Raw genomic sequence first — 46,592 nt, forward strand, 5'->3', positions numbered from 1 at the left:
TATTACGTTCTTACTGATCTCGAGTCCGGGAGACGAATCTCTAGTCCCATAAATACTGGAGTGAGAACGTTTTGCGAAGGGGAGCGACTCCACTTCATTCGTACGTTTATTCGAATGACTGCCGCGGTAATTCGGCGTTAGTCAGTATCGAGTTAGGTGATTCAGGCCGACAGTGCGCTCGAACTCGAGTAGGCTGCGGTTCGCTACGAACTGAGTACGTATCTCATCAATCCGAACGATTGACGAGAGAAGCTAATCCGGACGAATAAACAATAATACAAGTTAACATTACATAGTCTGGTTCGAGGTAAAATTGTCTTGAGTACGTACTCGAGGTGAACCTCATGGTACTAATATTGTACTACGCGTCGAATCGCCCTCCGTATGCTTTAGGCACGTCTGCAAATCCGGTCAGTATGGATCGACGTGAGCGTTTGACCGGTGGGTGCGCTGGCGTTGTCGGGTTAGCCGGGTGCATCGATCTCTGGACGCCGGAAGCCGACGAACAGGTCACACAGGAGTCCGCCGCGGTCGTTTCACAGCACCATCTCGCCACTGAAGCCGGTCTCGACGTACTCGCCGAGGGGGAACGACAGCCGATGCTGCCGTAGCCGTCGCCTGTGCACTTAGCGTCGTCGAACCGTGGTTTTCATCTGCTCTGGGTGGTGGTACCTGGGCTCTCTACTACGACTCCGAGGCCAACGAAGTGACCAGCGTTGATGGGGTCGGTCCCGTCGGATCCGACGCGACACCGGACGACTACGAAGCGCGTGCAGAGACTGCCGGAATGCACCAGGCTGTCGTTCCTGATGCCTGGGATGGATGCGCTGGCTCGACGAGTACGGCGAACTGGAACTCGACGCGGTCATCGAGCCGGCGATAACACTCGCTCGAGAGGGATATCCTGTCAGTCCGGAGATGGCAGACTGGCTCGAGACCGAAGCGACGCTGCTCGACGGCCGATCCGATACGGCGGATATCTATCTGTCCGATGGTGAACTGCTAGAAGAGGGGGAGACGGTGTATCAGGAAGAGATGGCCGAGACGTTCGAGTCACTCATTGTCGCATACGACGACGCTCGAGACGACGGGCGAAGCGACGCCGTTCAGGCGGCAAGGGACTACTTTTATCGCGGGCCGATCGCCGAGGCAATCGTCGCGTTCTCCGACGAACACGATGGCTATCTCACGCTGTCGGATTTTCACGAGTTCGAAGCCGAACTCGTAGAGCCGATTTCGATCGAGTACGGCGGCGAGACGCAGGTGTATCAGAATCCGCCGAACAGCCAGGGGATACGCAACTGCTGGCGTTAAATATCGTAGACGAGTACGACCTGTCCGATCTGGATCCGGACGATGCAGACGCCGTCCACGTACAGGTCGAAGCGATCAAACTCGCGTTCGCGGACAGGTATCACCACGTCGGTGATCCCGATCGTGTCGACGTTCCCGTCGACGAACTGTTAGCTGACAAGTACGCGGAAAATCAAGGCGATCGCATTGATATGGAGACGCCGATGGAGTGGCCAATCGACACCGGACTCTCCAAACGTTCCGACGCCAACCATACGACGACATTCCACGTCGTCGATGCAGACGGAAACGCCGCTGCAGTGACGACGAGTCTCGGTGCACAGTTTTTGGTAGTCGGAGAGACCGGCATTCACATCAACAATCGAATGCGGATGCTTGCCCTCAAGGACGACGACCCAAACCGGCCCACTCCCGGATACAAGGTTCGACACACCTCCAACCCGTATCTTGCTACCCGCAATGGCGACCCGTTCGTTCTGGGTGGAAACACCGGCGTCGACACGCAACCGCAAGGACAAACCCAGCAGTTTCTCCACGTCGTCGAGTTCGGTCTGGATGCACAGGAGGCGATCTCCCGTCCCCGGTTCGTCAGTACTGCCTTCCTGTCGACGCAGTTCCCGTACGATACCGATAACTCCCTTCAGATGGAATCGGCGTTCTCATCGGACGTGATCGAGGAGCTCGAGGACTGCGGCCACGATGTCGAGGTCGGCGCTGGTATGTTCGGATCCGCGAACATGAATCTCATCGACGATGACGACGTGCAGATCGGTGCCGAACCGAGGATTTCGCCCGCTGACGGTGACGTGGTGCAGATAGACGACGAGTGAGACGGTCGACTGCACGTCGACGTCGGCGGGTTCGTGACTGGATCTGTGATCGCCCACTGAAACACAGCTACAGCCGGGCATGGGTCGGCTAGAAAAAGTGCCGACCGTTTCGAGGGAGTCCAGATATCGAAATAGCCGATATACTGGTACCGAAATAGTCGATCTTGCGGTCGCGTGGGAAGCCGCGCCGTCGTCGGGCATAGCCCGACTGCTTGAGGGGGCTTCGCTCCCTCTCCGTTTACGGCGCGGAGGATGTCACCGGAACATATTGCGGGCTTGCATGGGCTCGTCCTGTTGGCCTTGTGCTTGCTGTAGTTGCTGGGCGACCTGTTGTTTCTGGCGTTGGATCTCTTCTGCTTGTTCGCGGAGTTCGTCCGTGTCGATCTCGAAGTCGACGAGTTCCTCGAGTGCAGTCTCGATTACCGACCGAGCTGCAGCTGGATCCGGAAGGCGGGGATCCGCTCGCACGAGCAACAGTACGGCTGGAACGTCCGCCTCGTAGAATTTCGTTACGAGCGCCCCAGTTACGCCGCCGACAGCGCCGGACTCCGTTGCGAGTTCGATCCCAGCGTCTTCGAGTTCGGCCTTCAACGCTTCGGTCGTCGCGACGCCGACGACCTCGCCTCGTTGGTCTTCGGATTGGGCGGGCGCCCCTGCGAGGAAGATCGCGCGCCCGGAATCGTCGACGAGTTCCTCGAGGACACAGTGGCTCAGGTCGGCGACCGCGTTTTCCGGGATCGGGACGTCACTCTGCAGCGTCAACACGTCGGGATCCGATCCACCGTAGACGCGTACTGTATCCTGAACGAGCCCGTCCGTAAACGACGTCACGGGTGGGAAGTCGTCGGATCGGATCGAGCCGTACTTCTCGAGTGCGAGTTGATCGGTAATCTGATCGACGGCGATCGACGCGACGAGTCCGTGGCCGGGGAGCCCTTCGATGAGCGTCGGGGTATCGACCTCGAGGTCGGTCGTTCGGTCGAACTCGGCGTTGCAGTCATCAGTGGCCATACTCGATGAGTACACCTCCCTGTTACATATGCCTCGGGGGTGACGGCACTCGACGTCTATCGCTGTGGTGTATCGATCGCTCGAGCCAGGCCGTCTCTGTCGTGGTGGTCGCGCGCCGTAACCGTCGTCTTTTGATTGCTGTCCGACAGTACAGCCGATCGTGACGTTGTCACTCGAGCATCGGGATGGATGGGAGTCGTTGTCGTCCGATGAGTGATTCGAACGCCTACTTCTGAATAGCTAGACGTTACACCTCTTTTTACTATTGTGGCTATTGCACCTATTTAACCTATTGCAAAACGCACAGCTATTGCTCTTGCTCCGTCTATTGTAGAACTGTCGTCGATTGCTGCCGGTTTAGCGGTGTGTTCGTTCTCCCCCGCTGGCGTGTCTTGTTTCGACCGAGGGGACGTTTCGGTGTGAACGGTCGTCGTCGACCGGTCCGAGTACGGCCGATCGCGACGAATCGAAGCCCGCGCTGGCCTACGGGGTCGTCGGTGATCCGATCTCCGAGACGACGTCGTGTTCGACGTCGACTGCCTGTGCGTCCTCGTCGAGCAGCGCGACGACGAGATACGGGACGTAAGACTCGAAGTACTCGATGAGCTTTGCGATCCGTTCGGAGTCGATCGCCTCGAGGGAGTCAAGCAGCATGAACGGGACCGTCTCGTAGACGTCGTGGACGAGATAGCCTGCGAGCGCAAAGACCAGTCCCGTCACCTCGCGTTCGCTCTCGCTCAGGTGGTCGATCGTGTCTTCGTACGCTGCACCGTCGTCGGTGCTGCGGACGATTTTGAGGTCGAACGACGAGCGTGAGACCTTCCGTCGTCCTTCGCGAACTTCGCGGGTCGTCCGATCGATCCAAATCCGATCGAGGTTTCCGTAGCCGAGCACCTCGAGGAGGTTCTCCATGTGCTCGTTGAACGCGTCGACGGCGTCGGCCTCGATCTGGTCGATTCGAGTTCGGAGATCTGTCAGCTCGTCGGTCACCTCGTCGCGTCGGGCCTTAAGTCCCTCGCGCTCGTCGAGTCGGTCCTCGATCGAATCGATCTCCGATTCGATCTCCTCGAGTTCGCGCTCTTTGCGCTCGAGTTCGAACTCGAGCTGGTTGACCTCCTTGTGCTGGTCGAGAACGCCGCTGTAGTCCTCGTCTTCGGTCTCGAGGTCGTCGATCTCGTCTTCGAGGTCGTCGATCTCGTCGGTGAGCTCCTCGCGTTCGTCGATCAGTTCCTCGACACGCTCTTCCCGCCGCTCGATCTCGTCGTCGATCGATTCGAGGCGTCGCTGCGTCTGGCGGTACTCGGTTCGGTTCTCGTTGATAGTCGAGAGTGTCTCCCGGCGCTCGTCGAGTTCGGCGCTGAGCTCCGAGCGTTCCTCGAGTCGTTCCTGGCGGGCCGTGCGAAGCTGCTCGATCGTCGTTTCGATCTGTTCGCGGTCGACCGAGGAGCCACAGGTCCAGCAGGTAACCGTCTCGTCGTCGGCCAGCAGTTGATCCGTGACGGGGCCGTCGTCGCTGTCGTCGTCCGGCAGGATCGACTCCTGTTCGTCGAGCAGTTGTTCGTTGAACTGGATCGTACTCTGTAGTTGTGAGATCTCCTCGGAAAGCTCGGCCTTTTCGGACTGGAGCGTATCGATCTCGGCCTCGAGACGACTGATCTCCGTCTCGTCACCCGTCGAGAGCGATTCGAGCCGTTCTTCGACGTCCTCGCGCTCTGCTTCGAGCGCGTCGATGCTCTCGCGTTCGGTCTCGATCCGGTCGCGGACCCGCTCGAGTTCCGACCGCGTCTCTCGGACCTCTTCGAGTTTCGTCTCGAGTTCGGAGCGCTCTTCCCGTCGTTCTTCGACGTCGACGTTGGTCTCCTCGAGTTCTGCCTGTGCGTCCTCGAGTTCGGCCCGAAGCGTCTCGATTTCGTCGTTCAGTCGCGTCCGCTTGGCTTCGAGGTCCGGCAGTCGTCCCTCGAGATCGTCTAGCTCTTCGAGTTGCTCGTCGATCTGTCGCTTTCGCTGTTCGCATTGTTCGATTTCGGCTTTGATCGCGTCGGTGTCGACCGGCCGCATGATCAGTTCCCGGAGGTCGTCACCGCGGGCGACGGCCCGTCGAGCTTCGTTGGACTCGAGGAGGAACGCAAAGAGATCGGCGAGTTCCGGATCCTCGAGGTACGGTTCGCCGTCGGTGACGATCGTCCCGTTTCGCCGCTCGAGGGATCGTCGATAGCGTTCGTCGCCGAACTCGAGTTTCGCCTCGCCCTCTTGGGCGTCGGCTTTGAGACTGACCTGATCGCTGCCCAGTGCAGCCATGATGGCTTGAAGCAACGACGTGCGGTTGGTCGCGTTCCGTCCCGAGAGAACCGTTACTCCCTGTCGAAACGAGACTTCTGCTTCGTCGATACCGCCGATGTTATCGACGAACAGCGTCGCTCGTTCTGGCGTATCTCGCTCCGCTGTATCCAATTCGCTTCTCATACTGTGGCTTTCTCGGTCACTATAGATATATTTTGCCCCTCAAACATTTGCAGAAATACTGGGGGAAATTACCAGATGGTTTCTGAATCACTCCTGAAACACTGCAAACGTTCTACATACCCAGATCTATCTCACCGATCGCCAACTGTTATCGCCGATCACGTCGGAATTGTGTCTCTGTACAGTTACGGCCGGCGCTTGTGTCGCAAGCGACGTTCAGGCGTCTGCTTCGGCGTCATCCGATTGGGATCGACAGTCACACGAGCGCTGGTCGAGTAACGTTCGGATCGGATACTCCTGGAGACAGTCCTCACAGGTCACAGTGACGGAGACGGCGACGTTGAACTCGCCGATATCGATGATGTCGTTTCGATCGAGTTGCTCGACGGTATCGGCCGTCACCGCTGCGGTCCGGTTCTGGAGTGCACCCAGCTTGTCGACGCTTCGCTCGACGCGTTCGTCGTCGCTCGGTTTCTCGAGGGACGTCTCGAGACAGTCAGTCAGGTGATTGTAGACCGTCTGGTGGGAGACGAAGTCCGATTCGACCTGGTCGACCTCGACGCCGTCTCGTCGTAGCTCGTTTCGCGTCTGGACACGGGTCCCGCTGCTGACGTCGTCGTCGGTCAGCAACCGATACGTGTTCTCGATCTCGCCGTCCTTCGGGAGGATGCCCGCGTCCTCGAGTGCCGCCTCGAGGACCCGCTGGTTCACGTACGTCGCGAGTTGGCGCGTGCTCAACTGTTCGTCGCCGTCCCCAGTCCAGTATGCGATTAACTCCTCGTCGAGCGCTCGGAGTTCGTACTCGTCGCCGACACGTCCGAGTTTGCACCCACAGGAGGTGTCTGTCTCGGTCTGGCTACGATCAGTCACGGTAGGCCGTAGGTATCGTCGGATAAAAAGCGTTCGGATACCGGAGCTGTTTACGATAGTATGTATGTAATACAGTTCGGTTTTACGACCTGAGCGCTGGTACCTATCTTATGAAATTCAGTATTATAAAACCGATGTATTTAGCTATTGTAGATCCACTGAGTTTCATATACCGATATTATCCGTTCTGATAGCCATATACACCACTCTCTTTTACCGTTCGCTGTTAGAGAACAATTATTTTATGAGATAGTATTCAGAAAACCACAGAAGAATGACTATACTGTTCACTGTGTGCATACACGATCGAGCCGACAGCTGTAAAAAAGCGTCCGGTCTCGCGGGCGATCGTACGAATCGCGAACGTGTCGCGATTTGGAACTGATGTGTTCGTCTCGCCTAGTCCGTTACGCTCTCGGCTCGGTCGCGCAGTGAGCGACTGACGTCGCGCCAGGCGCCCGTGTAGTACCGGTACAGTGTAACCACGGCGGGGACGAACATCTCTGCGACGAGGGAGAGATACAGCGCCGCGACGCCGAGTGGGGTGACGACGCCGAGGAAGGCGACCGGGAGCGCGAAGCCATAGAGACCGATCAATGCCGCGTAAAACGGCCAACGGGTGTCGCCGGCACCGCGCAACGCGCCCGTGGCGGCTTCGTCGAGTCCGAGTCCGATCGTCGCGACGGCTGTGACCGCAACGAACGTCGCCGCCAGGTCGACGACTTCGGGATCGGTGACGAACAACTGCGCGATTGGCTCCGCGAAGACGATAACGAGGACAGCGGTAACGGCATACGCAAACAGCGAGAATCGAATGATTTCGTCGCCGTAGGCCGCCGCGATACCCTCTTCGCCCTTACCGAGGTGTCTGCCGACGAGACTACTCGAGGCGATCGAGAACCCCCACGAAAGGCTGTTGATCAGGTCGCGCATTCGGCGGGCGATCTCGTAGCCGGCGACGGCGACCGAGCCGAAGACGGCGGCGATGGCCAACAGCGGGAACGCGACCGCGGCTCGTGCGAGTTGCTGGAAGATAAGCGGCGTGCTGACGGAGACGAGCGGCCGCAGTAGCGATGGATCGACGAGCTGACCCGAAACCGACAGGTGAACAGGAAGGGCGTCCCGCGTCGGGTACGACTTCCCGGCGAGGCCCCACAGCAGTCCGACCGTAATGAGCGCGGTCGAGACGGCGGTTCCGACGGCGGCACCGACGACGCCCATATCAAAGCCGAAGATCAATACGGCGTTGAGCAGGATGTTGACGGCGGCGCCGCCGCCACGAATCAGCATCGGCGTGAACGTATCACCGACACCGGCAAAGATACGGCTCGCGACCTTGTTGTAGAACTCGAAGACGATAGCCGGTGCGACGATCGTCAGGTACGTCGCTCCGTACGCGACCGCCGTGGGATCGCCGCTCATGATCCCGATCAGGAACTCGGCCTGCCAGTAGAACGCGACGGCCAGTGGAATCGACAGCGCCGTCGCGATCAGATAGCTCTGGGTGATCGCCCGGTTGGCCAGTTCGATCTCGTCGGCGCCGTAATGTTGTGAGACGAGACTGATCGACCCACCTGACAGACCAAGCGAGAGGCGATCGCCGAGTTGCCAGTAGGCGTACGCGAACGCGAGTCCGGCGATCGCCGACGGTCCCAACACCAACCCGACCATCGCAATGTCGGCAGTTTGTTTCGACATCCGTGCGAGCCCGGTGACAATTCGTGGCCAGGCGAGATCGACCGTCGCCCGTAGTCGGGATCGCTCGATGATGTTCGCGCGCTCTAGGAGAGTCGCGAGCACGCGCCAGACGGCTCTGAATAACCGAGAGACCATCTACCGATAACTCACGGAGCCACACAATAACTGTTCTCATATGTGCCGAGATATCGTTCGACCCGATCAGTGATAGAGCCGTTCGGATCGTCGTCGAGCGTCACGTTCGATCGACCGAAGTGAGACGAAGCGGGGCCAGGGAACGCCCGAGATAGCGAGCACGTCTCGAGTCGGAACTGGCAGATCTCTTCGGTACATTTAACCTTTCACTGCCCGAGATGGTTCGTAATGAACCGTCGGACGGTGATCGAGACGCTTCGCAGACCGCCGGTTGCGTTTGCCCTCGCGACACTCATCGCGGCTGTGACGTGGACGGCGTTTTCCGGAACGGCCGACGTCGCGTGGATGCTTTCGATCACCGTGTTCTGTATCTCACTTTGGATTCTCACGCCGATTCCACCTGCGTACACGGGACTGATCGGTATCGGGCTTATCGCCGTCGTCTTCTCGACTGACCTCGCGTTGACCGGCTTCCAGAAGCCCGCGACGTGGCTCATCGGCTTCGGGTTGTTGATGGGCGAGGCGACCCGTCGGAGCGGCCTTGCGAACTGGGCAGGAACGTGGATCACAGCACGAACCGTCTCCGACTCCGCCCGCGCACAACCAGTGCGGACCTACCGACGACTCCTGATCGCGCTCTCGATCGGCGCACACGCACTCGCCTTTTTGATCCCGTCGGCGCTCGTCCGCATTCTCATCATCGCGCCGATACTCAAAGAGACCGGTGACCTCTTCGACGACCGGGCGGCCCGCGTCGGACTCTTTCTCGGGCCCGCCTTCGCCACCTTCTATGGCTCTGCGGGAATTCTCACCGCCGATCTCCCGAACATCATGATCGCTGGCTTCGGCGACTCGATCGCCGGCCATCACATCTCCTGGACCGAGTGGTGGTTCCACATGTACCCTGTCATGGGCTTGACGCGTGTCCTGCTGGTCTGTGGCGTCGTCTACTACCTCTTTCGGCCCGATCCGTCCTCGAGTGTCGACCTCCCGGACGGCTCTCGAGACGGTGCGTCGAGTACGGAACGACGGATGCTCGCGTTTCTCCTCGTGGGGGCGGCGATCTGGGCGACTGACTTCGTCCACGGCTTCCATCCGGTCGTCGGTGCGGTCGCCGTCGTCGCTCTCGCGTTCCTGCCGAGCGTCGGCGTCACCGATTTCGAGAGCGTCGGCGAGACCGACTTCTCGATCCTGTTTTTCATCGCTGCCGTGTTCGCGATCGGTGACGGCCTCGCTCACACGGGGTTCACCGAAGACGCGGCCGACTACCTGCTCGCGTCGATCCCGGCGGACGCGTCGCTGGCGATCGTTCTCGCGGTCGTCTTCGGTATTACGTTCCTGCTGGCGTTCCTGATGGAAGGGCTGGCCGTCGCGAGCGTTCTCACGCCGATTCTCATTCCGTATGCCGAGGCCGCCGGACTGCCGATGACGCCGGTGTTGATGGCCGAAGCGATGGCGTTGAGTTCGTATTTCTTCCCCTACCAGTCGGCGGTTCTCGTCGTGATCCTGGCGGAAGGGACCGCCGACACCGGCGAAGTTATCCGCACGACCGTCGCCTGCTCGGTCGCGACGATCGTACTGCTCTTGCCGCTCCAGTTCGGCGTCTTCACGCTGCTTTACTGACCTCTTCGGTTCCGTTACGACTGCCAGGACGCTATCGTCATCGCACCGGCACCGCTTTCGACGTCAGCGAACGAGTCGAAAAATCGTCGCCGTCCCGCCGTGGTCCGTTATGCGTCCTCGTCGACCGAGTCGATCAGCGCCGCGACCGCGTGTGCGCCCCGCTCTGGCGCTCGGAACGTCGGAATTCCGGCTGCCTCCATCTGGAGGCGCTCCTCCTCGAAACCTTCTGCTGGGCCGGCGACTGTAAAGATGATCGGCTTGTCGACGTTTTCGGCAAGCGCCTCGAGTTCCTCGACTGGGTAGCCCAGCGAGTCCTCGTAGATCTCGTAGACGATAACCATGTCGACGTTGTCGTCGCGGCCGACGGCGTCGATGACCTGGCCGAACTCGGGTAGTGGCCGTCCGGTGTCGACCGGGTTCTCCGTGTAGGTGATTCCCTGCAGCAGGTCGTCGACACGCTGTTGGGTCTCCGCTTCCAGATCCGGGAACTTGGCACCGCGTTCGTCGAGTTCGTCGGAGATGATGATCCCCGGCCCAGCCTGGGCGGTGACGACGCCGACGTTTTTCCCGTCCGGAGTCGGCGTGTCCGCGATCGCACGGCTGGCGTCTAGGAGTTCAGTCACCGAGGAGACGAAGACGACGCCCTCATCGGCGAGCGCCTCCTCGTAGGTCTCGCGGTCCTGAATCGGGGCACCGGTGTGTGACTGGACGAACTCGCTTAGGTCCTCGCTGCCGGCCTTGTACGCGACGATCGGCGTCTCAGCTTCCCGACAGACCTCGATGAAGTTATCGATGTCGTCGGTACCCTCGATGTGGAGTGCGATCGCGTCGGTGTTCGGATCGTCGTCGAGCACCGGAATCAGCTCGGCAAAGCCGGTGTTCGCTCGGTTGCCGAGGCCGAACATCGCTGACACGCCGTACTCCTCGCGATCTAACTGGAACGAGGACGTAACGCCGACGCCACCGCTTTGGGCGAGCAAAGCGACGTTCCCCGTCTCGACTTCACGGATCTGTGGAACGAACGAGCCGTAGAGATCCAGATGCGGGATACAGTATCCGGCCGTGTTCGGGCCGAGGATCGTCATGTCGTACTCCTCGCCGATTCGAACGACTTCGTCCTCGAGTTCCTGTCCGTCCTCGTCGACTTCCGCGAAGCCGCCGGCGAAGATCACCGCTGCGCCGATGCCTGCTTCGCCACACTCCTCTAGAACCTCCGGCACGACGGGGCTGGGAACACAACACAGTGCCAGATCGGCGTCGACGTCGTGGACCGAGTCGACGAACTCGTAGCCGTAGACCTCTCCCGAACTGGAGGGGTTGACCGGGTAGACGTCGCCGTCGTAGGTGCGAATGTTTGTCATCGCATCGTTTCCGAGTTTGCCCTCGGTTTTCGACGCGCCGATGACGGCGATTCCGTCCGGATCGAAGAAGTCAGTTACACCCATATCGGGGGATGGTCGAACAATGTAATATAAATTACGAAGTTTGGATTCTAAGCGCTGAAACGTAGTCGATTATCTATATGTCTGTAATTCACTCGTCGTACTCGAGGTACTGTCGTCCTTCTTCGGTCTCCGCGAGGATGTTATCGAAGACGGCAGCCTCGGTTTTGAATTTGTGAACGCTATGGAGCATTGTGTTGTGGAACTGGGAGATAAGTTCGCCGTGGTCTTTAAAGAAGTTGTGGACCCACTGCTCCATCTGGTCGTCTGTCCGGAACTGTGCGATTATGTGCCACTGGTAGTCACTGTCTGCAGTAAAGAATATCAGGACGTGAGGATCGTTCAGAAGTGCATCGTAACACTCTCGCCAGTTGTCTTCGAAGTTTGGGAAGTTAAAGGAGACGCGGAAGAGGTAGTGACGGAAGATATCCCGATTCGGGAGGATCGTCTCACGGAAGATTTCCTCTTCGGACATCGTCCGCAGAATCTCGTTGATCCGGTTGTGTGAAAGCGAAATCCCGTACTCCTCCTCGAGAATCTGACTGAGCTCCCGTGTCGACGACGTTGGATTATCGACTCTCGCTTTTAGAATGGCGATATCACGGGGTGAGACGTCGAACGATTCGTCTTCGTCCATTGTAAGTGTCCGTGTGCAACGCGTCATCAAAAGCTTGTTCAATGGTCACCAGGGGAAGCAACCGATTCGGTGATACGTCCTCCTGTTTCGGTGTCCTGCCCACTCTCGCGAGGTTGCAGTTGAACGGATGACAAACTTACGTGTAACTGGACACACTCGAGAAGCAAATCTATTGTAGACACGTTCCCGTTCCAATCAAAGCTATTATGGTATCTAGTTAGATGACGTTCGAACGAGAAAAATATACACGGAGTCCACCTGGATACGCGCTAACAATTAATAAATGAATGGAATAGCCATCCACATACGTTCGATCTTATAAACTGTTTCAACGATTCGCTGCAGGCTCTCGTACGTCGGTCTGTATACTGTTGGACAGCACGATTCGACGATCAGTCGCGCGACTGCGGCCGTCCCGCGGGTGACAGCCGCGAGTTCGCGACCGACGTCTCACTGACTGCTGTCCAACAGTATAATCGAGATCGTAACATTAATTGATTTATGATCTGTTCAGCCAACTGTCCCATCGACTCGGGATCAGTTTCGATATTACTATCGAACTTCTTTGTATGTATGAATACAGACATATATTGTGGTGGGGAACTGAATCTCGACTGGAACCGAGTACCGGAAACGGCCAACTGCTCGGTCCGGAGACACTGATCGGCCGGCAATTTCGCCGCTTCGAAAGTCAACCCTCGGAAATTATTTCCCCCTATTGTGCGTAGTTCAGCTATATGACGACGGGAGACGGTCCAAACCGGCGGGTCAAGACGACAGATACACTACTCGAGATCATCGACACGCTCCAGTCACTCGACGGGGCGACGCTGGCGGAACTGACCGACGAACTCGAGTACGCAAAGAGTACGCTTCACAGCCACCTCTCGACGCTCGAGCACAACGAGTACGTGGTCCGAAACGGTGACGAGTACGAACTGAGTCTCAAGTTCCTCGAACACGGGATGTTCGTCAAGAATAGCGACGAACTCTCTCGAGTGGGTGGGCCGGTCCTCGAGGATCTCGCCGCAGAGACGGGCGAAGTCGCCTGGCTCATCGTCGAAGAACACGGAAAGGCCGTCTACCTCGACAAGGCGATGGGCGAAAAGGCCGTTCAGACGCACGCCAGCGTCGGCGGTCGAGCCCGGTTGCACCACCTCGCGACCGGCAAGTTGATCCTGGCGTATCTCCCCGACGAGCGCGTCGACGAGATCATCGACTGTCACGGCTTGCCCGAACTGACACCACACACGATCACCGATCCCGACGAACTCCGGGCCGAACTCGAGGAGATCCGCGAGGACGGGATCGCGTTCAACGACAAGGAGACGGTAGATGGGCTGCGAGCGATCGGTGCTCCAGTTTTAGGCGAGGAGACGGTTTACGGTGCGATCTCCGTCTCCGGGCCGGCGAATCGGCTCACCGTCGAGCGATGTCTGGAGGAGATCAAACCGCTGTTGCTCGAGGCCACGAACGAACTCGAGTTGAAGTTGCAGTATCCGCCGAACTGAGATACGCCCGATATCCGCTTTCTCGTTGTTTCGACGTCCTGTGTTCTGTTTCTCTGACCGTTCGTTGTCACCGAACGCACGACGTAGTGTTTACAAACATATTCTCGTAAATACCGCGGTGGTATTCGACGAGACGGTCGCTGCGATACGTCGTATACATTTATTCCATTCTGAATTGTTTGGTAATTCCGAACCAACTAATATGCAAAAATATTGCTGGGAACGCTAAAACCGGACGAACGCCGACCAGAAGCTTCAACACGGTGGATTCTCTATACCGCACTGTATGGAGCCATCAGTAAGACGACTCGAAAGTGACGCGGAGGTTCCGGACGAGGCGTTCGAGGACGAGATCATCGATCTGGACTTCCACGTCAATCCTCTCGAGGACGAGTTACTCGAATACGTCGAGGACGACCGCGCCTACGACAAGCTGACCACCGAGTTCGGCGCGACGCCGGTTATGGGGAAGTGGGACGCGGCCTACGGAATCAAAGAAGGGCAGGAAGGACTGTTCACCCAGGGACGTGCCAAATACGCGGAGGACGTCCAGGAGGCCTGTGAGTCGATCGCGGTCGACGAGCCGATCGTCAACGCAGGGATCAACAACCTCAACCACCAGCACCATCCCGTTCTGAAAAACGCCGTCGCGCAGGCGGCCAACGACTACATGCTCGACCACTTCGCCGACGAGGGGATCTACACGTCGATGATGGTCCCGAAGTGGGATCCCGACTACGCCGTCGAAGAGATCGAGCGAATGGCCGACGAGAACAACATCGTCGGCGCCTACTCGTGGTTCGATCCGAAGGTGCCGTGGGGCAACGAACAGTTCGATCCCGTCTTCGAGGCGCTCGTCGAGCACGACCTGCCGTTGCTTCTCCACGGCTCGCTGGCCTACTGGCCCCAACACTCCTACATCGGCGACGACATGCTGACGTGGACCGAGGTGCTCGGCTTCGACTGGCCGATCCACGCGATGGTCAACGTCGTCAACATGATCATGCGCGGGGTCTTCGACAAGTATCCCGACCTCGACGTCGTCATCCAGGAAGGTGGCCACTGGTGGGTGCCGTTCCTGCGCTACCGGATGGACGAGTTCTACGAGATGCACCCCGAGGACATCCAGATCACGCCCCGGAAGATGGACTCCGGCGAGCGATACCTCGAGCGTGCCCCAAGCGAGTATCTCCGTGACAACATCTACCTCTGTACGCAGCCGTTTGCGCTGCCACGGAACGCTCGCGAAGCGGAGAGCCTGCTCGATCTCTCGATGGCCGACGATATGTTCATCTACTCCAGCGACTGGCCACACCAGACGCTCGACCCGCCGACGTGGTTCTACACCTCGCGAGCGTTCGACGACCACACCAAAGAACAGATCCTCAGCGGGAACGCCAAAGAGATCCTCGACATCTAATAATGGTCGACAGAGACAACTTCACGAAAGTCGCAGAGGTCGGCGACATTCCCGAGGGCGAAGGCGAGGGATTCGACGTCGATGGTATCGAGGTCGCCGTTTTCAACACCGGCGACGACTACTACGCGATCAACAATCGCTGTTCCCACCAGCGTGCTCCGCTGTGTAAGGCCGGCGACGAGAAGATCAACGCCGAAGACACCTGGACGGGAGAACGCGGTGGCCTCAACGCCGAAGCCTGTACGGTCTCCTGTCCGTGGCATCTCTGGGAGTGGGACCTGGAGACGGGCGAACACGAGGCGTCCGGACAGCGCATCGGGACGTTCGACTGCGTCGTCGACGATGACGACATTCTAGTTCGTATCTGAACGAGTCGGCCGCCTTCCGGTTTCGATCGGCTCGAACGAGCCGTACGCGTTTCTAGTAATACTGCCAGACAGTAGTCCGTATGAAACGCCGAAGCCGAACACCGCCTCGAGTGATCGATCCTCGACTCCCACGAACGAAAGAGCGAGCTGACCGTGCGTTACCGCGGGAGCGCGTAGGCCAACAGTTCGACCGGGGTCGGCGGCTCCTCACCGTCGAGGTCGCTCCCGGACAGCGAACTGCCGGCGGGAACCGGCTCGAGGCGTTTGTCCCCGAGTTGGGTCCGACAGGAGGTTCCGGGTGCGGTGACGACGGTCGCGTCGCTGTCTTCGATCTGATCGACGAGGATGTCGCCGATCGACTGGCTTAGCGAGTAGTGTTCGGCCTCGTAGCCGAAGCTCCCGGCCATCCCACAGCAGCCCGAATCGAGCGGATCGACCGCATAGCCTGCCCGTCGGAGCACGCCGACGGCGTGGTGGTCTTTCTTCGTGGCCTTCTGGTGGCAATGCCCGTGGTAGGCAAGCGAATCCGACGGCGCCGCCCAATCGACGTTCTCGTCGAGGCGGAACGTATCGAGGTACTCACAGACGCCGTAGGTGTTCGCCGCGACCGACTCGACGGTAGGCCCGCCAAGCAGGTCGAGCGCGTCGGACTGGAACATCACGGCGTCGGAGGGCTCCGCGAGGACGACGTCCCATCCCGCTTCGACGCGAGGTGCAAGTTCGGCGGCGTTTGCACGCATCGTCTCGCGGGCTTTGTCGACGAACCCCTTCGAGAGTGCCGGTCGGCCGCTGTCGGTCCGTCTGGCGACGTCGACGTGGACGCCGGCGGCCTCGAGGACGCGAATCGTCGCCTTCCCGACGGCGGGATGGCTGTAGTTGGTGTAGGTGTCGACGAAGAAGACCGCCTTTCGCTCGGCTTCAGCCTCGGAAACTCGCGAGCCACCGCGGGCCTCGAACCAGTCCTGGACCGTCTCGCGGTGGAACTCCGGCAGCGACCGCTCGCGTGCGATGCCGACGGTCTTTTCGGCGACGGTTCCGGCGCCGGGAAGCGAGTCCGCGAGATTCGAAAGCGGCGCGAGGGCACTGCCAAGCGGTGCGAGCCGATCGAAGTTGGCAAAGAGCTTGTCCCGGAGGCTGGCACCGTGTTCCTGGTGGCGGGCGTGTTTGACCTCCGTCTTGAGCTTGGCCATATCGACCTCGCTCGGACAGTCACGCGCACAGCCCTTACAGCCGATACAGAGGTCGAGCACCTCTTCGACGAACTCGTCGTCGGTAGGGTCGTCTGGCAACTCGCCGCTCATCGCGTTTCGGAGGAGGTTCGCGCGACCACGGGTGGCCGTGACCTCCTCTTCGGCGGCACGGTAGGTCGGACACATCACGCCGCCGGTCGTCTCTTGGTCGCCCCGACAGCCACCGCAGCCGTGACAGAGCTCGACCATGCCCTGCATGCCGTTTTCGTTGTCCCAGTTCAAGGCGGGGTCGAAACCGGCGTCGTGACTGTAGTCGCTGTCGTACCGGAGGTTCTCGGTCATGTCGTGGTCGCCACAGATGTTCCCCGGGTTGAGCAGCCAGTCGGGATCGAACGCCGACTTCAGGTCACGGAACGTCTGCCAGAGGTTCTCGCCGTAGAGTTTCCGGTTCCACTGAGTTCGGGCGCGGCCGTCGCCGTGTTCACCAGAGACGGAGCCGCCGAACTCGACGACCATGTCGGTCACTTCGTCAGCGATTTCGACCATGTCCGTTCGGTCCTCGGCGGACTTCGTGTTCACCAGTGGGCGAACGTGGAGGACACCCGGCCCCGCGTGGGCGTAGAAGGCCGCGTCGACGTCCCGATCTTTCTCGACTAGCAGCGACTGGAACCCCTCGACGAACTCGGGGAGGTGTTCCGGCGGGATCGCACAGTCCTCCATGAAGCTAATGTGTTTCTCGTCGGAGGTTCGCGAGAGCAAGATCGGGAGGCCGGCCTTGCGTAGCTTCCAGAACTGCTCGCGTTCGTCTTCGGCGTGGGCCTCGAGTCCTTCGAAGGCGTGGATCTCGTCGATGTTCGGCCGGTCTACAGGCGGTTCGGCTTCGCTGTCGCTTCCGGGCACACGGTCGGCAAGGAGACCGGCGGTCTGTTCCCGGCCGTGGTCGTCGTCGGCGGCGTAGAACTCGACGAGCAGCGCCGCCTGAGCACCGTCGGGGACGAGTGCCGCGATCTCTTCGAACTCGGCCGTCTCACGCGCCAGTCCGATGAGCACGTCGTCGATGAGTTCGACCGCCGCCGGCTCGTGTTCGAGGACGTGCTGGACGTCCGTGACGGCCTCGAGGACGCTCTCGTAGAACAGCAGCGAGACCGCCTTCGTCTCCGGAACCGGCTCGAGGGAGACTTCGGCCTCGGTGACGACGGCCAGTGTCCCTTCGCTGCCCGCGAGCAGGCGCGCGAGATTGACGGTTCCGGAGCCGGCCTCCTCGACGAGCATGTCGAGATTGTAACCGGAGACGTTGCGTTTCAGATTAGGAAACCGGTCGCGAACCTCGTCGGCTTCCTCGTCGATGATCCGGACGACCTCGGCCGAGACGCGTTCGAGGATGTCACCGTCGGGATCGGCTTGCTCGCGCAGTTCCGAGACGTCGGTCTCGCCGAGCGTGGCGACTGTCCCGTCGGCCAACACGACTTCACACTCCTCGATGTAGGCGTCGGTCTTCCCGTAGACCAGCGAGTGAGCGCCCGTCGAGTTGTTCCCGATCGCGCCGCCGATGGCGCTGCGGTTGCCCGCTGCCGGGTCGGGAGCGAACTTCAGTCCATGGGTGGCGAGTGCGTCGTTGAGTTCCTCGAGCACAGTCCCCGATTGGACACGGGCCCGCCGATCGTCGGGATCGATGTCGACGACGGCGTCCATGTGGCGGGTGAAATCGAGGACGACCGCCTCGTTGACCGCCTGGCCGGCGAGGCTCGTTCCGCCGCCCCGTGGCAGGACTGGGATCTCCCGCTCGGCACAGTAGGAGACGACGGCAGCGACGTCGTCGGTCGACGTCGGAAAGACGACGCCGATCGGCGTCTCCTGGTACGCGCTGGCGTCGGTCGCGTACAGCTGTCGGGTGTAGGTGTCGAATCGGACGTCGCCATCGATCCGACCCTCGAGGTCGGCGACCAGATCCGGTCGGTCGATGTCGTCCGATACGTAGTCGTAGCCGGCCCGCTCGTCGGCTGCCGGCTCGGAATCGTTCTCGTCGAGCGATGTGGTTGGGCTCGCAGTCATAACTCGGTCAGTTGACGGTCTCGGGGGTCCCCGCAGTTCTCGCGGCGGGGGCGCGTTCGATCTCGTGTCGATCCAGTCCGTAGCATCGCGTCATGGATTCCCATTTCCAAAGCGGGCAGGTAACGTTGACGTTTTGCTCCGCGTGTGCGCGTTGGACACCGGTGACCGCTGTACTGAACCGACCGCCCGACTCGAGATGGCGCCGTCCGGGCGGAGCGGTCGTGTCGACGTCACCGGTACCGATGCGGTCTCGCTGTCCCCGCTCGAGGCATTGCTCGAGTCTCGGGGACGGCAACTGCTCGATGTCGATAGCCATGTGTGCCACTATATTACATCATGGCCGGTATAAGGATTCCTACTGTCCATCATTCTCCTCATCTTTGCCAATATGTAATGGGTTTCTCGGAACATGATCGATCATGTTGTATTTCTACGGCGGCAGTAGCTTTATTAGAACTGCGGACCCGTATTTTGGGTATCAACGAATGAGTTTCACACGCACTTGGACCGTCCGGTTCTCGGATACGGACCCGTTCGGTATCGCTCACTATCCGCGGATGATCGACGTGATTCACGAGACCTCGGATATGTTCATGGAAGAGATCGGCTGGCCCTACTGGGAACTCCACGAGGAACACGAATTAGGTCTTCCACTCGTCTCGATGGATTTCGATTTCCACGGTCAGATCGAAGGCGGCGACGTCGTCGAGATCGAACTCGACGCGACCGTCGGGGAGTCGAGCGTCCAGTTCGACTACCGGGCGATCCACGACGGTGAGGTCGTCTTCAGCGGAACCGAACACCGGGTGTGTGTCCCGATCAACGGTGATGGCGGCGTGTCAGTTCCCGACGACCTCCGCGATGCGCTCGAGAGCGTCTAGTGGCGGTCTCTCGGATCGCCATCGACTCTCGTACTGCGGCCGGAACGCGACGACCTCTCATAGACCGCTCACACTATCGTAACCACTGAACGGTAGTGTACACCCGATCGCTTGCGGGACGCGCGGATCGATGCGACCACCGGGAGAACCGCGAACTGGCTGGCGGGGACCGGTGTGCGCCGTGTGCCGTGCGATCGGTGTGGACCCGTCCGACGGTCACTCACCGTTGCGAGCGCGTACAGCGCCTTGGCGATGGGTGTTACCATCGCGAACAGGACGGTCGTCGACGGGTTACTCGAAGCCCCTCTGTGTATCGATTATGTTTGACACACTCACTCATGGGGGGAGGAGTTACATAAATCCTTGCAATACGACGACGGTGTCACTCATCGCGTCGAGGAAACGCTCTATAGTAGCCACTGGCCGTCGGTGCAAACTGATCGCACGAGGGGAGCGCGGGTCGATGCGACCACCGGAACGAGCCCTGCGAACTGGCGAGCAGGGGCTGACGTAACCTACGAACTCTGCGATCGGTGTGTGCATCGTTTCAGTTGTTACTCTAGTCTCTCTGGACCGCTGTCTATCGTGCCGGCGCGACCGCAAGATGGGCCGCGTCGGGAACTCGATGCAGCGGTCCGTATCGTGATAGTAGTTACTCGCTGTGGCCGTTATCGTTCTCGCCGTCCGTTTTTTCACTGAGACGGATCGGAACGGATCCGTGTCCGTTGTCGATCGTGGCAAAAAGTCATATACCACTGGGATTAATGGTAACGCTGTACGAACACCAATCCATGACGACGATCTTACTCAGCATCGATACGAACGTCGAACGGGCGAACGAACAGGTCGAGTCGATAACCGAACTCCCACTCGATACGACGGAGACGCAGATCGTCCTCTATCACGTCTTCCGGGCGGACGACGAAGGCGCTGACGCGAGAAATCTCAAGTCGGTCGCTGCGGCGGTGGAGCAACTCGAGGACGCCGGCTTCGACGTCGAGGTCGCCCAGTCGAGTGGCGATGCCGTGCCGAACATTCTGGACAAAGCCGACGAACTCGACGCCGACCTCATTAGTCTCGCGGGCCGAAAGCGATCTCCGACCGGGAAGGCCCTGTTCGGGAGCGTCACGCAGGACGTGATTCTGAAATCCGACCGGACGGTGTTGCTCGAGACGACGAGTAGCTGATCGGCGGTGTCCGCTTTTTCGAATCGAGGTGACTCGAGTAGCACCGTTGTACGACACTACCATTATAATTCTCACATTAAAATAAAAAAGTATGTATACTATGATTGTTCTCATAATACATTATCCGACATATGATCGGTGTTTTTATTACCCATGGGGCGGTTTGTCGAACCATGTTTGGGGGTCAAGCCTGGGAAGATGACGAACACATATCAGGCGAGTCAGTGACACCTGAGGAGAAGTCGATCGACGACGTCGATTTCATCGACAAAGGATGGAGGGCAACGCTGAAATTCATCGTCGCGTTCGCGACCGGTGCGTTCGTCTTCCTGTTCCCGATCCAGTGGGACGGGCAGACGACGATTCCACTCGACGTGATGATGACGCTGCTCCAGAACGCGTCGATGTTCGCCGTCGAGATGTTCACGCTGGGGCTTCTCATCGCAGGTGGTGTGTTCACGACGATCGCGGAGCTGCACTACCGCAGAGTGTACACTGTGAGCGAACGAGTCGAGGAGTGGTTCGAACTCGACTACTGGCGAACGTCGAAGCCGTTCTGGGCGCTTCGAGTCATCGGCGCTGTCCTCGGGGTGGCAATCCTACTCGAGGCCGGCCCCGGTTGGATGTTCGCCGATCCGGTTGTCGGGACTGCCTGGAGCGCCCTCGCGATCACGGTCGCACTCGTGATTCCGCTGGGGGCGATCTTCGTCAACTTACTCGCCGAACTTGGCGGTCTCCAGTTCATTGGGACGCTCGCCCAGCCGCTCATGCGGCCGTTTTTCAATCTGCCCGGCCGGTCGGCACTCGACAGCGCGGCCTCGTGGCTCGGCTCGTTCAGCATCGGCTACTACCTGACCCGAAACGTCTTCGACCGCGGTGGTTACAACAAACGCGAAGTGTTCGTGATCTGTACGTGCTTCGCGACGGCGAACCTGGGGACGGTGGGGGCCGTCGCAGCGGTGTTGGAAATCCTTCACCTCTTTCCGATCATCGTGGCGCTTTACCTCATCGCAACCCTCATCGTCGCCGCGATCCTCGCTCGCATTCCGCCGCTCTCGACGGTTCCGGAAGAGTACGTCGCCGAGCCGAATCCCGAACCGCGGTTTACCGGCACGGTCGGTGATTACTTCCGATTCGCCTTCAACGAGGGCGTGAAAACGGCGAAGAAAGGTGACTCGATCGCGCGCGCTTCCGTCGTCGGCTTCATCGACGGGATGAAACTGGCCGGAATGATCATCGGGACGGTGTTGACGATCGCGATGACCGTGCTCCTGCTCGAGCATTACACCGCGTTCTTCGCGTACATCTCTGCCCCGTTCATCCCGCTGATGAACATTCTCGGCATTCCGGACCCGCAGATGGCCGCGACGGGCATCATCGCCGGTGGCGCGGAGTACTTCATCGGCGCGACGATGGTCGTCGAGGCCGACGTGCTCACGCAGGTGTTCGTCGTGATCGTCACGAGCGGACAGGCGATCTTCATCGCAGCGTCGGCGCCGATGATGGTGGACATGTTCGACGACGTTCCCATGCGGTTCCGTGACCTGCTGCTCTTGCTCGTCCTACGGACTGCATTCCTCATCCCCGTCGCTGCGGCCCTGACACATGCCGCTGCGTACGTGGGCCTCATCTAACTGGGACCCACGCGCGGTCCGCGCCGTTTTCCGAATCGCTCGTCGAGTGTGTCGATTCGCTGTGTCGCCCGTCATGGCATGTGGCGGCCGTCGTTCGTTTTTTGTTGTCGTGATCCGATCCGATCCGATTCGGATCGATTCGGCAACCACACGCTCGGTTCTGACTCGAGACACTACTGCTCGTAACTGTCGAACGATCTCATCGAAACCTCCGCTTTATCCTCTGGCTGTAATTTATATGCCTCTACGGGTTACCAGAGAAATACAGAACCTTATATTTCTTCGACCATGTATTATAACTAAAACCCAGTTCGCTGTCGGCGTTCTCGAGCGTATTCGATAGTCGCCCAGTGTTTCTCACGAATATTATCGACATAGTGGGTGGGAGACGAGGAAAAGTACGCTATCCAGTGAAGTCCATAACAAATGAAGAATGGACGGTAGTCGGGAACACGTTGGACGAACGTATACGGTGATACGGATCAGCAGTCGATACGTTCGACACTATCGATTGGCGTCGATCACGCGAAAAATCGGCTATCGACAGGTCGTCGGTTCGAGGCCAACGATAGCCCGGCAAACCGGCGATAGTGAACCGCGGTCGAACGGTCGGCGACGGCGTTACCGATTCGAAACGCGGACGACCCGTCTTAGAACGGGTACTCTCGTTGCTCTCGCTGGATCGAGACCCACTTCGTTCGCGTGAACTTCCGCAGGATCGCTTCGGCGTTGTACCGACCCATACCCGACGCGCCGACGCCGCCGAACGGCACGTGTGGCTCGTCGTTGATCGGCTGGTCGTTGATGTGGATCATGCCGGTCTCGACGCGGTCCGCAATGTCGCGGGCGCGCTCTAAGTCGCCGGCGTGGACGGCACCGGAGAGGCCGTACTCGGTGGCGTTTGCCATCTCGACGGCCTCGTCGTCGTCGGAGAACGGAATCACCGGTGCGACCGGACCGAAGTGCTCGTTACACGCGGCAGCCATGTCGTTGGTGACGTCCGACAGCACCGTCGGTTCGATGACCAGACCGTCGGCTTCGCCGCCGGTCTCGAGAGTTGCGCCGGCCTCGACGGTTTCCTCGATGAACTCGAGGACCGTATCGCGCTGGGTTTCGTTGATGATCGGGCCGACGACGACCTCGTCCAGTTCGGTGCCGGCGGGCAGCTGCGCGGCACGTTCGGTGAGCCGCTCGACGTACTCGTCGTAGACGTCCTCGTGGACGAGGTGGCGGTTGATCGAGATACACACCTGTCCCTGGTGCATGAACGTCCCGAAGACGCCAGCGTCGACGGCCTGCTCGAGGTCGGCATCGTCGGTGACGATGTGGACGTTGTTGCCGCCCAGTTCCAGCGCCGGCTCGGCGAAGTTTTCGGCGGCTCGCTGGGCGACCTGTCGGCCGACTTCGGTCGAGCCGGTAAACGCGACGACCTCCGCGCGCTCGTCGCTCGCGACGGCGTCACCGACGGTCGAGCCCGGACCGGGGACGACGTTGAGCAGTCCGTCCGGGAGGCCGGCCTCCTCGAAGATGTCGGCCAGGAGCAGTCCGCCGGTGATCGGCGTGTCTCCGGCGGGTTTGAGGACGACCGCGTTTCCGAGCGCGAGCGCCGGCGCGACAGCACGCATCGAGAGGTGGAACGGGAAGTTCCACGGCGAGATGACCCCGACGACGCCGACGGGTTCGCGTTCGACGACGTTTTCCTTGCCCGGGATGATCGACTTCTCGTGGTCGCCACCGTCACGGAACGGGAAACTCGTCGCGACGTTCATCATCCCCGTAGCGAGTTGGACCTCCTTTGCTCCCTTCGGGACGATGCTCCCGGCTTCGCGTCCGAGGAGATCTACGACTTCGTCCTGCCGTTCCTGCAGTCGCTCGACTGCGCTCTCGATGACGGCAGCTCGCTCCTGTGGCGGCGTCTGTGCCCACTCGGTCTGTGCCTGTTCGGCGACTGCGTAGGCCTCGTCGACGTCGTCCTCGGTCGCCTGTGGGATCGTCGCGACGACCTCACCCGTCGCCGGGCTGGTAACCGTCGTCTCCGCTGCGCCCTCGGGTTGGCGCCACTCACCGTCGATGTACAGTCCGTTCCACTTCGTTTCGGCGTCCGTTGTCTGTGAACTCATGTGTTGTGAACCGGCCACATGCGTGACCTACACCTAGGTACTCGCGTCGTCCAAATAAAACCATCCCTATCGATCGACCGAAAACCCGAACGAGAAGTGAGTACTGGCACGTCGTCGATACAGCCCTCTGTCTCGAACACCCGCAGCCGGGTCGCGGGTGTGCCGGTACTGGCGGACAGTCGTCCGTAGACGGGTGTAATACCCTGCGCGGAGCTGTCGACGGATGTGGCTACTATCGTTCGAGTGTTATTGCTGGCCGTCGACGTAGACGACTCCGTCTTCGACGACGACGTCGAACGTCGGAAGGACGATGTCGTCGTCGGCGAGTTGCTCGCCCGTCTCGAGGTCGTACGACCAACCGTGCCACGGACAGGAGATGATCGGCTCGTTGTCGTCGTAGTCTTTCTCGACGCGCTTGCCGGGTTCGACGAACTCGCCGACGAGTTTCCGGCTGACCTGCCCTTCGGCGACCGGACCGCAGTCGTGGAGACACCGGTTCTGGACGGCGTGGAACTCACCGTTGACGCGGAGAACGCCGACTTCGATGCCGTTTACGTCGACGAGTTCGCGATCGCCCTCTTCGAACTCCGATTCGGGTTTGACTTCGATCAGTTCCGTCGTGCTCATAGGTCGAACACCTCCTGTGCGTTACCCGAGAGGATCTGCTTTTTCTCGTCTTCCGAGAGGAACGGGAGGTCGGTGACCGTCGTCGGTCGGTCGTAGTCCCAGTGTGGGTAGTCCGAAGCGTACATCAGGCTGTCGGCACCGACCATGTCGAAACACTTCTCGAGGTATTCGGGGTCGGCCGAGATCTCGAGGGGCTGGGTGCCGTAGTAGAAGTCCTTGATGTACTCGCCGGGCTTTTTCTCGAGCAGCGGCGCTTCTTCGGGGCGCTTGAGGTACTCCTCGTCGAGTCGCGTGATCAGGCCGGGGATGTAGGTGATGCCCGACTCCATGAAGACGATGTCCAGGTCGGGGAACTTCTCGGGGACGCCCTGGACGACGAGGCTGACGATCTGAGACATGTTCGACTCCAGGAAGCCGAGCGTGTGGGTCTCGAGCATCTCCTGGTAGCCGGCACGGACGTACTCGTCGAGACCGGCACCGCCGGTGTGGAAGACCGCCGGAAGGCCGAGCTCTTCACACCGCTCGTAGAGCGGGTCGTACTTGCGGTTGCCAAGCGGTGGCGTCGCACCGGCGGTGACGAAACAGGCACCGACGTATTCCTCTTCGCCTTCGATCCGATCGAGGATCTCGAGGGAGGCGTCGACGTCGCCGTAGGGGATGGGCGCGAGCCCGTGAATGCCGTCGTCGGGGTCGAGGACCTCCTCTTGCATGTACTCGACGTAGGCCTTCGCGAACGCGCTCTGGCGGTCGTCGTCGGCGGTCGTTCCGGCGCCCGCGAGGATGAGATGCGAGATCAGCAGCGTCTCGTCGACGCCGATGGACTCCATCCCTTCACGGATCCGCTCGGGCGTCTCGGGCTCGTCTGGGTACGAGGAGTGTTCGCGGGTGATCTTCCCGTGGGCCTGGCGGTCGCCGGTCGAGAAGGGGAAGAACGAACTGAGGTTTTGCTTTGCGCCTTTCTCGTCGAAGTTGCTCTCCTCGAACTTCGTCTTCCAGGGCTCTTCCATGTACTCGGCGACGTCGTGGAACGACTCCATGTAGTGACAGTCGCCGTCGATGACGTGATACCGGTCTAGTGCCTCTTGATTCGGCTGGCTCTCGTCGGATTCCAGCATGGTCGTATAACGGTACCGGTACTTTATACACCTTTATTCGACGGGGGCTGTTGCTCCTAACCGAAGATAATTATATTACTTCGAGCTGCCCGAGAGACGGATTTGACGTAGTCAAACCCAGTCGACCCACCAAACCCGTTCGAGGCCTGATCAGTTATTTACGATCGTACTTGTGTAATAGATCGCCGGGTCAGTCATTCCACCCCGTCTCCAACCGCCGGGAGAGAGAAGCGAGCCGCGGCGTGGCGTATTGAGAATATCAAATCCAGGGACGATCTCCGTCGGGGTACTCCGCGTGGACGTTGACTTCGATGGCGTTTGCCGCCCGCATGACCTTCTCCGGGAACTCCTCGCGGAAGCGGTCGCCGCTCCAGTTACTCGCCGACCCCGAGAGACTGACTGCTCCGAGGACGTGCTCACCGTCGTAGAGGATCGGAGCGCCGACCGCACGGATCCCCTGCATCTGTTCCTGATCGTTCAGTGCGAACCCGCGTTCCCGGATGTCCTCGAGTTCCGCGGCGAGTTCGTCGGGATCCGTGATCGTCGAGGACGTATAGGAGACGAGCCCGTGGTCGTGGATGATCTCCGCGACTCGGTAGTCCGGCATGTGGGCGAGAATCGCCTTCCCCGCCGAAGTACAGTGGAGGTGGGTCTGTGGCCGGTCTCGTTTCCGTGGATGAAACTCCGTCCCGATCGCGTCCTCGCCGAACGCCTCGTGTAACACGACCAGTCGGCCGTCGTACTCGGTCATGAGGTGTGCGGTGGCGTTGCTGCCGTGTGCGAGTCGGTGGAGCTCCGCTTTGGCGGCCCGATAGAGGTCGTTTTGCAACCGAACGTGTTCCCCGTAGGGTAGTAGCTCGAGGCCGAGTCGGTACTCCCCGTCGTATTTGCGGACGAATCCACGTGACTCGAGGGTCGCGAGATACGTGTGTGCCGTCCCTGGCGACAATCCGACGGCGTCGGCTAGCGCCGAAACCGTCGTTCCTCCTGTCTCTCGCAGGTGCTCGAGGATGTCACAGACCCTATCGGCGGACTGAATTCGTCGCGGTTCGTCCGGGCTCATACTGCAGGCGATGGCTCCGAGGTCCAAGACTCTTTTGCTCACATCAAACGGTCCGACCGACTTCGGATAACCATACAAAATAGCGATAGCTAATCGCACTGCATGAAACTACAGTTTTCACGTATATCTCGTAAATATACTCTTGCTATGACTGGTAGGAATATCATAGTGACGACTGAACCGGGTTACCTATCCGATCGACTTGGTATTGGCGTCCAGGTGGTAACCACGAGTTGAACGTCCGGTGTGTTCGTCGTACGTTCGACCGTTCCTTACATCCATACTACTGTAAATTCTGAACGGACGTTGGAATCATCGACGCAGTATCTAGCTATCTCCCCACTATATTCGGGCGAATTACAAAAATCGTCCAAAACGAGTGTACGGATATTTGTGTAACGCGATATGCCAATCTTTCGAGTATTGTAATACACAAGTCTTGAATCCGAGTGTCCGCGCGTACGCGTATTCACGGCGTGTCCGTCGTACTGTACATCTCTTCCCGCTGTCCAAACCGCTAGTGGCGGTCCAAGCCTGAACTGATGGGTCGAACCCTGCGGTGTCGTCCGATTCGACCCATCAGTCGACGGTTAGAGTGAGAGAACATGACGACGAAGCACGAGAACGTTCTCCAATAGCGAACAACCACGAACGACGGAAGATCGGAGGAGCTCCGACCGTATTAATCGGTCTCGTCGCGCGTCTCTGATACTGTCGTACAGCAGTTAGAGAACCGTCGAGCGCGACGTTGCGTCCCTCACCCGCGGGGACGACCACAGTCGCGTGACCGAACTATGAATAGTGCTGTCCGACAGTATGACTACATACTGAAACTGCCAACGACTGGTATTCGTGGAAAGTATTGAGTAACTGGATAGCGACGAATCGAACACTATGGCGTCGAACGTGTGTAGCGGGTGGGACAACTCCGACTGCGAGGGGACGGAACACTGTCCACCACGTTGTCCGCGATATATCGACGACGCGGGCGATCCCGTGCTGATTGAACTCTACGATGTACCGGTCGACGAATCGTTGCTCGCGATGTACGACGCGGTCGAGACCACGACGATGGCACTTCCACCGGACGACCCCGCCGAACGCAAGCGGTGGTTGCGACGGCTCACGAGCGAGGGCTGGAATCTAGTTGCGACCTGTAACGACGAAATCGTCGGCCACGTCGCCGTCGTTCCCGCCGACGCCTCCGAACCGGAGTTCGTGATCTTCGTCCACCCGCAGTACCAGAACCGCGGTATCGGAACGGAGTTACTCGAGCACGTCGTTGCTCACGCTGACCACCGGGAACACGACGAACTTCAGCTTAACGTCTCCCGTGACCGTCCCCGTGCGATCGCCGTCTACGAAAAGGTCGGGTTCAACGTCACCAGCACGAACGTGATCGACCTCGAGATGGCACTACCGCTCGAGGAGCCGATCGTCACGGCCGTCCAGCAGCCGCCGGCTGACAGGGATCGGTAACGACAGGTTCGGCGACGTCGCCGCCCCCAACGGTTGTTCGCTACCGAGAAACGCTGTATGTGAACTAATGACTCCCAACAGTGTGGTGGGGGTGACGAGAGAAAGACGTACGCATCCATAATGTGAAGCTGACCCGTTTTCACCGCTCGTGCCCGCCACTCTATCGCCGAGTGTAATACTAAGGCGACCTATATCGAACTCTGTCACCTCAAAGACGAGCTACAGTGGACAACCACAACTACTATGATGCCGTGGTCCGTCACTGCTCATCATGAGCGGAGATACGACTGATAAACCAGCACTGGTCGCGGGCGCTGGACCCGTCGGTATGACGGCCGCACTCGCGTTGAACGCACGCGGTATCGATACGGCGATCCTCGAGGCGGAGCCAGAGGATCGGGACCGAGCGGGAAGCCGCGCGATCTACGTCCACGGCGCGACGCTGCGGACGTTCGAGCGAATCCATCCCGGGCTCGGTACGGACCTCGTCGACGAGGGCCTCGTCTGGCCGACTCGCCGAACGCTGTACAAGGGCAAGGAAGTATTCAACCGGACGTACAACTCGCCGGGTGGATCGGGTGACATCCCACACTTCACCAGCATTCCACAGGTCGTCACCGAGCAGTACATGCTCGAGGCACTCGAGGAAGCCGGCATCGAGATCCACTGGGAGTCGGAGGTCGCCGCCGTCGACTCCTCGCCCGACGGCGTCACCGTCGAGACGACCGACGGCGACGTGTGGGAAACGGAGTATCTGATCGGTGCTGACGGCGCCGGTTCGACGGTTCGCAAGGAGATCGGCGCGAACTTCGAGGGCGATCAGTCCGAGAACGCCTTCATCATCGCCGACATCGAGGACGAGGAGATCGACGACGATCACCCCGACCTCGAGCGGCTGTTCCACTACGATGCACCCGAAGCCGACGGTCGCAACGTCTTGCTCGTCCCCTTCACGGGCGGCTGGCGGCTCGACATCCAGTGTATCGAGGGCGACGACCCCGAAGAACTCAGCAGCGAAGAGCGGATGCGGGAGTTCGTCAGCGACATCATGGGCGAGGAGTACGCCGACGACCTGCAGTGGGTCTCGACGTATCACTTCCTTCAGGTCCAGGCGGACACGTTCGTCGACGAACACCGCCGCGTGCTGCTCGCCGGCGAGGCGGCCCACCTGCTTGCCCCCTTCGGTGCACGCGGGATGAACTCCGGGGTTCCAGACGCTGACGAGGCCGCCTCGGCCATCTCGGTCGCACTCGACGCACAGACGGAAGCAGTCGCACACAACGAAGTCGAACTGTTTGCGGCACGCCGCGAGAAGGCCGCCGAGTACAACATCGGCGCGGCCGGCCAGGCCCTCGAGTACCTCCAGGGCGACGACCCGGTGACGGTGCTTCGCAAGGAGGTCGCCGCCGAGATGTCCGACCACTTCGAAACCGCCGGTGAGTGGCTCGACGACGCACCGTACGGCCCCCACGAGGGGCCACCGATCGTCTCGACCGGCAACTACTAAGCGCGCACTGAAACCGTTTTCCGCGGTCGACACTCGTTTTCGACGGACTGGCTCCGACTACCGGTTCACTCGAGTACGACGTCTCGAATGTGAGCCACAGCCCTCGCCGACTCTGCCTTCTGATCTTCGATGGACAGCAGCGCGACTCGTCGATCGATGCCTATGAAAAGGAGACAGGTCGTTCGATCTCCAGTCTGTTAGACCAGATCCAGTCGCTTGGCGACCCAGTGGTCACGGGCGGCCAGCACGAACGATTCCTCGTCGTCGAACTCGGTCGACTCGGCGACGAACTCGTCCCACCGGCCGTGGGGGACGGTCTCGAGGTCGGCGGCGGAGTCGGCCTCGCTTGGACTGGCTGCGACCAGTTCGTCGAACGACCCGAACTCGGTTCGTTCCTGAACGAACGCGTCGTCGAACACGTCTTCGATCGGGACTTCCTCGTCTTCGTCGTAGACGTCGTCGACGTCCGGAAGGTCCTCTTGCTTCGCTGTAACGTCCTCGATGTCTGTCTCGAGTACCATACTCGTAGTTAGATCCAGGTCTATGTAAATCCATTCCATTTGTTGTCGGTGCTTGTAATGCGAATCGATGTTTCGGTCGATCAGTTCACGCCACCGACGCCCCTGCAGTCACCGAGCCCCGATGACACGTCCCGAATTCTGATTATCGACGAGTTCGTACACCACGTATGGTCTGTGTAACTGATGCGAGACGACAGTCACACACAGTGATCCCTCGTCCGAACCGAATCGGTGACGGTAGCGGACTGCGACGCGGGATCGGACACGGCCGTTCGGACGTCCACGGGGGTGGCGCATGACTGACCCAGCGTATCTCGTCGGCGGCGGCGGGCGTGGTCTCGGTGCTGCCACCGCATGGGAACTCGCAAGCGAGGGGGCGAACGTCGTGGTCTCCGATCTCGGAACCGCGGTCGACGGTAGCGGTTCGGATCCGGAACCGGCCCGCGAGGTCGCCGCGTCGATCGACGACGAGATCGATGGGGCGTCTGCGGTCGCTCACTTCGGCGACGCCGCCGATGCCGACGACGCCGCGGACGCCATCGAAACGACCCTCGAGGCGTTCGGCCGGCTAGACGGCGTCGCAAACTTCGCGGGAATCCTCCGCGACGGTATGTCCTGGACGTTGTCCGACGAGGACTGGGACGAGGTCGTCCGCACTCACCTCCGAAGCAATTTCACGCTGTTGCGAAGCGCGGTCGGACACTGGCGGGAAGCGGACGATCCGCCCACGGATCGATCGTTTCTGGCCGTCAGCTCCAAGGGTGCGCTGGGTAACGTCGGTCAACTCGCCTACGCGAGCGCGAACGCCGGGATCCTCGGGTTCGTCCGTGCGGCCTCGACGGAGCTTCACCGCCAGGACGTTCGGGTCAACGCGCTCGTGCCCAACGGCTACACGCGGATGACCGAGTCGATCCCCGAAGAACATCGCCCGTACACGCGCGAGGAGATGCCGCCCGAGGACGTCGCTCCCGCCGCGGCGTACCTGCTGAGCGAGGCGGCCGCCGACGTTACCGGTGTTACGGTGACGGCCGCGGGCGACGAGATCGGGATCCTTTCGGAGCCGCGTCAGACCCGGATCGGTGTCGCCGAGGACGGCTGGACGGTCGATTCGATCGACGAGACGTTCGACTCGCTCACTGCGGGCTACGAGACTACACGGACGGACCGCTTCCTGTAAGAGCCGTCCGCTCCCGAAACTCCACGATGTGGTAGCCGCTCTCGATTCCGAACCTCGGGATCCTCCAACACACTTATGATGATTCTTCCGGAAGTATCCAGTATGGCAGAGCAAGAGCCCGAAGACCGCATAGAACTGACTTCGGATACTCGGGACCTCCTCGAGGAGAACAATCTCCGGCCGTTGTGGGAGGTCGAGAACACGATGGGAACCGTCTACGACGACCTCGAAGCGGAGATCTGGAAGTGGGACGATATCAAGCAGGTGATCGACAACGTCGAAGAGGACATGCCCATCGAGGAGCTCCCGCCGGGCTTTCAGCGCCGGGTTGCCGTCCCGATCAACACCGGGATGGACAACGCCATCTCGAACACGATCTACGTCGGTGTCCAGACCGTCTCGCCGGGTGAGACGGCGCCGTCCCACCGCCACGGAGCCAATGCTCTGCGCTTTACGATCGACGGTCACGAAGACATGAAAACGGTCGTCGCGGGCGAGGAGTTCCCCATGGAGAACAACGACCTCATCACGACGCCTCAGTGGGAGTGGCACGACCACGTCAACGATTCCGACGAGACGGCGATGTGGCTCGACGTACTGGATCTGCCGCTGGTGCTCGACTCGCTGAACGCCTCGAACGTCTTCGAGAACCACGAACTCGAGCGCCAGCCGGTCACCAAGACCCAGGGCTATTGGGACTCCCAGTACGGACAGGCACGACCTCCTGAAGCGTCCAAAAGCGACGGGATCCCCGGACCGTTCGAGGGAATCCGCGAGCCGACGCCGCCCCACCGCTTTAGCTGGGAGGAGACTATCCAGACGCTTCGTCAGCGTGCGGACAACAACACGCCCGACCCCTACGATGGGTACAACATGGCCTACGTCAACCCGACGACGGGCCAGCCGCCGCTGTTCCCGACGATGTCGTTCCGGGCCCAACTCCTCCAGGAGGAAACCGAGGCCCACTTCCACAACGCCACGGAGGTCTACTTCGTCATCGAGGGTGAAGGCGCGACCCACGTCGGTGGCGAGACCCTCGAGTGGGGACAGTGGGACATCTTCGTGATCCCGCCGGACGAGCCACACCACCACGAACCCGACGGCGAGGAAGCGATCCTCCTGGGTATGACCGACCGTCCGGTGTTCGAGGCGTTCAACTTCTACGCCGAGTCCGCCATCGACGAGTAATACTCCCGAACAACCACGACTCGTCTTCCGGTTGTGCCGGAACTGGCTTCCGGCAGTCCGTATCCTTTATGCGTCGGTGTCCCTAGAAAATCAGTATGGCAGAGTTCGAGAACCCGTACGCGGAGCACGATCCGTTCGTCCGGGCACACTTCGACTGTCTGGACTGTGGTGGCAAGCTCTGGGAGTACGCGATCGACGGACAGATGGTGTGTGAAGACTGTCGCAGTGTGTTCCCGTCGGAAGACGTCTTCGACGATCAGATCGAGGCAAGCGGCTGACCGGATTGGCTTCCGGCTCCCCACTCGCCGAAGTGGCGACTCGAGTCGCAGTCCTGCTCCGGTTTCGGGAGCGAAATCCTTCACCATTTTTCGGACGGGCAAAATCCGAGAAAGGATGATTTATGTGGGCGCGTCGCAGTGGTTCTACCATGCGACTCGTCAGATTCAACGACGATCGACTCGGCCTGCTGACCGACGACGACGGTATCGTCGACGTCACCGACGAACTCGGTCTCGAGACGAACGACCCGCTCAAGGAGTACGCTCGCAAGGACCTCGATGCCAGCGAGTACGAAGAGGAGGACGCCGACTACGACCGTGAAGAGGTAACCATCGAATCGCCCGTCCGCCGACCCGGTAAGGTCATCGCCGCGCCGCTGAACTACGAAAACCACGTCGAGGAGGCGCTGGCCGACAAGGACATCGTCACCGAGGAGTGGTTCACCATCGAGGACAAGGGCTACTTCCTCAAAGCCCCCTCGAGCGTCGCCGGTCCCGAAGACGGTATCGAACTCCCCTTCAACGACCGACGCGTCGACCACGAGATCGAACTCGCGTTCGTCATGGGTGAGGACGTCAAAGACATCGACGCCGAGGACGTCTGGGACGCCGTCCTGGGGTACACCATCCTGCTCGACGTCTCCGTCCGCGGTGACCAGGACCGTTCCAACCGCAAGTCCTACGATACGTTCACCATTATCGGTCCCTGCGTCACGACGCCCGACGAGTTCGACGACCCCCACGATCTCGAGATGGAACTCCAGCTCAACGGCGAGACCAAACAACAGCAAAACACCGGCGGGATGATCTACAGCTGTGCCGACGTCGTCGAGTACGCCTCGATCGGCGCGACGATCGAAGCCGGCGACGTCATCACTACTGGGACGCCGGAAGGCGTCAGCCCGCTCGCCGACGGCGACACCATCGACGCCGAGATCGAAGACGTTGGCCAGATGACCGTCGACGTCACCGAACGCGACGTCGCCTTCGAGGACGTCGACGTCCAGAAGAGCCAGCAAGACAACTAACGACTGACGGCGGTCCGACCAACGACGATTCTTTCGGCGGTATTTTTTCGACGCGGACACGTTCACCGAAGCACGCTATCGGGAGCGGTAGCCGTCGCTTTTCGTCGCCCACGAGTGATACGGATTGCTGTCCCGATCTCTCACCGATCACAAGCGCGGGAGCGGCGATCGGCGGGACGTGACGACGGCCGTGCTGGGCTATTCGGCGAAGTACTCCGTCTGGACCGTCTCCCGCTCGATGGTGCCGGTGTCGGTTCGCGGAAGCGAGTCTTCTATTACGACGTACTCGCGTGGGCGTTTGAAATTCGCCAGTTCGTCGTGGTTCTTGCAGAATCGGTCGAGATCGTCGGTCTCGAGGTCTTCGGACTCGGTACAGACCACACAGGCGACACGGTGGCCCCACTCCTCGTCCTCGAGACCGACGACGGCGGCTTCCTCGACGTCTGTGTGGCCTTCGATGACCTCCTCGACCTCCTCGGGATAGATGTTCTCGCCGCCGCTGACGATCATGTTGTCGATACGACCGACGATATACAGGAAGCCATCCTCGTCGACGTCGGCGCAGTCACCCGTCCGGATCCACTCGTCGTCGACGAGCAGCCAGTCGGCTGCCTCCGGGCGGTCCATGTAGCCGTCACACGTGCCGGGGCCGCGAACGAGAACCTCGCCAGTCTCGCCGGGAGCGACCGTTGCTTCGGGATCGGGCTCGTCGTCGGGATCGACGGCCTCGACGACCCGGACTTCGGAAACGAACGACTCCTTGCCGATCGTCCCTGGATGCTCGGCCTGAACCGACGGATGGGCGAAGGTCAGGTTCGGCCCGCCCTCGGTCAACCCGTAGGTGTTGTAGATGCCCTCGGTCAGGTACGTCGAGGCCTTTTCGACGAGCGACTCCGTGACGATCGAACCGCCGGTCCGGATATACGAGAGGGAGTCGATGTCGTACTCGGCCTCGCGCTGGCAGTCTGCCAGTGCGTGTAGCTGGGTTGGGACGGCGAGGACGCCGGTGACGTCGTGGTCGTCGGTGAGTCGCAACGCCTCGTCGGGGTCGAAGTCGGACTGGACGACCAGCGTCGCCCCCGCCTGAAGGTGTGGGAGGATCCAGGCGTCACAGGTCACCATGTGATACCACGGTGACGTGACCAACGCCGTGTCCGTCTCCTCGATTCCCATCTCCATGACCACCTGGGTGCTGCCGTGCCACAGCTGTTCCTGGTCGAACAGCACTGCCTTCGGCGTGCTCGTCGTCCCACTCGTGTAGAACACGCCGTGTTCGTACTCCGGATCCGGCTCGACGTCGGCCGTCGAGGCATCCGAGAGAACGACGTCGTAGGAGTCGACGGCTTCGTGATCGATCGGTTTCTCGCCCGCGTGAATCCCATACTCGAGGGCGGAGCGATCGAGGACCTCGAGGGCCGTGTCGGCGTTTTCGTCGTCGAAGACGAGAACGGCCGCGTCAGTCGGCTCGAGCATCGAGACGAGTCCGCCTGGACTGTCGCGAAACGGAAGTTGCACGTTGCCGATCCCACGCTTTTGACTCGCGATCATCGTCTCGATCGCCGCGTAGCCGTTGTTCGCGAGAGTTGCGACTCGACGATCGGCGACCTGCTCGTTCAGGGCGTTTGCGAGCCGCGTCGTCCGCTCGTCTAACTCCCCGTATGTCACCGACTGACCGTCGTCGAAGACGAGGGCGATATCCGACGAATGTCGCCGGACGGAGCGGTTGAAGGAATCGATGAAATACATACAGACTATGTGTGGTGACCGTTACCGAAGGTATTAATTATTATGGAAAACCCGCTCGAGACGCTCCCGAGACGGGTGGCGACTGTGCACCTCGTTCTGTCCGGTAGTACCAGTGACGTCAGGAGACCGTATGAATCGCTATCCGTACACGAGTCGAAGTTCGATGTCGTCGACGGCTTCGAGCAACGCCCCGTACAGTTCGTCCTCGATGCGGTCTTCGGTGAGACGGTTGGCGGCACCAGCGATCGTCACAGCCGCAACCGGGCGTCCGTCGCTGATGATCGGCGTCGCGATCGCGTGGAGCCCTCGCAGATCCTCCTGGAAGTTCATCGCGTACCCGCGCTCGCGTGCCGCCTCGAGTTCGTCGAACAACACCTGCCGATCAGTGATCGTGTTCTCTGTCTGGGCCGGCAGACCGTGACGATCGATGATCTCTTCGACCTCTTCTCTGGGAAGATCAGCGAGAATCGCCTTCCCCGCCGAGTTCGCGTGGAGGTAGACCCACTTCCCGATCGTCGAATCGAACGAGAACGATTCGTTCTGCGGAACGCCGTAGACGAACATTCCAAGCCCGTTTTCGTGGACGATAAGCCAGGCCGCCTCGTCAGTCTCGGCGGCTAACCGGTCGATTCGATCCTTCGCGGCGTGGTAGACCTCGTACTGATTTCGAACGTGGACACCGGTGTTGAAGAACTCGAGTCCGAGGCGATAGTAGCCGTCTTCGTTGACGACGTATCTATTGCGCTCGAGACTCACGAGATGTTTGTGTACGGTACTTTTTGCCAATCCGAGCCGGTCAGCGAGTTCGGTCACTCCTGCGCCGTTGGTCTCTTTAAGGGCTTCTATGATGGCGAACAGTGTGCCATTCGATTTGATTGATCGTCCAGAACGCTCACGTCCTTCCATAGCTAGTGTATTGGAAACATACTGCTAAAGCATTCTGTTTGATTTCTGCTCTCTACCATATATCGTAAATACCGGAAATTCGGTTCTGTGAAACCACGAGAAATCGATCGAGTGGACAGCACTCAGTGTGTCCGATCGTTCGAGGGTGTTGGTCGTGGTGCCAGACAGCACGGGTGGACACTCGCCGCCCTGTCCAGGAACCCGCCTGTGTGGCGATCGGCAGGAGATCGGAACACCAGTCCGTAGCAGTGACTGCTGTCCGGCAGTATCACGATCAGGAAACTCCCTTGGCTATCGGGAGTCACGATATCTCGAGGACAGAGAAAGCCTGTGATATATAGTTCTAACAGCATAAATAGTTCTATTGAATGTTGTGCATATAGAGCAACATACTTGGGTCTGAGTCGACGGTCGACGGCACAGTCACCAGCGACTTGGAATCGCGATTTCGTATCGTTAAGTCGGACAAAGAGGCGTTGGCCGCCGTATTACCGATAGACCCACTATCGTATCGAATAGTCTGTACTAGCGCACAGTAGTTCGCGTCTATTACTGATATTTGTGGGTAAATAATCTATCTAAGATCATAAAAAACGGCTCGGGGCGGAAGTTGCTTGTAGGGTATTCAAGAGCTAGCACTCGTTCGACAGGCAGGCCAATATTGCTCTACTTTGGCAACATCATAGAGGGAATTGCTGAAATAATAATTTGAATGATTGGTTGCTCGTGGCAAACGACTCGAGACGAGAGCTATTTCAGATACAATAGGTGAGGTAGGTACAATAGGTACTCTACCTATTGCACCGATTGTATCAATTGTACCTACTCCAGATACGGTACAGTAGCTATGCGGAGGAGGGCCGTGCCAGATTGTCGAAACGAGTGGACGGCCGGACAGCCCGTCGGCAGACGATCAACTCGAGCGCAGTCCCAGCCGACCGTGTCGAGGTCGAATCGGTAGACATACCCACCTGGACTCACGACGTCCGGTAATGCGACTCGCACGGATCGCGACTTCCGATGGACCGGTTACCGGACAGTACGACGACGGCGTCGTCCACGCCGACGACGAGAGCTACGAAGTCGGCGTCGACGGCGATCTCTTGCCGCCTTGTGAGCCATCGGCGCTGTACTGTGTCGGCCGCAACTACGCGGAAACCTTAGATCAGATGGAGTACGAGCGCCCCGAGGAACCCGACTTTTTCATCAAGCCGCCGACGTCCCTGGTGGCACACGAGGAGCCGATTCCCTATCCCGAGTTCACGGACGAACTGACCTACGCCGGCGAGCTCGCGGCGGTCATCGACGAACCGTGCCACGACGTCTCGGAGGACGAGGTCCCCGACGTCGTCCGTGGGTACACGATCATGAACGACGTCGACGCCCTCGACCAACAGGGCCGAACCGCACGGAAAGCGTTCGACGGCTCCGGACCGCTCGGCCCGTGGATCGAGACCGATGTCGATCCGACTGGAATCGATATGTGGACGGACGTAAGCGGTGAACGACGACAGGACGCAAACACGGAACTGATGTTGTTCGATCCCTACGAGATACTCTCGTATCTCTCGAGACGGTTTACGTTCCAACCGGGTGACGTCGTCGCGTTCGGCAGCCCTGCGAACCCCGGACTCATCGAACCCGGTGATGCCGTCGAGATCACGTACGAGGGGGTTGGAACCCTTCGGAATCGAGTCGTCGATACGGGCGAGTAGAAAACGGCCTGGACACGTCAAGCGGATCGTGTGTACGCCGGCACTGATCGACAGGGGCCCGTCTCGGCCATGGACACCGATCACGATGGCTCCGGGCGTCACTACTGCTCGTTTCGGTCCGTAGCGTACCCACAGCACAGTACGATTGATTTGTAGCTATTTTCGGATTTGGCATTTTAGAAATTGTATTGCATGACTAAATTTCGATTATGTATGTATCGCATCTTCTACCATCATATTTATTAATATGGTTCTGATGCGTATTGTGTGAGGTGTTTGCAATGGACATAGGGGCAATACTGTCGACCCACCGAAATCCGTGTACAGGGGGTAACTACATCAGTCGACTCGAGTCGACGGGAGGTCCTGAAAGATGGTTGTAGAGACACTCGCTGCGGCGTTACCGCTGGTGGTCGTCGCAATCTTGATCGTCGGGCTGCTGTGGCCGGCGACGTATGCGATGCCGATCGCGTGGGGCGTTGCACTCGGGATCGGATACGTCATGTGGAACAATCCCCCCGAGTATCTCGCGGCAGCGTCGATCGTCGGAGTGATGACGGCTCTCGAGATCCTCTGGATCGTTTTCGGCGCGCTCGTCTTGCTGTATACGCTGATGCAGGCTGGTGCGTTTGATCGGATCAACGAAGGGTTCACGGCGATATCGGACGATCGACGCGTTCAGATCGTCCTGCTTGGCTTTCTACTCGCGACGTTCATCGAGGGCGCTGCCGGCTTCGGGACGCCGGCTGCGGTCGTCGCACCGCTGTTGCTCGCGCTTGGGTTCCCGGCGCTTGCAGCGGTGCTCGCTGCGCTGATCGGACACATCATCGCCGTGACCTACGGCGCAGTGGGAACTCCGATCATCGTCGGCATCCAGGACCCCCTCGAGAGCGTCGCGTTCACACAGGAGGCGATCCAGGCCGAGGGGATGACCGTCGCCGAGTACTCGGTCGAAGTCGCCGCCTGGGCAGCCACCTACCACGCGCTGGTCGGGTTCGTGATGCCGCTGTTCGCCGTCGGGATGGTCGTCTACTTCTTTAGCCCGAAAGACGAACGCTCACTCGAGCCAGCACTCGAGGTCTGGCCGCTCTGTCTGTTCGCGGGGATCGCCTTCGCCGTTCCCTACTGGCTCTCGGCGTGGTTCCTGACGGCCGAGTTCCCGGCGTTGATCGGATCGATGGTCGGCACCGCGATCGTCATTCCCGCTCTCAAGGCCTGTCTCTTACCCATAACTCATCTCTACTGAGAAAAATCAACCAAATTCCGCCCGATATGAATAGATCAGTCAGGAAGGAATCATTATTGATACTGGCTTACGACTTTCAGAGGCTGGACAGTCTGTGACCCTGAACAAAAGCTGGATTCACGGAGAGTCTCGCTGAATGAGCGGCTGTGGCGCTCATTCAGCACCCAGTTCGTAGCCTTCTGCCCACATGCGGAGCTTCTGAAGCCCTTTCCACATCGTCTCCCAGCCTGGAGGAGGATCTGAACCGCGGTCTAAATATCCGCCAAGCTTCGCCACATGTACCGCGTAGGCTTTCCCGCTTTGACCGCTCAGTTCTGGAAATTTCGTTTCCAGAACTGCGCGTTCGGCCTCGCTTAACAAGATCTCTGGAGCAACTGAACTCTCTCCACGGGCTAGCTCTCGTAACTCCAAGACCTTCCAGGCAATCACTGAATACACGCTCAACAACACTTCCATACGCTCCCACGTTTGCAGTTGCCGTTCTTCGATTTTACAACCGCTCTTCAGCACCTTGTGCCAGTCTTCGATCCGCCAGCGAAGGCCGTAGTACTCGATAATGGCTAGAATATCGTCGAACGTTTCGACCGATTCAGTGGTGAGTAACACCCACTGAATCGGATCGCCAGTCCCATTGACTTCATCCACTCTCACCACATTCACTTTGACGGACCCTTCTTGATCCGGATTATTTCGCGGTGCGCGCAACTCACAGGTTCCTGCAGTGATTGAGACTTCGGCTGTTCTGGCTTCTCGTCCACCGCCTTGTTGAATCTCGATGGAGTTGCGACCTCGTTCTGCGAGGTCGCTACTCCAATCGAAGAGTTTCCCACCTTCACCACCTTCTGTCAAGACTCGTCGGTTTTGATTGGCTCGAACAACGAAACCAGCGTTAGCACTCTCCTTGCTCAGTTCCTCGTACAACGAGAAGGCGTCCCCACCTCGGTCATGGACAAAAATCGGACGCACGTCTTCGGGAAGCCACTCGGCGGCTTCCCTATCCCCACGCAACCACTTTTCATGCTCGTTCTCAAGGAGAATTGGGTCGTCTTTGCCGTTTGTGCTGTAAGTGTTGCCCGCCTGTTGGTCCTCGACCAGCACCTGCTGGTCGATGACCCCAGTCATCTGCTGCGTGTCTGGGCGAATACCAACGGAAGTGTGTAATTTGACGCCTTCTACGTCGATATCTGAGGAACTAATATCTCCAAGACCGTCCTTGGCTGGGTGGCGAGGAAAGGTGAGATACGTCGTGTCGGAGACGACCAACAGCTCGTCTCCGCCACTCACCCGTGATCGCTGTGACTGCCTGTGAGCAGAGAGAATCTCGGTCGGTTCCACACTCTCATTATCGCAAAATCGGTATGTAGCCTTTGTGGACGCCCAGTCCTCGCAGGAAGCCGGGATGGACTCGGCAGGTGAACTGCCGAGTTCATCCCCGAGTTGGACCAATCGATCGGTAAGACGCTTGTCTCCGAACTCCGCTGCCCGAAACTCCGTCCGAATCCAACCTGATACATCCATGTCACACAACTCCCCGTCATCGTTCAGATCAGGTCGCCAACTCCGCTGATCTCGTCCCATCTCCCAGCCTCAACTTCTCAGCTACGGGAATAGAATTTGTGGGTAAGAGACAGCTCTCAAGGCGGGGTACTTTCTGCCCGAGGAGAAGTGGGATTTCCCGCCGCGAGAGGAGTGGCCCAGTCACTGGGTCGGAACGATCGAACCGGGTGAGAACGGCGGTGGAACGACGGCCGCGACGAACGGCGGACGGGCGATGTCGCTGTTCCGAGCGTGGTCGCCGTACATCTTCCTCGTCGTGTTGCTGGTGATCACCCGCGTGATCGAACCGATCACGGAGTTTTTCACCAGTTCGCTGTTCGTCCTCGAGTGGTCGAACATCCTGGGGACGGGACACGCCGCAGCGATCGAGTGGGGCCACGCTCCCGGCCTGTGGCTGCTCGTGAGTGCGCTCGTCGCGATCCCACTCTTTGGGATGAACACCGACCAGGTCAGCAAAGCGTGGCGTGAAGCCGGAGAGAAGATCGTCTCCCCGCTGATCGCGCTCGTGTTCGTTATCGCGATGGTCCAGGTGATGTTGCTCTCCGGTGCCCCCGATAGTGCGCCGGAGGTCGGAAGTATGATCGAGGTGCTCGCGGTCGCGACCGCAGATGTCTTCGGTCCGGCCTACCCCGCTATCGCGGCGTTGATCGGCGCACTCGCCGCAGCGATGACCGGATCGAACACCGCCTCGAACATCACCTTCGGTGCGTTCCAGTTCGAGGCGGCGTCAGAACTGGGCTTCCCGACGCAGATCATCGTCGGTGCACAGGCCGTCGGTGGGGCGATCGGTAACCTCGTCGCGATCCACAACGTCATCGCAGCACTCGCGACCGTCGGCCTCGTCGGCCAGGAGGGACGGATTATCCGGCTGAACCTGATTCCGCTGGTCTACTACGCGGTGTTCGTCGGATTCTGGGCGCTGGTGTTCGTCTACATCATGCCCGATGTGTTGCCAGCGGTGTTCGACGTCTTCTAACAGTACTGTTCGTCTACCGGTTCGATTTTTCTCGCCATCGCGACGTCGCTACGGAACGTTGTCGGCTCGAGTCGGCAGTCTCGGTTCCCGCTCGGACTCACGAAGCCACGACGCGCGAAACGCGACCGCTATCGCTAAAAACTAGCGATGATTACGACCGCGAGAGCTGTTCGTTTACCTTCTCGATGGGATGTGGAGGGTTCTCGTCTCGCGTCTCTCGATCGCCGATCTGACTCCGACAGGAGGCGCCGGGAGCGACTGGCGTCCCGCCACTCTCGTCGAGTTTCTCGTAGAGACGCTCGCCGATCTCCTTCGAGAGGTCGTAGTGTTCGGCTTCGTAGCCGAAGCTTCCGGCCATCCCACAACACGAAGAATCGATCGGATCGACGGCGTAGCCGGCACGGCGGAGCACGCCGACGGCGTGGTGGTCCTTCCCGGCCGCCTTCTGGTGGCAGTGACCGTGATAGGAGAGTCGTTCGTCCGTCTCCTCGAGCGGGAGCTCCTCAACAAGACGGTAGGTATCCAGGTACTCACAGACGCCGTAGGCGTTCGCCGCGACCGTCTCGGCGGCCGCCGTACTCACGAGATCGAGGTACTCGTCCTGAAAAGCCACGGCATCGGAGGGCTCGATGGCGACGACGTCGTAGCCGTCCTCGATGTATTCGGCGAACAGTTCGACGTTCGTCCGAGCACGCTCCTCGGCGGCGTCGAGCATCCCGACCGAGTACGCCGCCCGGCCGCTCGGGGCGGCCTCGTCGGGAATCTCGACGTGGACGTCCGCGGACTCGAGGACGGCGATGGCGGCTTTCCCGGCCCGGGGGTAGCTGTAGTTCGTGTACGTATCGGGGAACAAAACCACCTTTCTGTCGGCCGTTTCCGGGCTCACACGCGAGCCACGCTTCTCGTACCACTCCTGTAAGGATTCCCGCTCGAAGGTGGGAAGCTCACGTTCGGGGGCGATACCGACGACCGTTTCCATCAGGAGACGGCTTCCAGGGAGCTTCTGACCGACGTTCGAAAGCGGCGCGAGCGCGCTTCCGATCCTCGAGAGCGTATCGATGTTGCCGAACAGCCGTTCCCGGAGGCCGACACCCTCGCGTTCGTGGTACTGATACTTGGTCTCGGCTTTGAGCTTCGCCAGGTCGACGCCGGTCGGACAGTCGCTCTTACAGCCTTTACAGCCGACACAGAGATCGAGCACTTCCTCCTGGAATCGTTTCGAGTACAGTTCGTCCTCGGGGAGCTCCCCGGAGATCGCCGCCCGGAGCATGTTCGCCCGCCCACGGGTCGTCGCGATCTCGTCGTTCATCCCCCGATAGGTTGGACACATCACGTCGTCGGTCTGGCGACAGGTCCCACAGCCGTTACACAGCTCCACCAGGTGCGAGAACCCGCCCTCTTCCGAGAAGTCGAGTTTCGTCTGCGGTTCGATCGAGGAGTAACTCGCCCCATACCGGAGGTTCTCGCGCATGTCGGTCGGCTCGTCGTCGGTGTAGACGACCGTTCCCGGGTTCAGTCGCCAGTCGGGATCGAAGGCCAACTTGACCGCCTTGAACGCCTCCCACAGCTCCTCGCCGTACAGCTTCCGGTTGAACGCCGTCCGTGCGAGCCCGTCGCCGTGCTCGCCGGAGAACGAGCCGTGGTGCTCGAGGACGAGGTCGGTGACGTCTTCGGTGATCGACTGCATCGTCTGGATGCCGTCGTCGTCTTTCAGGTCGAGAATGGGGCGGATGTGAAGCGTCCCGCTGCCCGCGTGGGCGAAGTACGCGGCGGACGTGTCGTGGGCCTCGAGGACGTCCATGAACCCCTCGACGTAGTCGGCGAGCTCGGCTGGCGGCACCGTCGCATCCTCGATGAAGGGGTACGGCTTCGGATCGCCCTCGAGGCTCATCAGCAGCGGGATAGCCGCCTTTCGAAGCTTCCAGAGGTCCGCCTGCTCGTCCTCGGTGTAGGCCTCGATAGCATCGAAGGCGTCGCCCTCGTCGACGAAGTGAGCGTTCGTTTGCCCGATCGCTTCCTCGAAGTCGTCGTGGAGCTCCGAGTCGTACTCGAGCATCAGCGCCGCTTCCGTTTCGTCGGGGATCGGCTCCTCGTAGCGGGAGAACTGTTCTGACTCCCGAGCGAGCCTGAACAGTTCGTCGTCCATGAGTTCGACCGCGCTGGGATCGAACTCGAGGGCCTCGGGGACCGCCTCGAGCGCCGCGATCAGGTCGTCGAAACAGTAGAGGACGAGTGCCGTCTCTTCGGGAAGCGTCACGAGACTGATCTCCGCTTCCACGATCACGCCAAGCGTCGATTCTGCGCCGACGAACAGTTTCGAGAGGTTGATGACCTCCTCGCCCGCGTCGTTTTCGTAGATCACCTTGTTGAGGTTGTACCCGGAGACGTTGCGTTTGAGATCCGGGTAGCGGGTCTCGATCTCGTCTTCGTTCTCCTCGACGAGTTCACGAACGGTCCGGTAGATCTCCGCCTCGCGACCGTCTTTCGACACGATCTCCTCGTACTCAGCGGAGTCGAGGACAACCTCACGGGTGTGGATCAGCGAGCCGTCGGCGAGGACGACTTTCAACTCCTCGGTGTAGGCGTCGGTGATCCCGTACCGGACGGAGTGGGCCCCCGTGGAGTTGTTCCCGATCCCGCCGCCGATCGTCGCTCGGTTCGACGAGGCAGGGTCGGGAGCGAACTTGAGCCCGTACTGTTCGACGTGGTCGTCGAAGTGGTCCTGGACGACCCCGGGCTGGACGCGCGCTCGCTGCCGGTCGACGTCGACCTCGAGGATGTCGTCCATGTAGACGGTCATATCGAGCACGACACAGCCCGGTCCCACTGTCTGTCCGCCGAGGGACGATCCGGCCCCACGTGCGATGACCGGCACGTCGTGGTCGGCTGCGACACGAACCGCGTTTCGTACGTCTTCGGTATCTCGAGGGAGAACAGCGCCCGCTGGGCGAGCCTGATAGATACTACCGTCAGTCGCATACAGCACCTGTGCGTATTCGTCGAATCGAACGTCGCCGCTGATAACTGAACGAAGATCGTCCGCGAGTTCGGCGTACTCGCGTACGTCGCTGTAGTCGTGGTCGAGCGTCTCTCGGAACGCCTCGTAACTACCGAGGTCGTCTTGTGGCTTTTCAACAGCCATTATCCGTAATTTCGGACATCAATTATTATAAATCCTGGTGTTAGTTTCACACTCCCATGGCCCTAGTGGCGGTCCACGCCTGAACTGATGGGTCGAATCCTGCGGTGTCGTCCGATTCGACCCATCAGTCGACGGTTGGAACGGTACTAGATCACAGTGAGCGGCCACTGATAGGTCTCCGTTGGCGACGGGACGGCAAAGCGCTCGCTGACGACCTCGACGAAACGAGATGGATCAACGAGTTTAAGAGAGTGCTCGTGAGGGAGTTTGATATGGAACTGATCCATATCAATATCAACGTCGCTGACGCCGACGAAACGATCGAATTCTACGAGCAGTTCGGATTTGAGGAGAGCTGGGAGTTCGAAACGCCTGACGGTGACACCAAAAACCGGTATATCGCCGACGACAACGGAATCGAACTCCAGCTCTCGGATACGACTGGTAACGACGAGTTCGACCAGGGGACGGCGTGGGATCACCTCGCTATCGGCGTCGACGACGTCGACGAAGTCTTCGAGGAGATCGATCACTACGGCGTCGAGAAGGAGCCGGGCGATCAGCCCGAAGCCGGAGCTCGAACGGCGTTCGTCTCCGATCCCGACGGCCGGACGGTCGAACTCGTCGAACCGCTCGACTAGTTCGGCAGTCCACCCTGCTGTTCTCTATTTCAGAAATATAGGGAATCCAGCGACAACGACAGTGTACCATTACACCAATACGGATGTAAATATAGGGTTGTCAGGGGGAACGATAGCTGGACGGAAAACGGGATCGGCATCGGTTTTTCTCTATTCCAGAACGACGCATCGAACCCGTTGGCTCTCGGAAGCGTGTCCATCACACGACGTGACTGTACACGGAGCAGATACGAACGTCGGGAACCGCCCGTGATGGGGTGACCGGTGACGGGCATCTCGGTCGCAGTTCTCTAT

32 protein-coding genes and 4 pseudogenes are annotated in these 46,592 nt (G+C 59.9%); 19 read left to right on the forward strand and 17 right to left on the reverse strand.

Annotated elements, in window-relative coordinates:
* Positions 1-637 precede the first annotated feature (637 nt).
* Positions 638-883, forward strand: a pseudogene (locus RBH26_RS18375) (hypothetical protein); the annotation flags it as partial.
* Positions 823-2,144, forward strand: a pseudogene (locus RBH26_RS18380) (gamma-glutamyltransferase). The pseudogenes RBH26_RS18375 and RBH26_RS18380, both read left to right, overlap by 61 nt.
* Before the next feature lie 255 nt (positions 2,145-2,399).
* On the opposite strand, the gene RBH26_RS18385 reads toward RBH26_RS18380, so the two are convergent.
* The 4 genes from RBH26_RS18385 to RBH26_RS18400 form a co-directional block, all read right to left on the reverse strand.
* On the reverse strand, positions 2,400-3,155 hold the full coding sequence (locus RBH26_RS18385) for a PAC2 family protein (RefSeq protein ID WP_306759836.1): 756 nt from the start codon (positions 3,153-3,155) through the stop codon (positions 2,400-2,402).
* Between the two features lie 483 nt (positions 3,156-3,638).
* Complete coding sequence (locus RBH26_RS18390) at positions 3,639-5,618, reverse strand: archaea-specific SMC-related protein (RefSeq protein ID WP_306759837.1); 1,980 nt, start codon at positions 5,616-5,618, stop codon at positions 3,639-3,641.
* Between the two features lie 216 nt (positions 5,619-5,834).
* Positions 5,835-6,488: a rod-determining factor RdfA gene (rdfA, locus tag RBH26_RS18395; protein WP_306759838.1), complete on the reverse strand. Its 654-nt coding sequence runs from the start codon at positions 6,486-6,488 to the stop codon at positions 5,835-5,837.
* 399 nt (positions 6,489-6,887) lie between these two features.
* Positions 6,888-8,321 (reverse strand): MATE family efflux transporter, encoded by a 1,434-nt coding sequence (locus tag RBH26_RS18400; RefSeq protein WP_306759839.1) that lies wholly within the window; start codon positions 8,319-8,321, stop codon positions 6,888-6,890.
* A gap of 228 nt (positions 8,322-8,549) precedes the next feature.
* On the opposite strand from RBH26_RS18400, the gene RBH26_RS18405 reads away from it, so the two are divergent.
* Positions 8,550-9,944 carry an SLC13 family permease gene (locus RBH26_RS18405; protein ID WP_306759840.1) on the forward strand — a complete coding sequence of 465 codons (1,395 nt, stop codon included), beginning with the start codon at positions 8,550-8,552 and terminating at the stop codon, positions 9,942-9,944.
* Between the two features lie 107 nt (positions 9,945-10,051).
* Here RBH26_RS18405 and RBH26_RS18410 read toward each other — a convergent pair whose 3' ends face one another.
* Together RBH26_RS18410 and RBH26_RS18415 are read right to left on the reverse strand one after the other, a co-directional pair.
* The gene (locus RBH26_RS18410; RefSeq protein ID WP_306759841.1) at positions 10,052-11,389 is read right to left on the reverse strand and encodes a CoA-binding protein; all 1,338 of its coding nucleotides are present in this window, start codon (positions 11,387-11,389) and stop codon (positions 10,052-10,054) included.
* Positions 11,390-11,477: 88 nt separating this feature from the next.
* The gene (locus RBH26_RS18415; RefSeq protein WP_306759842.1) at positions 11,478-12,023 is read right to left on the reverse strand and encodes a helix-turn-helix domain-containing protein; all 546 of its coding nucleotides are present in this window, start codon (positions 12,021-12,023) and stop codon (positions 11,478-11,480) included.
* 737 nt (positions 12,024-12,760) lie between these two features.
* On the opposite strand from RBH26_RS18415, the gene RBH26_RS18420 reads away from it, so the two are divergent.
* From RBH26_RS18420 to RBH26_RS18430, 3 genes are all read left to right on the forward strand, one after another.
* Complete coding sequence (locus tag RBH26_RS18420) at positions 12,761-13,534, forward strand: IclR family transcriptional regulator (protein ID WP_306759843.1); 774 nt, start codon at positions 12,761-12,763, stop codon at positions 13,532-13,534.
* Positions 13,535-13,820: 286 nt separating this feature from the next.
* Positions 13,821-14,954, forward strand: coding sequence for an amidohydrolase family protein (locus tag RBH26_RS18425; RefSeq protein ID WP_306759844.1), 1,134 nt, complete (start codon positions 13,821-13,823; stop codon positions 14,952-14,954).
* A gap of 2 nt (positions 14,955-14,956) precedes the next feature.
* The gene (locus RBH26_RS18430; RefSeq protein WP_306759845.1) at positions 14,957-15,322 is read left to right on the forward strand and encodes a Rieske 2Fe-2S domain-containing protein; all 366 of its coding nucleotides are present in this window, start codon (positions 14,957-14,959) and stop codon (positions 15,320-15,322) included.
* A gap of 158 nt (positions 15,323-15,480) precedes the next feature.
* On the opposite strand, the gene RBH26_RS18435 is transcribed toward RBH26_RS18430, so the two are convergent.
* Both RBH26_RS18435 and RBH26_RS18440 read right to left on the reverse strand, forming a co-directional pair.
* Positions 15,481-18,564 carry an FAD-binding and (Fe-S)-binding domain-containing protein gene (locus tag RBH26_RS18435; protein WP_306759846.1) on the reverse strand — a complete coding sequence of 1,028 codons (3,084 nt, stop codon included), beginning with the start codon at positions 18,562-18,564 and terminating at the stop codon, positions 15,481-15,483.
* A gap of 7 nt (positions 18,565-18,571) precedes the next feature.
* Complete coding sequence (locus RBH26_RS18440; protein ID WP_306759847.1) at positions 18,572-18,880, reverse strand: hypothetical protein; 309 nt, start codon at positions 18,878-18,880, stop codon at positions 18,572-18,574.
* 169 nt (positions 18,881-19,049) lie between these two features.
* On the opposite strand from RBH26_RS18440, the gene RBH26_RS18445 reads away from it, so the two are divergent.
* From RBH26_RS18445 to RBH26_RS18455, 3 genes are all read left to right on the forward strand, one after another.
* Complete coding sequence (locus RBH26_RS18445) at positions 19,050-19,445, forward strand: acyl-CoA thioesterase (protein ID WP_306759848.1); 396 nt, start codon at positions 19,050-19,052, stop codon at positions 19,443-19,445.
* A 791-nt stretch (positions 19,446-20,236) separates the two neighbouring features.
* On the forward strand, positions 20,237-20,632 hold the full coding sequence (locus RBH26_RS18450; protein WP_306759849.1) for a universal stress protein: 396 nt from the start codon (positions 20,237-20,239) through the stop codon (positions 20,630-20,632).
* 173 nt (positions 20,633-20,805) lie between these two features.
* Complete coding sequence (locus RBH26_RS18455) at positions 20,806-22,266, forward strand: nucleoside recognition domain-containing protein (RefSeq protein WP_306759850.1); 1,461 nt, start codon at positions 20,806-20,808, stop codon at positions 22,264-22,266.
* A 650-nt stretch (positions 22,267-22,916) separates the two neighbouring features.
* Here the strand turns inward: RBH26_RS18455 and RBH26_RS18460 are convergent.
* From RBH26_RS18460 to RBH26_RS18475, 4 genes are all read right to left on the reverse strand, one after another.
* Positions 22,917-24,386: an aldehyde dehydrogenase family protein gene (locus RBH26_RS18460; RefSeq protein ID WP_306759851.1), complete on the reverse strand. Its 1,470-nt coding sequence runs from the start codon at positions 24,384-24,386 to the stop codon at positions 22,917-22,919.
* A 246-nt stretch (positions 24,387-24,632) separates the two neighbouring features.
* Positions 24,633-25,013: a Rieske 2Fe-2S domain-containing protein gene (locus RBH26_RS18465; protein ID WP_306759852.1), complete on the reverse strand. Its 381-nt coding sequence runs from the start codon at positions 25,011-25,013 to the stop codon at positions 24,633-24,635.
* Positions 25,010-26,128 carry an amidohydrolase family protein gene (locus RBH26_RS18470; RefSeq protein ID WP_306759853.1) on the reverse strand — a complete coding sequence of 373 codons (1,119 nt, stop codon included), beginning with the start codon at positions 26,126-26,128 and terminating at the stop codon, positions 25,010-25,012. Before RBH26_RS18470 ends, RBH26_RS18465 begins: the two co-directional genes overlap by 4 nt.
* A 259-nt stretch (positions 26,129-26,387) precedes the next feature.
* Positions 26,388-27,191: an IclR family transcriptional regulator gene (locus RBH26_RS18475; RefSeq protein WP_306759854.1), complete on the reverse strand. Its 804-nt coding sequence runs from the start codon at positions 27,189-27,191 to the stop codon at positions 26,388-26,390.
* An 894-nt stretch (positions 27,192-28,085) separates the two neighbouring features.
* Here RBH26_RS18475 and RBH26_RS18480 point away from each other — a divergent pair.
* Together RBH26_RS18480 and RBH26_RS18485 are read left to right on the forward strand one after the other, a co-directional pair.
* A complete protein-coding gene (locus RBH26_RS18480; protein WP_306759855.1) occupies positions 28,086-28,670 on the forward strand; it encodes a GNAT family N-acetyltransferase in 585 nt (194 codons plus the stop codon).
* Between the two features lie 271 nt (positions 28,671-28,941).
* Positions 28,942-30,177, forward strand: a complete 1,236-nt coding sequence (locus tag RBH26_RS18485; protein WP_306759856.1) for an FAD-dependent monooxygenase — start codon at positions 28,942-28,944, stop codon at positions 30,175-30,177.
* Positions 30,178-30,374: 197 nt separating this feature from the next.
* On the opposite strand, the gene RBH26_RS18490 is transcribed toward RBH26_RS18485, so the two are convergent.
* Positions 30,375-30,698, reverse strand: a complete 324-nt coding sequence (locus RBH26_RS18490; protein ID WP_306759857.1) for a hypothetical protein — start codon at positions 30,696-30,698, stop codon at positions 30,375-30,377.
* Between the two features lie 295 nt (positions 30,699-30,993).
* Between RBH26_RS18490 and RBH26_RS18495 the strand changes: the two genes are divergently transcribed.
* From RBH26_RS18495 to RBH26_RS18510, 4 genes are all read left to right on the forward strand, one after another.
* Positions 30,994-31,875, forward strand: coding sequence for an SDR family oxidoreductase (locus RBH26_RS18495; RefSeq protein ID WP_306759858.1), 882 nt, complete (start codon positions 30,994-30,996; stop codon positions 31,873-31,875).
* Between the two features lie 102 nt (positions 31,876-31,977).
* Positions 31,978-33,063 (forward strand): cupin domain-containing protein, encoded by a 1,086-nt coding sequence (locus tag RBH26_RS18500; RefSeq protein ID WP_306759859.1) that lies wholly within the window; start codon positions 31,978-31,980, stop codon positions 33,061-33,063.
* Between the two features lie 95 nt (positions 33,064-33,158).
* Complete coding sequence (locus RBH26_RS18505; protein ID WP_306759860.1) at positions 33,159-33,341, forward strand: hypothetical protein; 183 nt, start codon at positions 33,159-33,161, stop codon at positions 33,339-33,341.
* 149 nt (positions 33,342-33,490) lie between these two features.
* Entirely contained in the window at positions 33,491-34,369 is an 879-nt protein-coding gene (locus tag RBH26_RS18510; protein ID WP_306759861.1) for a fumarylacetoacetate hydrolase family protein, read from the forward strand.
* A 198-nt stretch (positions 34,370-34,567) separates the two neighbouring features.
* Here RBH26_RS18510 and RBH26_RS18515 read toward each other — a convergent pair whose 3' ends face one another.
* A complete protein-coding gene (locus RBH26_RS18515) occupies positions 34,568-36,115 on the reverse strand; it encodes an AMP-binding protein (protein ID WP_306759862.1) in 1,548 nt (515 codons plus the stop codon).
* A gap of 138 nt (positions 36,116-36,253) precedes the next feature.
* Positions 36,254-37,021 carry an IclR family transcriptional regulator gene (locus RBH26_RS18520; RefSeq protein WP_306759863.1) on the reverse strand — a complete coding sequence of 256 codons (768 nt, stop codon included), beginning with the start codon at positions 37,019-37,021 and terminating at the stop codon, positions 36,254-36,256.
* A gap of 992 nt (positions 37,022-38,013) precedes the next feature.
* Here RBH26_RS18520 and RBH26_RS18525 point away from each other — a divergent pair.
* Complete coding sequence (locus tag RBH26_RS18525) at positions 38,014-38,736, forward strand: fumarylacetoacetate hydrolase family protein (RefSeq protein WP_306759864.1); 723 nt, start codon at positions 38,014-38,016, stop codon at positions 38,734-38,736.
* A 373-nt stretch (positions 38,737-39,109) separates the two neighbouring features.
* Positions 39,110-39,952 (forward strand): annotated as a pseudogene (locus RBH26_RS18530) (L-lactate permease); the annotation flags it as partial.
* Between the two features lie 183 nt (positions 39,953-40,135).
* Here the strand turns inward: RBH26_RS18530 and RBH26_RS18535 are convergent.
* Complete coding sequence (locus tag RBH26_RS18535) at positions 40,136-41,560, reverse strand: IS4 family transposase (RefSeq protein WP_247123022.1); 1,425 nt, start codon at positions 41,558-41,560, stop codon at positions 40,136-40,138.
* 55 nt (positions 41,561-41,615) lie between these two features.
* On the opposite strand from RBH26_RS18535, the pseudogene RBH26_RS18540 reads away from it, so the two are divergent.
* A pseudogene (locus tag RBH26_RS18540) lies at positions 41,616-42,515 on the forward strand (L-lactate permease); the annotation flags it as partial.
* Between the two features lie 151 nt (positions 42,516-42,666).
* Here the strand turns inward: RBH26_RS18540 and RBH26_RS18545 are convergent.
* A complete protein-coding gene (locus tag RBH26_RS18545) occupies positions 42,667-45,657 on the reverse strand; it encodes an FAD-binding and (Fe-S)-binding domain-containing protein (protein WP_306759865.1) in 2,991 nt (996 codons plus the stop codon).
* Positions 45,658-45,929: 272 nt separating this feature from the next.
* Here RBH26_RS18545 and RBH26_RS18550 point away from each other — a divergent pair, with 272 nt between their 5' ends.
* The gene (locus RBH26_RS18550) at positions 45,930-46,298 is read left to right on the forward strand and encodes a VOC family protein (RefSeq protein WP_306759866.1); all 369 of its coding nucleotides are present in this window, start codon (positions 45,930-45,932) and stop codon (positions 46,296-46,298) included.
* Positions 46,299-46,592: the final 294 nt, after the last annotated feature.

This window comes from Natronolimnohabitans sp. A-GB9, from assembly GCF_030848565.1.
GTDB lineage: Archaea > Halobacteriota > Halobacteria > Halobacteriales > Natrialbaceae > Natronolimnohabitans.

What these genes read in the sequence shown, in the direction of transcription:
- RBH26_RS18410 (WP_306759841.1), bottom strand. Translation starts at nt 11,389, where the DNA reads ATGGGTGTAACTGACTTCTTCGATCCGGACGGAATCGCCGTCATCGGC.
- RBH26_RS18480 (WP_306759855.1), top strand. Translation starts at nt 28,086, where the DNA reads ATGGCGTCGAACGTGTGTAGCGGGTGGGACAACTCCGACTGCGAGGGG.
- RBH26_RS18515 (WP_306759862.1), bottom strand. Translation starts at nt 36,115, where the DNA reads ATGTATTTCATCGATTCCTTCAACCGCTCCGTCCGGCGACATTCGTCG.
- RBH26_RS18450 (WP_306759849.1), top strand. Translation starts at nt 20,237, where the DNA reads ATGACGACGATCTTACTCAGCATCGATACGAACGTCGAACGGGCGAAC.
- RBH26_RS18550 (WP_306759866.1), top strand. Translation starts at nt 45,930, where the DNA reads ATGGAACTGATCCATATCAATATCAACGTCGCTGACGCCGACGAAACG.
- RBH26_RS18445 (WP_306759848.1), top strand. Translation starts at nt 19,050, where the DNA reads ATGAGTTTCACACGCACTTGGACCGTCCGGTTCTCGGATACGGACCCG.
- RBH26_RS18455 (WP_306759850.1), top strand. Translation starts at nt 20,806, where the DNA reads ATGTTTGGGGGTCAAGCCTGGGAAGATGACGAACACATATCAGGCGAG.
- RBH26_RS18520 (WP_306759863.1), bottom strand. Translation starts at nt 37,021, where the DNA reads ATGGAAGGACGTGAGCGTTCTGGACGATCAATCAAATCGAATGGCACA.
- RBH26_RS18490 (WP_306759857.1), bottom strand. Translation starts at nt 30,698, where the DNA reads ATGGTACTCGAGACAGACATCGAGGACGTTACAGCGAAGCAAGAGGAC.
- RBH26_RS18440 (WP_306759847.1), bottom strand. Translation starts at nt 18,880, where the DNA reads ATGGCTATCGACATCGAGCAGTTGCCGTCCCCGAGACTCGAGCAATGC.
- RBH26_RS18500 (WP_306759859.1), top strand. Translation starts at nt 31,978, where the DNA reads ATGGCAGAGCAAGAGCCCGAAGACCGCATAGAACTGACTTCGGATACT.
- RBH26_RS18535 (WP_247123022.1), bottom strand. Translation starts at nt 41,560, where the DNA reads ATGGGACGAGATCAGCGGAGTTGGCGACCTGATCTGAACGATGACGGG.
- RBH26_RS18465 (WP_306759852.1), bottom strand. Translation starts at nt 25,013, where the DNA reads ATGAGCACGACGGAACTGATCGAAGTCAAACCCGAATCGGAGTTCGAA.
- RBH26_RS18425 (WP_306759844.1), top strand. Translation starts at nt 13,821, where the DNA reads ATGGAGCCATCAGTAAGACGACTCGAAAGTGACGCGGAGGTTCCGGAC.
- RBH26_RS18525 (WP_306759864.1), top strand. Translation starts at nt 38,014, where the DNA reads ATGCGACTCGCACGGATCGCGACTTCCGATGGACCGGTTACCGGACAG.
- RBH26_RS18435 (WP_306759846.1), bottom strand. Translation starts at nt 18,564, where the DNA reads ATGACTGCGAGCCCAACCACATCGCTCGACGAGAACGATTCCGAGCCG.
- RBH26_RS18420 (WP_306759843.1), top strand. Translation starts at nt 12,761, where the DNA reads ATGACGACGGGAGACGGTCCAAACCGGCGGGTCAAGACGACAGATACA.
- RBH26_RS18460 (WP_306759851.1), bottom strand. Translation starts at nt 24,386, where the DNA reads ATGAGTTCACAGACAACGGACGCCGAAACGAAGTGGAACGGACTGTAC.
- RBH26_RS18485 (WP_306759856.1), top strand. Translation starts at nt 28,942, where the DNA reads ATGAGCGGAGATACGACTGATAAACCAGCACTGGTCGCGGGCGCTGGA.
- RBH26_RS18430 (WP_306759845.1), top strand. Translation starts at nt 14,957, where the DNA reads ATGGTCGACAGAGACAACTTCACGAAAGTCGCAGAGGTCGGCGACATT.
- RBH26_RS18510 (WP_306759861.1), top strand. Translation starts at nt 33,491, where the DNA reads ATGCGACTCGTCAGATTCAACGACGATCGACTCGGCCTGCTGACCGAC.
- RBH26_RS18385 (WP_306759836.1), bottom strand. Translation starts at nt 3,155, where the DNA reads ATGGCCACTGATGACTGCAACGCCGAGTTCGACCGAACGACCGACCTC.
- RBH26_RS18415 (WP_306759842.1), bottom strand. Translation starts at nt 12,023, where the DNA reads ATGGACGAAGACGAATCGTTCGACGTCTCACCCCGTGATATCGCCATT.
- RBH26_RS18495 (WP_306759858.1), top strand. Translation starts at nt 30,994, where the DNA reads ATGACTGACCCAGCGTATCTCGTCGGCGGCGGCGGGCGTGGTCTCGGT.
- RBH26_RS18470 (WP_306759853.1), bottom strand. Translation starts at nt 26,128, where the DNA reads ATGCTGGAATCCGACGAGAGCCAGCCGAATCAAGAGGCACTAGACCGG.
- RBH26_RS18505 (WP_306759860.1), top strand. Translation starts at nt 33,159, where the DNA reads ATGGCAGAGTTCGAGAACCCGTACGCGGAGCACGATCCGTTCGTCCGG.
- RBH26_RS18400 (WP_306759839.1), bottom strand. Translation starts at nt 8,321, where the DNA reads ATGGTCTCTCGGTTATTCAGAGCCGTCTGGCGCGTGCTCGCGACTCTC.
- RBH26_RS18390 (WP_306759837.1), bottom strand. Translation starts at nt 5,618, where the DNA reads ATGAGAAGCGAATTGGATACAGCGGAGCGAGATACGCCAGAACGAGCG.
- RBH26_RS18405 (WP_306759840.1), top strand. Translation starts at nt 8,550, where the DNA reads ATGAACCGTCGGACGGTGATCGAGACGCTTCGCAGACCGCCGGTTGCG.
- RBH26_RS18475 (WP_306759854.1), bottom strand. Translation starts at nt 27,191, where the DNA reads ATGAGCCCGGACGAACCGCGACGAATTCAGTCCGCCGATAGGGTCTGT.
- RBH26_RS18545 (WP_306759865.1), bottom strand. Translation starts at nt 45,657, where the DNA reads ATGGCTGTTGAAAAGCCACAAGACGACCTCGGTAGTTACGAGGCGTTC.